This is a genomic window from Helicobacter japonicus, assembly GCF_000762845.2.
GTDB classification, from domain to species: Bacteria; Campylobacterota; Campylobacteria; order Campylobacterales; family Helicobacteraceae; genus Helicobacter_C; species Helicobacter_C japonicus.
The window spans coordinates 1-57,671 of the sequence record NZ_JRMQ02000013.1; the positions used below are offsets into that span (position 1 = coordinate 1).

The 57,671-nt window shown below is 35.8% G+C and carries 57 protein-coding genes (1 of these 57 running past the window's edge); 37 read left to right on the top strand and 20 right to left on the bottom strand.

All coding sequences use genetic code 11. The features are described from left to right. Nucleotides 1–1,586 (bottom strand): HAMP domain-containing protein (locus LS65_RS08015; protein WP_138129836.1); only part of this gene is annotated, 1,586 nt, incomplete at its 3' end. Between the two features lie 236 nt (nt 1,587–1,822). Further along, on the bottom strand, nt 1,823–3,679 hold the full coding sequence (gene htpG / locus LS65_RS08020) for a molecular chaperone HtpG (RefSeq protein WP_034360385.1): 1,857 nt from the start codon (nt 3,677–3,679) through the stop codon (nt 1,823–1,825). 253 nt (nt 3,680–3,932) lie between these two features. Here htpG and LS65_RS08025 point away from each other — a divergent pair, with 253 nt between their 5' ends. From LS65_RS08025 to LS65_RS08105, 17 genes are all read left to right on the top strand, one after another. Next, complete coding sequence (locus LS65_RS08025; RefSeq protein WP_034360383.1) at nt 3,933–5,174, top strand: patatin-like phospholipase family protein; 1,242 nt, start codon at nt 3,933–3,935, stop codon at nt 5,172–5,174. A 44-nt stretch (nt 5,175–5,218) separates the two neighbouring features. Then, nucleotides 5,219–6,115: a radical SAM/SPASM domain-containing protein gene (locus tag LS65_RS08030; RefSeq protein WP_094777051.1), complete on the top strand. Its 897-nt coding sequence runs from the start codon at nt 5,219–5,221 to the stop codon at nt 6,113–6,115. Between the two features lie 94 nt (nt 6,116–6,209). Beyond that, nucleotides 6,210–7,346, top strand: coding sequence for an Opr family porin (locus LS65_RS08035; protein WP_034360381.1), 1,137 nt, complete (start codon nt 6,210–6,212; stop codon nt 7,344–7,346). Nucleotides 7,347–7,365: 19 nt separating this feature from the next. Next, nucleotides 7,366–8,646 (top strand): hypothetical protein, encoded by a 1,281-nt coding sequence (locus LS65_RS08040; RefSeq protein ID WP_034360379.1) that lies wholly within the window; start codon nt 7,366–7,368, stop codon nt 8,644–8,646. A gap of 149 nt (nt 8,647–8,795) precedes the next feature. Continuing rightward, nucleotides 8,796–9,236, top strand: coding sequence for a protoporphyrinogen oxidase HemJ (gene hemJ, locus LS65_RS08045; RefSeq protein ID WP_034360378.1), 441 nt, complete (start codon nt 8,796–8,798; stop codon nt 9,234–9,236). A gap of 9 nt (nt 9,237–9,245) precedes the next feature. Continuing rightward, complete coding sequence (gene argH / locus LS65_RS08050; RefSeq protein ID WP_034360375.1) at nt 9,246–10,652, top strand: argininosuccinate lyase; 1,407 nt, start codon at nt 9,246–9,248, stop codon at nt 10,650–10,652. 29 nt (nt 10,653–10,681) lie between these two features. Beyond that, on the top strand, nt 10,682–11,422 hold the full coding sequence (ubiE, locus tag LS65_RS08055) for a bifunctional demethylmenaquinone methyltransferase/2-methoxy-6-polyprenyl-1,4-benzoquinol methylase UbiE (RefSeq protein WP_034360371.1): 741 nt from the start codon (nt 10,682–10,684) through the stop codon (nt 11,420–11,422). Between the two features lie 165 nt (nt 11,423–11,587). After that, nucleotides 11,588–13,096: a malate dehydrogenase (quinone) gene (gene mqo / locus LS65_RS08060; RefSeq protein ID WP_084707869.1), complete on the top strand. Its 1,509-nt coding sequence runs from the start codon at nt 11,588–11,590 to the stop codon at nt 13,094–13,096. A gap of 110 nt (nt 13,097–13,206) precedes the next feature. After that, nucleotides 13,207–13,770, top strand: a complete 564-nt coding sequence (efp, locus tag LS65_RS08065; RefSeq protein ID WP_034360365.1) for an elongation factor P — start codon at nt 13,207–13,209, stop codon at nt 13,768–13,770. A gap of 187 nt (nt 13,771–13,957) precedes the next feature. Next, nucleotides 13,958–14,161 carry a 50S ribosomal protein L31 gene (rpmE, locus tag LS65_RS08070; protein ID WP_034360362.1) on the top strand — a complete coding sequence of 68 codons (204 nt, stop codon included), beginning with the start codon at nt 13,958–13,960 and terminating at the stop codon, nt 14,159–14,161. Between the two features lie 16 nt (nt 14,162–14,177). Next, on the top strand, nt 14,178–15,044 hold the full coding sequence (gene rsmI, locus LS65_RS08075; protein WP_236096683.1) for a 16S rRNA (cytidine(1402)-2'-O)-methyltransferase: 867 nt from the start codon (nt 14,178–14,180) through the stop codon (nt 15,042–15,044). After that, on the top strand, nt 15,041–15,733 hold the full coding sequence (rlmB, locus tag LS65_RS08080; protein WP_034360355.1) for a 23S rRNA (guanosine(2251)-2'-O)-methyltransferase RlmB: 693 nt from the start codon (nt 15,041–15,043) through the stop codon (nt 15,731–15,733). Before rsmI ends, rlmB begins: the two co-directional genes overlap by 4 nt. After that, nucleotides 15,717–16,838 carry a hypothetical protein gene (locus LS65_RS08085; RefSeq protein ID WP_034360351.1) on the top strand — a complete coding sequence of 374 codons (1,122 nt, stop codon included), beginning with the start codon at nt 15,717–15,719 and terminating at the stop codon, nt 16,836–16,838. The genes rlmB and LS65_RS08085 overlap by 17 nt, the downstream gene beginning before the upstream one ends. A gap of 17 nt (nt 16,839–16,855) precedes the next feature. Continuing rightward, a complete protein-coding gene (locus LS65_RS08090; protein ID WP_094777065.1) occupies nt 16,856–17,644 on the top strand; it encodes a hypothetical protein in 789 nt (262 codons plus the stop codon). Between the two features lie 38 nt (nt 17,645–17,682). After that, on the top strand, nt 17,683–18,891 hold the full coding sequence (locus LS65_RS08095) for an LL-diaminopimelate aminotransferase (protein WP_034360341.1): 1,209 nt from the start codon (nt 17,683–17,685) through the stop codon (nt 18,889–18,891). A 9-nt stretch (nt 18,892–18,900) separates the two neighbouring features. Then, nucleotides 18,901–20,196 carry a homoserine dehydrogenase gene (locus tag LS65_RS08100; RefSeq protein ID WP_034360338.1) on the top strand — a complete coding sequence of 432 codons (1,296 nt, stop codon included), beginning with the start codon at nt 18,901–18,903 and terminating at the stop codon, nt 20,194–20,196. Nucleotides 20,197–20,204: 8 nt separating this feature from the next. After that, nucleotides 20,205–20,552: a YraN family protein gene (locus LS65_RS08105; protein ID WP_034360337.1), complete on the top strand. Its 348-nt coding sequence runs from the start codon at nt 20,205–20,207 to the stop codon at nt 20,550–20,552. A gap of 60 nt (nt 20,553–20,612) precedes the next feature. Here the strand turns inward: LS65_RS08105 and LS65_RS08110 are convergent, their stop codons facing one another. Genes LS65_RS08110 through LS65_RS08165 form a run of 12 tightly spaced genes read right to left on the bottom strand, consistent with a single transcriptional unit; the run spans nt 20,613 to nt 32,133 of the window. After that, complete coding sequence (locus LS65_RS08110; protein ID WP_034360335.1) at nt 20,613–23,117, bottom strand: RNA ligase; 2,505 nt, start codon at nt 23,115–23,117, stop codon at nt 20,613–20,615. Between the two features lie 19 nt (nt 23,118–23,136). Continuing rightward, nucleotides 23,137–23,349, bottom strand: a complete 213-nt coding sequence (locus LS65_RS08115; protein ID WP_236096684.1) for a DUF5408 family protein — start codon at nt 23,347–23,349, stop codon at nt 23,137–23,139. Beyond that, nucleotides 23,346–24,158, bottom strand: a complete 813-nt coding sequence (locus LS65_RS08120) for a metal ABC transporter permease (RefSeq protein ID WP_034360332.1) — start codon at nt 24,156–24,158, stop codon at nt 23,346–23,348. The genes LS65_RS08115 and LS65_RS08120 overlap by 4 nt, the downstream gene beginning before the upstream one ends. Then, nucleotides 24,151–24,882, bottom strand: a complete 732-nt coding sequence (locus LS65_RS08125) for a metal ABC transporter ATP-binding protein (protein ID WP_034360330.1) — start codon at nt 24,880–24,882, stop codon at nt 24,151–24,153. The genes LS65_RS08120 and LS65_RS08125 overlap by 8 nt, the downstream gene beginning before the upstream one ends. A gap of 3 nt (nt 24,883–24,885) precedes the next feature. After that, nucleotides 24,886–25,785, bottom strand: a complete 900-nt coding sequence (locus LS65_RS08130; RefSeq protein WP_034360328.1) for a metal ABC transporter solute-binding protein, Zn/Mn family — start codon at nt 25,783–25,785, stop codon at nt 24,886–24,888. Next, complete coding sequence (locus tag LS65_RS08135) at nt 25,782–27,161, bottom strand: NlpC/P60 family N-terminal domain-containing protein (RefSeq protein ID WP_034360326.1); 1,380 nt, start codon at nt 27,159–27,161, stop codon at nt 25,782–25,784. The genes LS65_RS08130 and LS65_RS08135 overlap by 4 nt, the downstream gene beginning before the upstream one ends. Nucleotides 27,162–27,168: 7 nt before the next feature. Beyond that, nucleotides 27,169–27,546, bottom strand: coding sequence for an arsenate reductase family protein (locus tag LS65_RS08140; protein ID WP_034360324.1), 378 nt, complete (start codon nt 27,544–27,546; stop codon nt 27,169–27,171). A gap of 1 nt (nt 27,547) precedes the next feature. Beyond that, the gene (locus LS65_RS08145) at nt 27,548–28,075 is read right to left on the bottom strand and encodes a low molecular weight protein-tyrosine-phosphatase (protein ID WP_052060939.1); all 528 of its coding nucleotides are present in this window, start codon (nt 28,073–28,075) and stop codon (nt 27,548–27,550) included. Continuing rightward, on the bottom strand, nt 28,072–29,343 hold the full coding sequence (gene mqnF / locus LS65_RS08150; protein ID WP_034360322.1) for an aminofutalosine deaminase family hydrolase: 1,272 nt from the start codon (nt 29,341–29,343) through the stop codon (nt 28,072–28,074). Before mqnF ends, LS65_RS08145 begins: the two co-directional genes overlap by 4 nt. A 1-nt stretch (nt 29,344) precedes the next feature. Then, the gene (gene mscS / locus LS65_RS08155) at nt 29,345–30,160 is read right to left on the bottom strand and encodes a small-conductance mechanosensitive channel MscS (RefSeq protein WP_034360320.1); all 816 of its coding nucleotides are present in this window, start codon (nt 30,158–30,160) and stop codon (nt 29,345–29,347) included. After that, nucleotides 30,160–31,404: a metal-dependent hydrolase gene (locus LS65_RS08160; protein ID WP_034360318.1), complete on the bottom strand. Its 1,245-nt coding sequence runs from the start codon at nt 31,402–31,404 to the stop codon at nt 30,160–30,162. Before LS65_RS08160 ends, mscS begins: the two co-directional genes overlap by 1 nt. Nucleotides 31,405–31,422: 18 nt before the next feature. Beyond that, nucleotides 31,423–32,133, bottom strand: coding sequence for a cytochrome c biogenesis CcdA family protein (locus tag LS65_RS08165; protein ID WP_034360315.1), 711 nt, complete (start codon nt 32,131–32,133; stop codon nt 31,423–31,425). Between the two features lie 143 nt (nt 32,134–32,276). On the opposite strand from LS65_RS08165, the gene LS65_RS08170 reads away from it, so the two are divergent. Both LS65_RS08170 and LS65_RS08175 read left to right on the top strand, forming a co-directional pair. Beyond that, entirely contained in the window at nt 32,277–33,830 is a 1,554-nt protein-coding gene (locus tag LS65_RS08170; RefSeq protein WP_084707868.1) for a DEAD/DEAH box helicase, read from the top strand. Nucleotide 33,831: 1 nt separating this feature from the next. Further along, nucleotides 33,832–34,416 (top strand): hypothetical protein, encoded by a 585-nt coding sequence (locus tag LS65_RS08175; protein ID WP_236096685.1) that lies wholly within the window; start codon nt 33,832–33,834, stop codon nt 34,414–34,416. Here the strand turns inward: LS65_RS08175 and pgp3 are convergent. Continuing rightward, nucleotides 34,413–35,237 carry a peptidoglycan metallopeptidase Pgp3 gene (gene pgp3 / locus LS65_RS08180; protein ID WP_052060937.1) on the bottom strand — a complete coding sequence of 275 codons (825 nt, stop codon included), beginning with the start codon at nt 35,235–35,237 and terminating at the stop codon, nt 34,413–34,415. The two genes, LS65_RS08175 and pgp3, sit on opposite strands and share 4 nt — an antisense overlap. A gap of 124 nt (nt 35,238–35,361) precedes the next feature. Between pgp3 and rplU the strand changes: the two genes are divergently transcribed. The 7 genes from rplU to LS65_RS08215 all read left to right on the top strand — a co-directional run bounded on the left by rplU (nt 35,362) and on the right by LS65_RS08215 (nt 39,974). Next, a complete protein-coding gene (rplU, locus tag LS65_RS08185) occupies nt 35,362–35,676 on the top strand; it encodes a 50S ribosomal protein L21 (RefSeq protein WP_034360300.1) in 315 nt (104 codons plus the stop codon). A 10-nt stretch (nt 35,677–35,686) separates the two neighbouring features. Next, complete coding sequence (gene rpmA, locus LS65_RS08190; protein WP_034360298.1) at nt 35,687–35,944, top strand: 50S ribosomal protein L27; 258 nt, start codon at nt 35,687–35,689, stop codon at nt 35,942–35,944. 120 nt (nt 35,945–36,064) lie between these two features. Next, nucleotides 36,065–37,090, top strand: coding sequence for a GTPase ObgE (obgE, locus tag LS65_RS08195; protein WP_034360295.1), 1,026 nt, complete (start codon nt 36,065–36,067; stop codon nt 37,088–37,090). A 192-nt stretch (nt 37,091–37,282) separates the two neighbouring features. After that, nucleotides 37,283–37,897 (top strand): outer membrane beta-barrel protein, encoded by a 615-nt coding sequence (locus tag LS65_RS08200; RefSeq protein ID WP_034363965.1) that lies wholly within the window; start codon nt 37,283–37,285, stop codon nt 37,895–37,897. 161 nt (nt 37,898–38,058) lie between these two features. Continuing rightward, a complete protein-coding gene (locus tag LS65_RS08205; RefSeq protein ID WP_034363967.1) occupies nt 38,059–38,730 on the top strand; it encodes a ribonuclease HII in 672 nt (223 codons plus the stop codon). A gap of 98 nt (nt 38,731–38,828) precedes the next feature. After that, nucleotides 38,829–39,377 carry a bacteriohemerythrin gene (locus tag LS65_RS08210; RefSeq protein WP_034363969.1) on the top strand — a complete coding sequence of 183 codons (549 nt, stop codon included), beginning with the start codon at nt 38,829–38,831 and terminating at the stop codon, nt 39,375–39,377. A gap of 30 nt (nt 39,378–39,407) precedes the next feature. Next, on the top strand, nt 39,408–39,974 hold the full coding sequence (locus LS65_RS08215) for a bacteriohemerythrin (RefSeq protein ID WP_138129837.1): 567 nt from the start codon (nt 39,408–39,410) through the stop codon (nt 39,972–39,974). Between the two features lie 9 nt (nt 39,975–39,983). Here the strand turns inward: LS65_RS08215 and LS65_RS08220 are convergent, their stop codons facing one another. From LS65_RS08220 to LS65_RS08230, 3 genes are all read right to left on the bottom strand, one after another. Beyond that, entirely contained in the window at nt 39,984–41,027 is a 1,044-nt protein-coding gene (locus LS65_RS08220) for a CapA family protein (RefSeq protein WP_034360800.1), read from the bottom strand. A gap of 2 nt (nt 41,028–41,029) precedes the next feature. Beyond that, on the bottom strand, nt 41,030–42,535 hold the full coding sequence (gene trpF / locus LS65_RS08225) for a phosphoribosylanthranilate isomerase (RefSeq protein ID WP_034360798.1): 1,506 nt from the start codon (nt 42,533–42,535) through the stop codon (nt 41,030–41,032). A gap of 84 nt (nt 42,536–42,619) precedes the next feature. After that, nucleotides 42,620–44,896 (bottom strand): autotransporter outer membrane beta-barrel domain-containing protein, encoded by a 2,277-nt coding sequence (locus LS65_RS08230; RefSeq protein ID WP_052060991.1) that lies wholly within the window; start codon nt 44,894–44,896, stop codon nt 42,620–42,622. A 226-nt stretch (nt 44,897–45,122) separates the two neighbouring features. Between LS65_RS08230 and LS65_RS08235 the strand changes: the two genes are divergently transcribed. The 3 genes from LS65_RS08235 (at nt 45,123) to LS65_RS08245 (ending at nt 49,181) form a co-directional block, all read left to right on the top strand. Continuing rightward, nucleotides 45,123–47,240, top strand: coding sequence for a carbon starvation CstA family protein (locus LS65_RS08235; protein ID WP_034360796.1), 2,118 nt, complete (start codon nt 45,123–45,125; stop codon nt 47,238–47,240). Between the two features lie 206 nt (nt 47,241–47,446). Then, on the top strand, nt 47,447–48,283 hold the full coding sequence (locus LS65_RS08240; protein WP_034360795.1) for a hypothetical protein: 837 nt from the start codon (nt 47,447–47,449) through the stop codon (nt 48,281–48,283). A gap of 10 nt (nt 48,284–48,293) precedes the next feature. Next, the gene (locus LS65_RS08245; protein ID WP_034360794.1) at nt 48,294–49,181 is read left to right on the top strand and encodes a hypothetical protein; all 888 of its coding nucleotides are present in this window, start codon (nt 48,294–48,296) and stop codon (nt 49,179–49,181) included. A gap of 31 nt (nt 49,182–49,212) precedes the next feature. On the opposite strand, the gene LS65_RS08250 is transcribed toward LS65_RS08245, so the two are convergent. Continuing rightward, nucleotides 49,213–50,139: a glycosyltransferase family protein gene (locus LS65_RS08250; protein WP_138129838.1), complete on the bottom strand. Its 927-nt coding sequence runs from the start codon at nt 50,137–50,139 to the stop codon at nt 49,213–49,215. Continuing rightward, on the bottom strand, nt 50,103–50,528 hold the full coding sequence (locus tag LS65_RS10490; protein ID WP_138129839.1) for a glycosyltransferase family 2 protein: 426 nt from the start codon (nt 50,526–50,528) through the stop codon (nt 50,103–50,105). Before LS65_RS10490 ends, LS65_RS08250 begins: the two co-directional genes overlap by 37 nt. 164 nt (nt 50,529–50,692) lie before the next feature. Between LS65_RS10490 and kcuS the strand changes: the two genes are divergently transcribed. The 8 genes from kcuS to LS65_RS08295 all read left to right on the top strand — a co-directional run. Further along, nucleotides 50,693–50,929, top strand: coding sequence for a KCU-star family selenoprotein (kcuS, locus tag LS65_RS08260; RefSeq protein ID WP_052061029.1), 237 nt, complete (start codon nt 50,693–50,695; stop codon nt 50,927–50,929). A 73-nt stretch (nt 50,930–51,002) separates the two neighbouring features. Further along, entirely contained in the window at nt 51,003–52,055 is a 1,053-nt protein-coding gene (locus LS65_RS08265) for a microcin C ABC transporter permease YejB (protein WP_034361221.1), read from the top strand. Next, nucleotides 52,048–53,112: an ABC transporter permease gene (locus LS65_RS08270; RefSeq protein ID WP_034361220.1), complete on the top strand. Its 1,065-nt coding sequence runs from the start codon at nt 52,048–52,050 to the stop codon at nt 53,110–53,112. Before LS65_RS08265 ends, LS65_RS08270 begins: the two co-directional genes overlap by 8 nt. Then, nucleotides 53,099–54,682, top strand: coding sequence for an ATP-binding cassette domain-containing protein (locus tag LS65_RS08275; RefSeq protein WP_034361960.1), 1,584 nt, complete (start codon nt 53,099–53,101; stop codon nt 54,680–54,682). The genes LS65_RS08270 and LS65_RS08275 overlap by 14 nt, the downstream gene beginning before the upstream one ends. Next, complete coding sequence (locus tag LS65_RS08280) at nt 54,669–55,361, top strand: 3-methyladenine DNA glycosylase (RefSeq protein WP_052061083.1); 693 nt, start codon at nt 54,669–54,671, stop codon at nt 55,359–55,361. The genes LS65_RS08275 and LS65_RS08280 overlap by 14 nt, the downstream gene beginning before the upstream one ends. Nucleotides 55,362–55,486: 125 nt before the next feature. Beyond that, entirely contained in the window at nt 55,487–56,260 is a 774-nt protein-coding gene (locus LS65_RS08285) for a hypothetical protein (protein WP_034361219.1), read from the top strand. A gap of 146 nt (nt 56,261–56,406) precedes the next feature. Then, nucleotides 56,407–57,252, top strand: a complete 846-nt coding sequence (locus LS65_RS08290) for a fumarate hydratase (RefSeq protein WP_034361956.1) — start codon at nt 56,407–56,409, stop codon at nt 57,250–57,252. A gap of 10 nt (nt 57,253–57,262) precedes the next feature. Next, nucleotides 57,263–57,671 carry the 5' portion of a Fe-S-containing hydro-lyase gene (locus LS65_RS08295; RefSeq protein ID WP_034361217.1) on the top strand. It continues 149 nt past the right edge of the window, so only the first 409 of its 558 coding nucleotides appear in the window; it begins with the start codon at nt 57,263–57,265; the stop codon falls past the right edge of the window.

Sequence of the window (57,671 nt, forward strand, 5' to 3'; positions counted from 1 at the left end):
ACTGCTTCTTGAAGATTTTGAGCTTCTTCACCTAATGTTTGAGCAAAGGCAGCACTTGTTGATAGCATTTTTCTAATTTCTTCTCCTAGGGTATTTGTAACAACTTCTACTCTACCACTTGCATCTTTTACTTCTGTGGTAAAGTCTAATTGTGTATAGCTATCAAATACTCTTGAAATTTCGTTTGTATCACTCCCGATTTTTTCTTGTAAATCATCAAGCATATGGTTAAGCACTTCTTTTAATTCATTAAGCTGTGGATTATGAGGTGTTTCTGTGATTCTTGCTTTAAAGTCTCCAGATTCAATAGTTTTTGCAGTTAAGACCGATTGCTCTACTGCTCTAGCGTCTTGGTCTAAGCCTTGTTGAGTCTTTTGGATATTTTCATTGATTGCCATACCCATTTCACCAAATTCATCTTGAGCCACAATTTTAAGTGGTGTTGGAGCATTTTTACGCTCGTGATTGAGATATTTGAAGAACTCAAAGAGTGTATGAGAAATATGATGGATTCTTTTGACAATAGTTGAGCGGATATAGACAAAGAAAATCAAAGATGTGAAGAGAATTGTAAGTATTCCCATAATAATAAGCACGATTTGTAGCTTTTTAATAGGTTCTTCTATGGATTCAAATGGTGCGAGTGAGATGACACTCCAATATTCTCCTAAACCTGGGTAAATTTCAAATACATTCAAAGCTGCTTTTGAATTTCTACCTGCTAAGGTTGTATAAGTGTAAATACCAGCTTTATGATTAAGTGCAGATTCAGCAATGATTTTTGCAGTCGGGTGGGTATTAAGTGTGAGTAAGTCTTTTAAGCGAGTAGCTTGTTGGTTATCTTTTTCACCATTTATTATTATACGTGCCTCGTGATTCAAAACGATACGGTTATCATTTTGAAAAACACTTAATTCAGGATTGCTTAGGATTCTTTCAATTTCTTCCATATTAAAGAAATTTCCCATAATACCTATAACCTTGCCTCTAACAATAAAAGGAGCGATAATACCCTTTACATAATGTCTTTTGCCATCTAAGATAATATCATACGTTGGAGTTGCGGTTATGCTGTCATTTTTGAGTGATTCCATAATTGTGGGCATTTGTTTCAAAATATCAGTTGGCATAGTTTGTGTAAAAGTGCCACCTGGTCCCAAATCTCTATCGATTGTGAATAGAGCAAATTCACCGCTTGGCAAAATATGAGAAGAATGTTGGAATCGAGATTGTGTGTATTCTTTTGTCATAATGATAAAACCACCAGTAGAATAGCGATTTGAATTGACAACTTTTGAAAGTATCTCTGCTAACTGGTCATCATTAAGTGCAGCATTTTTGGCTAAAAATGCTTCAACACTTTCTTTTGCAGCTATTGTGCTACCAAAAACTTCGCCCACAGCACCTGTAAGAAGATTTTTATACCGAGCAGCTGTATTGCTTAAAAGTTTATCACTCTCATCTTCAAGCGTATTTGAAGCAATGCTTGAAACAACAAAAACAATTAACGCAATAGCAATTGTGATAATGATAAAAATGGCACTGACAATTTTTGCGCCAATACTTAGACGATTGAATAGACCCATTAATTTCTCCTTTGAGCTTGATAGTGTTGATTTGAAGTTGCGTTTTAATAAGGAAGCAATTATATATCAAACAACTGGAAAAATCAATAAGTTTAAAAAAATGTGCTTAAACAAAAAGAAAAAAAATACTTTTTTACTCACATAGTTTTTATTTGAAAATAAAGAGTATATAAAGATTATCTTATTTCAAAGAGTCTTTATGACTCTTTGAAATTGATTTTTATAGATTCTAGGGCTTAGAGACTTTGAAGTAAAAGGTTATTCAGCTCTGTATTGAAAGCTTTAGCATCATTTAATGTGCCACCTTCAAGCACAAGGGCTGCTCCAAAGAGAAGCAAAGCACTTTGTTTAATTTTATCCTCCTGCGCACTTTTAAGCTTTTCAAAAAGAGGGTGAGTAATATTAAGTTGGAGTGTAGGCTTAGATTCTGGCACTTTTTGCCCCATTTGTGCCATAAGGTTTGCCATCATAGGGTTAGAATCTTCCTTGATGAGCGTAAGTGGCGAATCACCAAGACTTGAGAGTTTTACTTCAGAAATTTGTTCCCCTAAGGCATCTTTAAAGTTTTTGATAAGTGGCTCATAAGCTTTTTGTGTCGCTTCATCAATAGTTTCTTCTCCTAATTCCTCTAGGGCTTCTTTAGAATTAATGCTTCTAAGAGGTGTTTTATCATATTCTCCCACCATTGGCATTACTATCGCATCAATTTCATCACTTAAAAGTAGCACATCAAAGCCTTTTTGTGCAAACTTTTCGAGCAATGGTGCATTTTTAAGTGCATCTTTATTTTCGCCGAGCATATAATAAATACTTTTTTGTTCGCTACTCATCGCATCTTTATAGGCTTTAAGTGAAAGATTTTCTGTTTTAGAGCTATCAAAACGCAAAAGTTCTAAAATCTTTTCTTTATTTTCATAATCACTATATAAACCTTCCTTTAGCACCTTGCCAAATTCTTGATAAAATGCCTTGTAATCCTCATCTTTTTTAGCAATATTAGCTATTTCACCCAAAATTTTCTTTGTTGAGGCAGATTTGATATTAGCAAGAATCTTATTTTGCTGGAGGATTTCACGACTGACATTAAGTGGCAAGTCTTCACTATCAATAACACCTCGTATAAATCGCAAATATGGAGGTAAAAGCTCTTTATCATCATCAGTAATAAAAACGCGTTTGACATAGAGTTTTACACCTGATTGATAATCCACGCGGAAAAGGTCAAATGGGGCTTTTTGTGGAATATAAAAAAGTGTAGTGTATTCTAGATTGCCTTCAACTTTGGTATGAATCCAACGCATAGGCTCATTATTATCGTGTGAAAGCGTGGCGTAAAACTCTTTGTAATCACTCTCTTTTAACTCTGCTTTTGGAATCTTCCACAATGCTTTGGCAGTATTTATTTGAGAAATTTTGTCTTCTTTTTTTTCTTTTCTCTCATCTCCCTCACCCTCGAAGCTAGATTCTGTATAGTGTAAATAAATAGGAAAAGCAATATGTTCTGAATATTTGTGAATGATATTTTCAATTTCCCAACGCGAAGCAAAGTGTGCTTCCTCATCACGGAGATAGAGTGTAATTTGTGTGCCTTGAGATTCTTTAACACATTCACCAATTTCATACTCACCTTTACCTTCACTTACCCACGCATAAGCCTTTTCTTCGCCTGCTTTTTTACTTTGCACTACAACGCGATGAGCGACCATAAATGCAGAATAAAAGCCCACTCCAAATTGTCCAATAAGTGCAGAATCTTTTTTCTTATCGCCACTAAGTTGTGCTAAAAAGCTTTTTGTTCCAGATTTTGCGATAATACCAAGATGTTCTTTCATATCGGATTCATTCATACCTATGCCATTATCTTCTATGGTGATAGTTTTTTTAGATTCATCAAATTGTATATCAATACGCGGTGTGAAAGAGAGGCTTTTTAGTTTTTCATCTGTGAGTGTGAGATATGAAAGTTTATCAAGCGCGTCAGATGCATTACTTACAAGTTCTCGCAAGAAAATTTCTTTGTTAGAATACAAAGAATGTATCATTAAATCTAAAAGTTGTGTAATTTCAGTTTGAAATTGATGTTTCGTTGCCATTTTGTCTCCTTAAATCATAAAGTAATTTGGCAATCATAGCAGAAAATGATAAATTTGTATAAACTTTATAGCAATATTATAAACTTTTATGAGTTTATTTATATAAAAAACATTGAGTATTTTTATAATATAGTTGTGCTTGGAATCCTGTGTTATAATACTTTTTCGAGGCAAGATGAAACTATAAGGATTCTATAAAGTTTAAGATTTTGTATAATGATTATAAATGATAAAAGAAATTTAAGGAGTAGCGATGAAAATGGCAATTGTGCTTGGTGGGGGAGGTTCAAAGGGAGCATATCAGATAGGTGCTTGGCGTGCTTTAAAAGAGCTTGGCATAAAGTATGATATTATCACTGGCACAAGCATAGGAGCGTTTAATGGCGCAATGATGGTGCAGGGTGATTTTGAAAAAGCTTTGGCATTATGGCGCGAGATTGATATTGATAAAGTTATATTAAATGGATTGAATTTGCGCACAGATTTCAATTATTACAAACAAAATAGCGATAAACTCATTCCTTTTTTAAAAAGTTATGCAAATCATAAGGGTATGGATATTACACCATTGAAAAAAATTGTAGAATCTTCGTTTGATGAGGCATTTTTCACATCATCTCTTGATTATGGGTTAGTAAGCGTGAAGATTCCCTCATTTAGCCCAATTCAAAAGAGAAAAAGTGAGTTAAATAAAGAGAATCTTGCCTTATGGATTCTTGCTTCAGCCTCGTGTTTCCCGGCATTTCCTGTGTGTGAGATTAATGGAGAGAACTATATTGATGGTGGATATTATGATAATTTGCCTGTGAATTTTGCCTTTGAACTTGGTGCAGAGCAGGTCATTGCTATTGCGCTTAATCCAAATCCACATATTTATAGCACACATCCACTTGTGCGCACAATCCAGCCGATTGTGCCACTTGGAGGAATGCTTGATTTTGATAAGGCGAGTATGAGTGAGAATATGGAGATTGGTTATCTTGATACTTTAAAAAGTTTTGGAAAGCTATGGGGAAGAATATACAGCTTTAGAATCTCTAAAGATTTTATGCAAAAATGCGCTTTAGCAGCAAGTAAAGCACTTGCTTTTGTGCTAAGAGAAGAATTGCATAATGCAACGACATTGCCTTTTAATCTCCAAAAAGCATTTGAGATTTTCACACCTGCAATATCGGATAAAATTTTACGCTTACTCAGTGAAGATTCGCCTTATATTTCGCATATTGAGCAAATATGTGCGAGTGATATATGTGAGGTGTATCATACAAGCCCTTATCGTATAGCATTGCATTTAATAGAGGCAGTTATGCTATATTTTGGAGATTTTAAGCACGATGGAATCTATGATTTTAAAGAAGTATGCAGGGTTCTAAAAAAATATAAATTTGAGCATTTTGACATCAATATACAAAGCATACAAAACAGCGATAAAGCATTGCTTGGTGCATTTTTTGGATTATTTTTAACTTATTTGCAAAAATATGAAGATATGTAAAATATTTGAGCAAAATTCGATGTGAAGAGTAGGATTGCATATAAATGGCACAATTTGAAAAAGTATATATCGAGATAAGTGATTATTGTGCGCTCTCTTGTGGATTTTGCCCAAGCAATACACTTGATAAAAGACGCGGAATAATGGATTTGGCATTTTTTGAATCTATATGTGCGCAGTTTCAACATAAAACAAAGCGGGTGTGTTTGCATATACTTGGTGATCCTTTGAGTGTGAGAGATTTTAATTCTTATGTAAAAATCTCACATTCTTATGGACTTAAAATTGATTTGGTAACAACAGGATTATTCCTAAAAGAGCGTGATTTTGAGATTTTACTCCACGAACCTTTTGTGCAGATTTCATTCTCTCTTAGCGCATTTTTGGCAAACCCGCAGCAGCTTACGATGAAGCATTTGCGAAGAATCTTAACCTTGTGTGAGAGGCATATACAAAAGAATGCAAATCCTTTTATTAACTTACGCTTTCATCAAAATGATGTGAAGCAAGGGAGTGAGGGGTTTAATGTGATGATAGAGGCAATCAGTGCTTTTTTTGGAATCTCTTTTTTTGAGATACAGCATAAGCTAAGTGCTGGTAATCGCATACGACTAGCAAGGAAGATTCTCCTTAATCCTACGATTTCATTTGAATGGGAACAAGATTGCATAAAAGAAAAAAATATACAGCATCTTCCAAATAAAAAACCTCTATGCTATGGAACATTAAAGCAATGTGGGGTTTTAAGTAATGGAGAACTTGTGCCTTGTTGTATTGATTATGCAGGGAGAGCAAGTTTTGGTAATGTAAAAGAGAGAAGCGTGAAAGAAATCTTAGAATCTAAAGCTTTTGTGGATTTTGGCACATTGCTTAAAAATGGTGTGGCTCCTTGTGAGATATGCTGTAAATGTGGATATAAGATGATATTAGGAGATTCTTAAGGGCAATTTGGCATTATGGAATTATTTTTGCTAGCTATAGAGTGAAAGTTTAGATTCTAAAAGGAATTAGAATACTTGTGCTAAAAGGGATTTTATGAAAAAAATAATTGCAGCCATTGCGTGCTTATTTGCTTTGAATGAAATTGCAAATGCAAATAATTTAGCGCGTTTGTTTCTTACTGGGCAACCGAGTGGGCATATGGGTTTATATTATCAAGGTATAACAGGTGGTGCGCCAAGTTTTGTTGATATCAATGCCTCACTTGCATATCAAACACAACGATTTAGAGGCATCGGTTTTGGGACTTCAATGTGGGTGGCTACAAAGGTTTTTCAAAGCCATATTGGGGATTTTTCGCAGGTAAAAGAAAATTTTGTTTTTACAGAATTGAATGCAAGTTTTGTTAATCCTAATAGAATCAGTATGTATGTGGGACGCTTTAAAACAAACACGGAATGGATTAAGTATTATACACAGGGTGTAGCAGTTAGTTATGAGGATATAGAAAATGTGCAAATTGATTTTATTTGGGCATTGAAGAATGCTTATGTTACAAATTATCGTGTAGAAAATTTTTCGAATCCATTTGGAAATCTAGGGTCAATATATTTAGGTGCTTCGATTACCCTGCCAGATTCTCCATTACAACTTACACCCTATATATATACTGCGCCTAGTGATTTTACATCTTTTGGGGTAAAGGTTCTTGTGGCTGTTCCAGCCGGTAGTGCTGCACTTTATGGAAAAATGCATTTTCTTGGATTTTCAGGTAAAGGTGATAAGGTCATTGATAGTTCAAGAACAAGTGGTGATGGTGGTTTTGTATGGTTAGAAGGTGGTGCAAAATGGGTTGGTATTAATGCTGGTGGAGGTGTTATTTCTATGAATCAAAATGGTGCGAGAGGCATTGATTCATTTGGGCAAAGCAGTTATTTTGAAAGACGAGAGGGTTTATTTTATAATAATGCTACTACATTATATGGATTTTTGGAATATGATTTCAAACGTTATATGCAACTTGATGCAGCTATTCGCCATACAACTATTGGCTCAAAAAATATATTTAATTGGGAGGTTGGTGTAGTCTCTGAACCGCAAAATAATATTAAAATAGGTGCTAAAATTATAGGAATGATAAATAATGCCGATTTCACGCTTGATGATTCTATCTTTGCCAGTGATGGTAGGAATTATCTTTTAACTCGTCTTTTTGGACAAGTTAATTTTTAAATTTTTATAAGGAGAAACAATGAAGAAATATAGTCTAGTTTCACTTGCTGCAGCTTCGGCTTTAGCAATGAGTGCAAATGCTGTAGAAGTTAGTCCCTTTGGGCATTTAGGTGCGTTTTATCACCAAGGATTTGGCGGTTTGCCTACTACTGATAAAAATGGTAAAGAAGTGCAGCAAGCTTATGCTGATGTAAGCGCAAGAGTTGGGATTGAGCTTGGTTTAAGCAAATCTCTTAGTGTAGGACTTGGTGGTTGGGGTGCATATCCATTCTATACCACAGGAAATGAAACTGATGGTTATGTAGGTGATGTTGCTATTCCTAAAAATGCTGATGTATCTGATGCGTATTTACGCTATGATGGCGGAAATTTAAGCTTTATTCTTGGACGCTTTGATATAGGGCAGTTTTATCTTGGCAAAGATGGTAAAAATTATACAGGTGTAGATTGGATTTATGGCAATGTGCAAGGTGCTGCGCTCAATGTTGGTAGCAAAGCAGTGAGCTTTTGGGCATATTGGAGAAATTCTCAACTTGGTGCAGGACAAGCGTATAATAGAATGGGTTATGAGCTTTCAAGCTTTAATACTTATCAAAATTATAAGAATAGCACAAAAATTGGTGAGATTGTAAGTGCAGGGTTAGATTTTGATTTTGGTATGTTAAAAGTTTCACCTTTTGTGGCTTATCTTACTGATTATGAAACTTCTCGTGATTCAATAAAAGATGAAGCATATACAGATGATATATTAAATGCTGGAGCAAAGGCGCAGCTTGAGCTTGGTAGTGGGAATCTTAAATCAATCACTACATTACGAGGGATTTATGGCACAAATAATATCATAGGCAAGGGTAGAAGCACAAATGGTGTAACTTTCTGGGTTGATGAAGAGTTACGATTGAATGATATTTGGAAGCTCGGAGCTGGATATATAAGTCAAAACAAAGATACTCGTCTTTTAAATGTTGGTGATAGAGCAAGATTCTATGGTTATCGTGGTGGCTTAAGTGGCACAGGTTATGGTGCTTATCTAGGAGGAAATGCTCAAAGTAGTCATAACACTTGGTATGTATTTGGTGGTATAGAAGCAAAGCGCGTAGCACTTGATTTACTCTATGCTGGTGGTGATTATGAAGAGCTTTCTGCGGTTGGTTCATTAAAACTTTGGACAAATAGTGATAATATGTATTTCTCGGTAGGTGCTGGGTATGTTGGGACAGGTAAAGGAAGTTATAGCTATGATCCTATAGACAATAAATGGCAGCATTCAGCTCTTGCATTTGCTAAATTTGGATTCTAAAACTTTAGAGTCTTCAAAGGCTAGAGGTTTTCTCTAGCCTTATTCTGTTTTCTTTCCAAATATAAACTATAAATAAACCAAATAAACTTACAAATTTCCTTAAAAAGTTAATGTATAATAACAACCTTATTAGAGATTAAGGAGTAAAGATGGAGTTTTTATACATTAAGGCATTTCATATTATCGTGCTTGTTACCTGGATGGCAATGTTATTTTATCTTCCGCGTTTGTTTGTGTATCACGCACAACATCGTGATAATGAATCTTTTACAAATATCGTAAAATTACAAGAGTTACGACTTTATAAATATATAGGTATGCCTGCATTGGTGCTTACTTTGCTTACAGGAATAGCAATGATTGTGTTAAATCCCGCTTTTCTTAAAGTATCTGAATCTGGTCTGTGGCTTCATATTAAACTTGTATGCGTATTTTGTCTTATTATCTATCATTTTATGTGTGGATATTTTATAAAAACTTTAGGTAATGGTTCTTGCACAAAAAGCCATAAGTTTTTCCGATTTTTTAATGAGATACCTACTATTTTACTTATTATCATTGCTATTTTGGCAGTGTGCAAACCTATATAGAGAAACATAATGGCAAAGTTATGGGGAGGGCGATTTAGTCAAGAATCTAGCTCACTTTTAGAGGAGTTTAATGCTTCGATTTTTTTTGATAAAGAGTTGTGGCGTGAGGATATAGCTGGCTCAAAGGCTCACGCGCAAATGCTTGGTAAAATCGGTGTTTTGCAACCCAATGAAGTGGAGCTTATTTTAGATGGGCTTACAAAAATTGCGCAGGATATAGAAAAAGGTGAATTTCAATTTAAAGCAAGTGATGAAGATATACATATGGCAATAGAATCTGCTCTTACAGAACATATTGGTGATGTAGGTAAAAAACTTCATACCGCAAGGAGTCGCAACGATCAAGTCGCGCTTGATTTTCGTTTGTATGTTTTAAAGCATAATTGTTTTATTCGCTCCTTGCTTTTAGATATTATGGAATCTATTTTGGACATTGCTAAAAAGCATACGCAAAGCATTATGCCGGGTATGACTCATTTACAACACGCTCAACCTGTAAGTTTTGGCTTTCATCTTGTGGCGTGGGCGTGCAATTTTAAACGTGATATAGAGCGATTAGAAGATGATTATAAACGCAATAATTTTTGTCCATTAGGCAGTGGAGCATTAGCAGGCACTCCTTATGGTAATGATAGGGTATATCTTGCAGATATTTTGGGGTTTAACGCACCTACACTTAATGCTATGGATTCTGTAAGCGATAGAGATTTTGCCCTTGATATGCTTTATAGCCTTTCTATGGTGATGATGCACCTTTCTCGTGTAGCTGAAGAGCTTGTGTTATGGAGCACCCAAGAATTCGCCTTTATTACTCTAAGTGATGCGTATGCGACAGGAAGTTCGATTATGCCACAGAAAAAAAATCCCGATGTTCCTGAACTTTTACGCGGTAAGAGTGGGCGTGTGTATGGTGCGCTTGTGGGCTTACTAAGTGTGATGAAAGGCTTACCTTTAGCTTACAATAAAGATACGCAAGAGGATAAAGAGGGGGTCTTTGATGCGCTTAAAAATGTGAGTATATGTCTTAAAATTGCTAAAGAATGTCTTGATACTATGAGTGTTCGCACTGATAATATGGCTAAAATGGCAAAAAAAGGACATTTAAGTGCTACTGATTTGGCAGATTTTTTAGTGCGTGAATGTAATGTAGCATTTCGTGATGCGCATCATATTACTGGGCGCGTGGTGGCTTTGGCTGAAAGTAAGGGTGTAGATTTGAGCGATTTAGATGAGAGTGAGATTCTAAAAGTCGATTCGCGCATTAAGGCAGGGGTAAAATCTGTGTTGGATTTAGAATCCTCAATGAACGCACGAGATACGCTTGGTGGCACTTCTAGTATCCAGACTAACACACAGATTAATGAGCTTGGAGTGTTTGTGAGTGAGCATAGGGCACAGATCCAAAAGAGAATATAAAAAAATCTAGATTCTGAACAAGGTATAAGATGAGTGATAAGCAAGAGCAAATTGTAAGTATGTTTAATGAAATTGCACCAAGCTATGATAAAGCAAATCGTGTAATGAGTTTGGGTATTGATGTGAGTTGGCGTGTAATGGCTTGTAAAAAGGCATTTGAAGCATTGGGCAAAGATAAAATAGAGTGTGTGCTTGATGTAGCGTGTGGCACGGGTGATATGCTATGGCATTGGAATAATCAAGCACAAAAATCAGGGAAACAAATTGTGCAAATGTGTGGTATTGACCCATCAAATGGTATGTTAGAGGTTGCAAAGCAAAAACTTGCTCCCTTACTTAATGATAGAACCCATAGCACTTTAAGTCTTGAAATAGGTGAGGCAAAGGCATTAAATATAGAATCTGAAAGTGTGGATATTCTTTCTATTGCTTATGGTTTGCGTAATGTTGTAGCACTTGAATCTGCACTTGATGAATTTGTGCGTGTGCTTAAAAAAGGAGGTGTGCTTGTTATTTTAGAATTTATGAATAATAAAGATTCTGGATTTTTGCAACAATTTATGCGTTTTTATACACGCAAGATTTTGCCATTGGTTGGGGGAGTGCTCTCACGTAATTATGCTGCGTATAAATATTTGCCAAATTCTATTCAAGATTTTGTAAGTGCTGAGGATTTAAAAGGAAAACTTGAGAATCGTGGTGTTGTAAGCTATTTTATGAAAGGATATAGCGCAAATATTTCTACACTTTATGTAGGTATCAAATCTTAAAATAATATAAATAAAAATGGTAATATTCCAAAAAATGTAACATTAAGGATAAAAGATTAAAATTAATAACTAAAGTATAGTTTTATTTTACTTTTTATGAGGATTATTTACAAAAATCTCTTATTATAAAAGAGAAAGAAATATCAACTTGCCATCTTATTGAACTTGAGCAAAACGAAGGAGGCTAGAATGGAAGAAGATTCGGAAATAGTTTTGGTTGGTGGAGGTGTTATGAGCCTTACTTTAGCAGCAATGCTAAAAGAGCTTCAGCCTTCTGTGCATATTAGTATATATGAGATGTTTGAAGATGTAGCGTTAGAAAGTAGTATGTGTTGGAATAACGCAGGGACAGGACACCAAGCATTTTGTGAGTTAAACTATACACCTAAAAAAGAAGATGGGAGTATTGATATTACAAAAGCAGTCAATATTAATCAGCAATACGAATTAAGCAGAGAGTTTTGGGCGTATTGTGTAAGAGTCGGTATCCTTAAAGAGCCTCATACCTTTTTAAATTCTGTGCCACATTTGAGCTTTGTAGCAGATGATATTGTGCCTTTTTTGAAGCAACGTTACGAAACGCTTAAAACCTGCCCTCTTTTTGCCAATATGCAATATTCCGAAGACAGAGAACAGATTAAACAATGGGCTCCACTTTTACTTGAAGGACGAGATGAGAAGCAAAATATAGCAGTTACCTATATGGAAGAAGGCACAGATATAAATTTTGGCGAGATTGTGCATCAATTTAAAGAAAAACTAAGCCAAAAAGATGGTTTTGATGTTTATTTAAATCATCGTGTATATGATTTAAATAAAGAGGGCAATAGTTGGCGATTAGATATACTTGATAAGCAGAGTGGTGAGAGAAAGCAAGTTAAGGCAAAATTTGTATTTTTGGGTGCGGGTGGTGGCTCATTTCCATTATTACAAAAAAGTGGTTTGTCTGAAGGAAGAGGTTATGGTGGATTCCCAGTTGGTGGATTATGGCTTGTATGTAAAAATCGTGAAATTATAGATAGACACCACGCAAAAATTTATGGCAAGGCTTCTATTGGCGATCCACCTATGTCGGTGCCACATTTAGATACGCGTATTATCAATGGTAAAAAGGAATTACTCTTTGGACCCTATGCAGGGTTTAATACAAAATTCCTTAAAAATGGTAGTTTTTTTGACTTCCCATTATCTGTGCGTGCAAATAATTGTATTCCTATGCTTCAAGCAGGGATAGATAATGTGCCACTTACCATATATCTTATTAAGCAGATTCTAATGACTGATAGGCAACGTATGAAAAAACTCAATATGTTTATCCCTAATGCAGAGTTTGAAGATTGGAAAGCAATGTTTGCTGGACAAAGAGTGCAAATCATCAAAAAAGATGCTCAGGGCAGAGGGAGCTTACAATTTGGCACAGAAGTTATTACTTCTCAAGATGGTTCTTTAGCGGCATTACTTGGTGCATCTCCAGGTGCTTCAACTGTGGTAAATATTATGCTCCAAGTGCTTGAACGTTGCTTTGGTGATAAGATGAATTCTAATGATTGGCGTGATAAACTCTCTCAAATGGTCCCTTCTTATAAATGCTCACTTGAAGATAATATTACACATTTTAATGAACGCCGCTCAAAAACTGCCCAAACATTGCAGATGCCATTTTGTGCTATTTAAGGGTGAAATTGAGGTAAGCTTAAATTAAGCTTCCTCTCTCAATTTTAAACATTTCAAATCAATAGTTTTTTTGTTATAATGTGCATTTATTTTTATTTTAAGGATAGATAATGGCAATTGGAATGAGTGAATTAAAGAAAGGCTTAAAAATTGAAATTGATGGGATTCCCTATAGAATTACCGAGTATCAACACGTTAAACCAGGTAAGGGAGCAGCTTTTGTAAGAGCAAAAATAAAATCTTTTCTTGATGGTAAGGTTATTGAGAAAACTTTCCACGCGGGCGATAAATGTGAAGAACCTAATTTACAAGAAAATACAATGCAGTTTCTCTATCACGATGGTAGTATGTTTCAATTTATGGATACAACAACTTATGAGCAAATAGGCTTGAGTGATGAACAAGTAGGTGATGCAGCAAAATGGCTTATTGATGGACTAAATGTGCAGATTCTATTCCATAATCAAAAGGCAATTTCTGTTGATGTGCCACTTGTGGTAGAGCTTGTCATCACTGAAACTGCACCAAATTTTAAAGGTGATACAAGTAGTGGAGGTAAAAAACCTGCTACACTTGAAACAGGAGCAGTAGTGCAAGTGCCTTTCCACGTGCTTGAGGGTGAAAAAATTAAAGTCAATACAGAAACAGGTGAATATCTTGAAAAGGTAAAATAGGGGATTTATTACGATTCTAGTTAGAGAAATTCTTAAAAAGTAATGCTGTGAGTATTTTTTAGAATCTTGTATATAAGAGATTGAGAGAGAGAAAGCATAGATTTTTATTTTATTTATTAAAGTAAGTTTAAAGCAGGATTTGGTAAAATCCGTCCTTTTATTTACTTTATAACTAAAAGGATATGTAATGAAAAAAGGTATTCACCCAGAATATGTGCCGTGTAAGGTAACTTGTGTAACAAGTGGCAAGCAAGTTGAAGTTTTAAGCACTAAAAGTGAGCTTCGTATTGATATTTCAAGTTTTTGTCATCCTTTCTATACAGGAAGTGATAAAATTACAGATATTACAGGACGCGTTGAAAAATTCCGACAAAAATATAATATGAAATAAACCTGTGTTGCTGCTTGTGCCAACCCCGATAGGGAATCTTGAAGATATTACCATTAGGGCATTAGGCGCGTTAAAACAGGCTAATATCATTTTATGTGAAGATACAAGGGTTGCAAAAAAACTTTTAGAACTCCTCGTTTCACGCTCTTTACTCGCTCTTCCTGCTGATATGGATTCTCAAGTTTTTATAGAATCTAAACAATTTCTCTCGTTTCACTCTCATAATCAAGATGACTTTATCGCCTCTTTAGATAAGAAAATATTTAATTCTTGTGTGCTTTATCTAAGTGATGCAGGGACACCTTGTATAAGCGACCCAGGTGCAAAACTTATCTCTTATGCAATAATGAATAATATTGATTTTGACATTTTACCTGGGGCGTGTGCGCTTAATGTAGCATTTTGTGGAAGTGGTATAGAATCTACGCCTTTTGTATTTTTGGGGTTTTTACCACATAAAAAGCTAGAGCGTCAAAATAAAATCGCTCAAATTGCCAAGCTTCGTATGGAAGGAGCATACAGTGTAATTTGTTATGAAAGTCCTCATAGAATCTTAGATACACTTGAAGATATAGATTCTATCTTACCCTCCACTTACCTTAGCGTGCAAAAGGAGCTTACTAAGCTTCATCAACAACGATTTTATGGTAAGGCAAGAGAGATAAAAGAAAAGATTAAAACTTGTTCTATACGTGGAGAATGGGTGATTGTGTTTGATTTTACAGATTCTATTTGTGAGGTAGAAGAAAAAGCACTTCATTATGAAGATGTGTATATGCTTGATATTCCACCTAAGATAAAGGCTAAGATTCTAAGCAAGATGAGTTCAAGGAGCACAAAACAGTGTTATGAAGAGCTATTAGACAAAGAGAGAATGAAATGATTATCTATGGCAAACAACCGATTTTATATGCCTTAAACACTTGTGCTTGGCGTATTGAAGAATTTTATCTTGCTAAAGAGTTATCAAAAGATATATTTACACAATGTGCTAAACTCAATAAACCTATTAAAAGACTCGATTTAAAAAAGGCTCAAGCTTTAGCACACGGAGGGAATCATCAAGGAATCTTGGCACGTATCACACCACCAGATCCTTTGAGTTTAAATGAGTTGAAAAGCAAAGATTCTCTCCTTGTGCTTTGTAATGTAAATGATATAGGCAATATTGGTTCAATTTTTCGCACTGCTTATGCTTTGGGTGTGCAAGGGATAGTAATTTGCTTACCAAGTCTTAGCCAAAAAGCCTTAGAAAGTGTAGCTCGTCTCTCAAGTGGTGCTTTTTTACATATGCCTTATGGTATATTTTCACATATATTTGATATAATAAATGAGCTAAAAAATGCAAATTTTACACTTGTAGGTGCAGATATGCAGGGGCAAGAACAATGTAAAATAAAAGAGAAGTGGGCTTTATTTTTAGGAAGTGAATCTGAAGGCTTATCAGGACGATTGAAGCACAAACTTGATACAATACTTTCTATCAAAATGGAACATCACTTTGATTCGCTTAATGTAGCGGTAGCTACGGGAATTTTAATAGATAGGATAAAATATGCAAAACAACATTAATACTCAATTACTTGATGAGGAACTTGCTAAGCTTAAAGCCATTGGTTTGAATGAAATTTGCAAGACTACTAAACTTGCAAGTTCAAAGATTGAAGATGTGCTTGAAAAACGTTTTGATAAAATTGATAGAGTGAGAGCAAAGGGTTTTATCGCAATTTTAGAGCGAGAATATAATGTTGATTTGCGTGATTGGATTACATTGTGGCAGGAATCCCAGCAAGAAGATGCAAAAAGTGTTTCACAAGTTATCAGTAAGCAAGATGAGGAAGAGCGCACAAAAAGATTGGCAGAAAATGTTATTAAGGTGCAAGAAAAAGAAAAGCAAAAAAATAAACAAAAAAATTACGAAAATCAAGTATTGAATCTTGCACTTAGCAGTGAATCTGCAAAAGAACCTGATACAGAATCTTATAATTGGCTTTATGTCATTTTGGTGCTTATTCTTTTGGCACTTATGGGATATTTTGCTTATAAAGCATTTATACAAGATCACGATGAAATAGTGCAAAAAGCACCAACTACTACACAAACAGCTGAAGACACTTATTCACAAGAAAATAGTTATGATGGAATCTTTTTTGACACTACTCATTCGCAAGAAGATACAGCTTCTGCACAACAAATGCAAGAAAAGCAAGATTCTACAGAGACGCAAGAAGTGAATGCTCAAGATATGATTCAAACACCATCTGCTCCAGAAGAGCAAAGGCACCCAGAGCAAAATTTCTTTTTTAATCCTCAAGCTACTGCTGATAAATCTCAATCTACGCAAGAAGCACAAAGTTTTCAAACGACTCAAACTGCACAGAATCAGCCTATTAAGGATAATATTTTACATATTGAATCTACCGATGATTTATGGCTTGGTGTGATTAATTTAGAGACAGGTTCAAAAGAGCAATTTTCTTATAAAAAAGCATATGATATTAAACTTAACCACAAAATGCTTTTTGTTATGGGACATAGTAGCTTTACACTTACACTGAATGGAGAAACTATTTCACACGGTGCAAAACATCCTGTGAGAATGTATTATGATGGCTCAACTTTAAAAGATGTAGGCTATACGACATTTAAGCAGCTTAATGGTGGTGTCGAGTGGTAAAATGGATTTTAGTAGTTATGCTTTTAACTACTAATGTGTTGGCAGATGCGTTTGATGACAAAATACGAAATTTAATGGGCGAACAGAGCTACCATACGAATGTAAAATTTGTTGAACGGATCTTTGCAAATAAAAATATGTATTACACAGGTGGGCGTCTTAATATTGCAAAAATCGTTTATGCACTCAAAGAAAATGGTTTGCTTTCTTCTCGTTTTGGACAACCAAGTGAAGTGAAGCTTAATTTTAGTGCTCGCACAAGTCCAATTTTGCTTACAAAGATTGGTAATAATATTCTTACCACAATGGGATACTCTTATTTTGTTATTAGCAAAGCTGAATTGAGTAATGGATTATCAAGTATAGAATTTTCATTTAATACGGAGCATAGCCCAGATATAGGGATTATCATTGATGAGTTAGGGAAACGAGGTTTTGTTTGTCTTGATATTAATCGTGTGAATGCGCAAACTTGGGAATATACACTTGAAGTCAATGAACCACGATTGCCTAATACAAGATTCCTCACTAAAACTGATAGTTTGACATTGCGCAATGCTTCTGGAGAATATTGGCTTAATGTTAATACAAGTGGGGAATTACACATACGAGCAATAAATCTTTCTAAATGGTATCCTCGAGTAGTTCTTTATGATAGGAATCTTAGTATAGTAGATATGGTGAGCAATACGGCTTCAGGCGGTTTGCTTAAAGTGAAAATTCCGCAAGGGATAAAATTTATAATGATTACAGATAATGATAATTCAGAGAATCTTAAAAGTGGTATTTCTGTGGAACTTAAGTAAAAGAATAGAATCTTAAATTTAAGAAAGGATTAAGTAAGATGTTTGATGAGATTGAGTTTGATAAAATAAAACGTTTGCCAAAATATGTTTTTGCTGCTATCAATGAGATTAAGCTAGAGATGAGACGCAATAATGAAGATGTAATTGACTTTTCTATGGGGAATCCTGATGGAAAAACGCCAGAGCACATTATCCAAAAGCTTTGTGAAGCTGCTCAAAAAGATAAAAATCAGGGCTATTCTGTTAGTCGTGGGATTTATAAGTTGCGTTTAGCAATTTGTAATTGGTATAAACGCACCTATGGAGTGGAGTTAGATCCAGAGACTGAAGCGTGTGTAACAATGGGGAGTAAAGAAGGATATGTTCATCTTGTTCAAGCGATTGCAAATCCGGGTGATAATGCTATTGTGGCTGAACCAGCTTATCCTATACATTATTATGCTTTTATTTTAAATGGCGCAAATGTTTCTACTTTTGGGCTAAAGTGGAATGAAGATATGGAGCTTGATGTCGATGATTTTTTTACAAATCTCAAACGTGTTTTAAGAGAAGTAATGCCGCGTCCAAAATTTGTAGTTGTTAATTTTCCTCATAATCCAACAACGATTGTTGTGTATAAAGCATTTTATGAACGTTTGGTGGCTATGGCAAAGCAGGAGAGATTCTATATTATTTCTGATATTGCTTATGCAGAGCTGTGTTTTGATGGTTTTAAGACACCGAGTGTGCTTGAAATAGAGGGTGCTAAAGATGTAGCGGTAGAGAGCTATACATTAAGTAAGACTTATAATATGGCAGGTTGGCGCGTAGGTTTTGTTGTGGGAAATAAAAAAATTATTCAAGCTTTGCAAAAGATTAAGAGTTGGATTGATTATGGAATCTACACGCCTTTACAAATTGCTGCAACTATTGCACTTGAGGGCGACCAATCGTGCATTGAGGACATTAAGGGTAAATATGAAAAGCGTATGGAAGTATTAATTCAAAGCTTCGGTGAGGCAGGCTGGAAAATGAAAAAACCTAAGGCAAGTATGTTTATTTGGGCAAAGTTACCTCAATGTGTAGGAGATATGGGAAGTTTAGAGTTTTCAAAAAGATTGCTTAAAGAAGCAAAGATTGCAGTAAGTCCAGGTGTGGGTTTTGGTGATTATGGTGAGGGTTATGTGAGAATCGCACTGATTGAAAATGAAAAACGTATTCGCCAAGCTGCGCGGAATCTCAAAGCATTTCTTAAACAATTTCAATAAGAGGTTTATATGTCAAAACTCATTGTGGGTATAGTTGGCTTTGGTGTTGTAGGGAGTAGTGTATTAAAAGCGCTTTTGGCAAATCGTAATATTATTAGCGCAAGAGCAGGAAAAGAAATTGAAGTAAAACATATTATCGTGCGTGATGAGGCAAAAGCCCACATAAAGCTTAGGAATTTAAACGCCACTGACGTAAAGGTGAGCACAAATGTAGATGATATTTTGCAAGATTGTGAAATTGAAGTTGTTATTGAACTTATGGGTGGTGTGGAAAGTGCCTATGAAATTGCAATAAAAGCTTTAAAGGCAAAAAAAGCTTTTATTACGGCAAATAAGGCAATGCTTGCCTATCATCGCTATGATATAGCACCACTTGCAAATGGTCTGCCTGTAGGTTTTGAGGCAAGTGTATGTGGTGGCATACCTATCATTCGTGTTTTAAAAGATGGTTTGAGTGCAAATCATATTCTTGCTATTGCTGGGATTCTAAATGGCACAAGTAATTACATACTTACACAAATGCAGCAATACAATCAAGATTTCTATACAGCACTTACTCAAGCACAGAATCTTGGCTATGCAGAGGCTGACCCAACGCTTGATATAAGCGGTGGTGATGCAGGGCATAAGCTTCTTATACTTGCTTCTTTAGCGTATGGAATTAATGCTATGCCAGAGGAGATTCTCATTGAAGGCATTGAAGGTATTATGCCTGATGATATAGAGTTTGCAAATGAGTTTGGCTATGTGATTAAGCTTCTTGGTATTGCTAAAAAACAAGAAAATGAAGTAGAATTGCGCGTGCATCCTTGTATGATTAAGAAAGGTGCGATGTTAAGCAAGGTAGATAATGTGATGAATGGCATTAGTGTGATTGGAGACTATGTGGGGGAGAGTATGTATTATGGCGCAGGAGCAGGAGGAGATGCGACTGCAAGTTCTGTAGTAAGTGATATTATTGCGATTGCACGAGGGGAGAGTGCGGCAATGCTTGGATTTAGCCAACCGCTTGAAGGTAATGAACATTTAAAGCTTAAAAACATTGATGAGATTTACTCACAATATTATATACGACTCTACGTATGTGATAAACCCGGTGTATTGGGGCAAGTATCGCAGATTCTAGGACAGCATAATATTTCTATTGGTGCATTTTTGCAAAAAGAGACAAATGATAAAAATATCGCTAAAATGTTGCTTTCCACGCATCATTGTTATGAGAGGGATATTAATGCTGCACTTTTAGAGCTAGAGAGGTTAGATTCTATCTCACAAAAGCCTTATAAAATGCGTATTGAATATTGAAATAGGAGATGAAAAGCGCACAAATGAATAGCAGAAACAAAGGCACACAAGCAGAGGATTTTGCCTGTGTGTTTTTGCGTGAATGTGGGTTTGAGATTTTAGAGCGCAATTTTTTTGCTCGTTGTGGTGAGATTGATATTATAGCATTAAAGGATAATGTTGTGCATTTTGTTGAGGTAAAAAGTGGTGAGGGCTTTGAGCCAATTTATAATATCACACCAAGCAAGATAAAAAAACTTACAAAGGCGATTGGATTTTATTTACTCACACATAAGATTACACAAGCCTATTGTCTTGATGCATTGATTATCAAAAATGGTGAGTGTGAATTGATTGAGAATATTACTTTGTGTTGAAAGTTATTCATTGCTGCAATAAAAATTCTCTTTACTAAATCGCATTGTTTTCTCCTGATGTTAAGTTATATTTAAAGAGCGTAAAAAACCCTCCCTTAAACCAATAAGAGAGGTAGATTCTAAACTTTCAAAACCATTGTGTTCTATGTATTGACATAGCCATTGTATAAATGCTCCCTCAAGCTCATAATATGCACTATCTCCTTGCCATTTTTTACCCTTACTTTTAGGCAAATTTCGAGTGCGTGTGCTATCTTCAATGATTTCACGCAAGGCTTTCCACGCACGATAATACGCACCTTTATACTTAAACATAAAACCCGCACTATCTTCAAGCACATACCCTTCAATAAAGCCATTCTCCCGCTTACCTTGTGTCAATAAAGAATTAGATTCTAATGCACTTTCACAATGGAGAAACTCACTCACTTCCTTCCAGCAATGAAGTGTTATTTTGTGCTCTTTGCATACAAAGCCAAATTTTTTCCCAAGAGCACAAAGTTCTATAAAAGGGAGATTTGCAAATCTAGGTGTGTTGTAAATCGCATCAAGTAAAATAACCTGCGGTTTTTCATAGGCGATAATATGTGGATCATCTTGTGGCTCTATTACTTCAAATACAAGGCTAAGATTGCGTGTTTTAAGCTCTTCATAAAGTTGAGATTCAATTTCTTGCGCAGAAACTTGCGTACTTTTGTGCAGAGATTCTATAATAAGCTTACGCGCTATATTTGCATAAGGGCTTGTTGGGTCGGATTTTGATGTAATGAAAAATTTTGCACTTTTAGAATCGCCATTACAAGCACTCATAATTCCTAAAAAGCCATTTTCTTTGACAAACACATTTACAGGATATGTCAATTTCTCCTTTAAAGTTTCATCGCTGGTTTCCTCTCGTTCTTTATAATTAAAGAATTTATCATAACTTCTTGCACAAATACTAAAATTATGCGTGTTAATAAACAAGCCTCTAGCTTTGCAAGTAAGAGTATTCCATTGTTTAGAAAAAAATGCCTCTTTAGTAAAATTAAAGCTTGAAATGTCTCCAAACTCTCGCTCTTTAATAAGCGCACTTGCACGAAGTTTTTGCAAGAGTGCAAAGATTGCACGAGATTGCTTTAGTGCATTTAAGGCAGGTATGTTATGTTTATTTTGCATATAAATTTGTGTAAAATTATCTTTATGCCTTATGACGCCCATAAGCGGACTTTGTGCTATAAGTTTAGACTTTTGAGCTTTTGTAACATAGCGATAAAGTGAGGGCGTTTTTGTCAAGACTACTATACGCAACGCCCCGCCAAACTCCACACCTCCTTCAAGTGCAAAATTTCGTTCATATACACATATCGGGTGTTTTTCTCTATTTCTATGCCCAAAAACTTGGTAAGTATGAGAATCTGTGCTTAGCGTGAAGCTTTTTGCACACTCTTGCATATCTTCATATCCGCCACTACCATAAATAAGCTGTTTTGTAGCGACAAGCAAAAGATTATTTGGCAAAGTAGGAAGTCCTCCGTGTGTGCATAAAATCATCTTATTATCATAAGTATATAAGCAACATTGACGCAGTTTGGAATAAAGTCTATGCGCATCTTTGCTTCCTACGCCACCTTGTTCTAAATCTTTTTTAGTAAATGTGCTAAATTCATTTATGCCTATGTCTTCTTTTCCCCATTTGTAGAGCCAACGCTCGTGATTCCCTTCAAGCAGACAGACATTTGGCAAATCCATAATGCCTAGTAAAAATCGCACAACTTGAGCATTTTGAATGCCTCTATCAATATAATCACCTAAGAAAATATAATATGCCTTTGGATTAAGAAATTGCGCACATACTGAAGAATTAAAATGTGATTGTTCTAAAATATGTAAAGAATCTTGAAAGGAATATTCTAAGGGGTTTGTCAAATAAAGATAATGTAAAAGTGTCTCAAAACAGCCGTGAATATCGCCTATATGATGAATTTGAGTATAAGCATTAAGATTAAGTGGAGTAAAATGGAGCATAGAATTTTCTTGCAAAGCTGTAATTTCATTGGCTTTAATTATAGTATAACGCGAGGGTAGGGATTGGAGCAAAGAATCTTGCAGAGTTTTATGCATAGATTCTAAAATATCAGCAGGCACAGATTTATAGCCTCTATTGGCATTTCGTTGCAAGGCTAATTCTAAGGGAATATGACTAAAATCTATGACAATTAGACGATAACGATAAGTTGTAGCAAGCGATTCGTAAGCACGTAATGCTTTTAAGCTCGTATGAGTTGCATCAATAATTGTGAAATCTCCCTGTTTCAGGCGTATTTCAAGGAGAGTAAAAAGCAATCTCCACACTTGCTTATCATTTTGTTGATTAATCCCACTCGTAATATAGGAATCTGATATGTGAGATATTGTAGATTCTGTATAGTCAGCTTTGGGTGTGATTTTAGGTAAAAGAATAGGAGAGCTTGCCATAAGGCGCAAAGAATCAGCACTTAGAGTATATTCACTTAGTCCCATATTTTTAATCCAAGTGCTTTTACCACTTGCAGGGATTCCTCGCATAAGAGCCAAAACACGCATTAATCATTCCACTTCATTCTTAGTTGTCTAAAGTATGTCTTTGTATCCCTAGCTTTTCTTGCAGCACTTTGATTTCTTTGCTCATTGCCGCTGTGGCACTGATTTGATTAATGAGTATATAGATATTAATAAGGCTTAAAAGCAAAGTAATAAATACACAAACAAGTGCAATTTTTACTGCCCTTTTTGCAATTTTTTGTGATTCTTCTTCTTTTATAGAATCTGTCTTCATACAATCCTCCTTGTGAATTTATGTATAATTATAGCAGCAAACATACCAAATGCTAGAAGCACAACTATACACGCTCCTATGCTGATATTAAAATAATATGCTACAAAGAATCCAACCCACATAAAAATAAGTGAAATAGCCCACGAGATCATCATCATCATTTTAAGTGAATGTGAAAAGAGGTTGGCAATGTAGGCAGGGATTGAAAGAATGGCTAATACTAAAATTAATCCTGCAACGCTCATTGAAATCACAACTCCAATGGCAATACATACAAAAATGAGAGTTACCCAAAGTTTGACATTCATACCCTTAAGCGCACAAAATTCACTATCATAAAATAAGCTTAGAATTTCATAGTAATAGAGTGAAACAAATATGATAATAAAAATATCAAAAATTGCCATAGCTATAATTTCATCAAAACCCACAGCGAGTATTGAGCCAAAGAGGTAGCTTGAAATATCGCTATTATATCCCGGACTTAAATCAATAAATATAACACCTATTGCCATACCAAGAGCCCAACTTGCACCTACATAAGAATCTAACCGCTCCCTTTGATATAAAAACGCATAAGCAAGAAAGAGTGCCATAATGACACTAAAAAGCATTGCTCCAAGCATTGTGCTAAATCCACAAAAAAGTGCCAAACCCACACCACCAAATGCACTATGAGCTACACCTCCTGCGACAAAGACATTTTTGTTTGCTACAATCATTGAGCCGATTATTCCACTGCAAATACTTACTAAAAATGATACAGCAAGGGCAATCCATACGAATTGATAAGAAAATAAATCAACCATTAGATTCTCCTTGTGCAACTTTGGCAAAAGAGTTAAGAATATCTACTTCGCAAATATGCTCGTTCAAATCGAAATCAAGCTTTGGAATCTGATGGATAAGTGCGTATTTATTAATATAAAGCACTTCTTTTGCATAGCCTAGCATAACAGAAATATCGTGGCTTACTACAATAATGCTTAGTGCAGTGTTGAGTTTTGAAAGGAGCTGGTAAATATCTTCTTGTGCTTTGACATCGACATTTGCGGTTGGTTCATCAAGGATAAGCAGTTTAGGATTATCCACAAGTGCGCGTGCGATAAAGACTTTTTGACGCTCACCGCCAGATAAGGCATAGAGCGGTTTTTTTGCAAGATGAGTAATATGGAGCTGTTCCATTATATCGTAGATTTTTTGAGATTTTTTTACTCTAAAGCCACATATTTTGGGCTTTAACAAGCCCATTGTAATGACATCATATACACATATTGGAAAGTCCATATTAAAATTTGTAATTTGTGGCACATAGCCTATCTGTGCTATGCTCATATTTTGTGCAAAAGCAATACTACCACTTTTTGGCTTTAAAAGCCCAAGTATAAGTTTTATGAAAGTTGTTTTACCTCCACCATTTGGTCCAATAACCGCCCAAAAATCATTTTCTTTTACACAAAAGGAGACATTTTCTAGCACATTATGTCGTTCATAGGCAAAGGATAATTCTTTAATCTCTACAAGTTGCGACATAAGCTAGTCTTTAAAGTATTTTTGCACACAGGATTTGCTCTCTTGTGCAGAGAGTGAAAATGCAATTTGACAGGCTAAATCTTGCAGAGATAGAAGCCAATCTTTACGCAAAACATCAAGCTCAATAATGCGTAAATCTAGTTCTCTTGCAAACATCTCTACACGTGATTTTGCAAATTCAGGCTGAATAAAAATTGCCTCTACACTATCTTTTTTCGCTTGTGCCATTAGTGCGACCAATTCTCTCCCTTTAATCTCTTTACCATTATTCTCTATACTTAATTCTTTAACTTTAAATTCCGCACTCCAATATGTAAGTGCAGGGTGATAGGTAATAAAGCTTTTTTTAGAATCTTCTTTAGCAAAAAGTTCTTTTGTATGTTCTTGTATTGCTTTTATATCATCGCTTAAAAGTGTAGCATTTTGTTGAAAAATTTTAAAATGCTCTTTATCAAGTTTGCCTAAAGTTTGTGCAATAATATCAATTTGAGGCAAAATAGCTTTTGGAGATAGCCAAATATGCGGATTGTGAGCGTGAGTATGCTTTGAATCTGCTCCCTTTATACGATTATCTGTTAATACAGAGTGAGCGAGATTATAATAAATAAGTGAGGGATTAATATGTGCTATGCGTTTAAGCCAAGCAGATTCAAAAGGCATACCCACGCCAAAGAAGATATGAGAATCTTCAATATATTTCATTTGTGCAATACTTGGCTCATAAATTTCGGGCGACTTGCCTTTAGGCACAAGCACTTCTACCTCAACATATTCACCGCCAATGCGCTCAATCATTTCTTTTTGTGGCAATACACTCACAAGCACCTTGATAGGAGTAGCGCATAGGGTGGAAAAGTGAGCGGCACATATATAAAATATAAAAATTTGCAATAGAGATTTCATTTTTTAGCCTGTATTTGTTGTGCTAGTGTTGGAAGATTAGACATTGCTTGGATTCTATCAATGAGTAAAGGAGATTTTGCAAATGCACTATTATGTTCATCTCCTGCATACAAAGAAGTGATGACAACCCCACCAAGCATATTTTCATATTTTTTGCCAGTTGTTACGCTCCACGCACTATGTGCGACAATGGCTCTACCTTGATACTCTCCAATATAGAGCATAATATGTCCTTGTAGCCAAAGAATGCTTTGATAAGGCGTAGCATTAGCGATAATAAAGGCTTCTTTATCCTTACGACTAAGTTTGCTTAAATCAATTTGATTTTTACCATAATATACTTGAGCCTTAGAATTTCGCGGAAGATGTAAGCCATATTGTGCAAAAATATCGCGGATAAAGGCAGAGCAATCGCGATTTTGCAAATATCCACCCCAGCCGTATTTTTGTCCTATCATTGCATTAATTGTTGAAGCGATAGTTTGAGAATCTAGCTTTCTTGGGAAAGATTCAACTTCATCAAGTGAGATAAAGCTTTGTTCTCTTTTAGCCTTACCATTATTTAAACGCACATAGGTTGCAATACCTGTTATTTGTTTAAGTTGTGTCCCATACACAGGGAAAATCTGTCCAATACGCGCTTGCGTGATAAAGTGTTTATGAGAATCAAATAAAGGAATACTATCAACAATAGGGCTTACATACCTTGTGTAACTTTGTATTTCTTTTACTTGTTCTTTGGTAAGCGTAGCAAAATGTTGTGATTCTATCCAGCCATAGACAAAGCCAGATTGGATATGCACCCAAGCTTTATCTGTGCTTATGTGTGTGATAAGCACAGGTGTTCCTGCAAAAATAAGGGAATTTTGCCATCTATCAAATGGATAACCGCTAGGTTTATTAAATAAGGGTTTGTTTGTAGGCACTGCGCGCACTGCGGTTGTAGTGGTAATAATGGCTTTTTGATTTTGACTTGGATAAGAGCTAAGATTCATAGAATCTATAAGCTCCTTTGCCTCTTGTGGGCTTATTTCTTGGAGGTTTTCACCATAGCTTTTTGTTTTACCTTTGCCTGTGGCGATATTTTGAAGTGAGGGGAGAATCCAAAAGACCTCATTTTTTTTTGGATTTACTTTTTGATGCCAAGGAGAAAAATATTTTGCAAGATAGTCTTTTTTTAGAATCTCAAGGGATTTTGAGTTTTCTTTATTTAAATTTTTTTGGGTAGATTCTTTATCTTTAAGATAAAAAAGCGCATCTTGAGGCAATGAGCGTAAATCCTTTACTTCTGCACTCGGAATGATTTTTGGGTTAGAAGCACAAGCTGCTATAAACATACAAAAGAAACAAGAGCTAATGAGCCAAATATATTTCATTTTAAACCTAAAAAGTTTGATTTTGATATGCCTGCAAAAGGGCAATAATAGCTTCTTTGTCATAGCCTATAACAAGCATATCATTATAGATAATAATAGGTCGTTTTAAAAGTAAGGGATATTGTGAAAGTAAGGTGATTTGATGTTCTAAAGTTGCGAGAGTAGATTCTGTAATCACCCCTTCTTTTTTGAGATTCTTATAAGTTGTGCCTTTGGTATTAAGCACAATTTGAATACCTTTTTTTTCTATCCAAGAGGCAATAAGTGCCTTATCAAGACTATGTGTTTTTAAATCAATAAAAGTAAAAGGAATACTATGTTTATCTAAAAGCGTAATTGCTTTTTTTACACTCCCACAAGTTTTAATACCATAAAGTGTTATCATTTTATAGCCTTTTTTTGATAATATGAGAATCTGCAAAGTTTTTAGAATCTTGTGTAGATTCTATCATAGGATAGTGTATAGAGAGTAGATTAGAAACGCAAAGATATATCATTTGATATATACGCTCAAAACCCTCCATATCTTTATAGGCATAAGGGTCGGGAATATCTGCGCCTTTTAATCCAAAATCACCAAGTTTTTTCACTTTTTGTTTTTCAAAACCAAGTGTAAGTAAATCTGCGTAATTTTGTTTATCAAGTGCGATAATGAGGTCAAAGTTATCATCAGAGTAAATACTTACACGTCTGCCTCTTAAATCATCAATATTTAATCCGTGTATTTTTGCTATATTACGCGAACCTGCACAAGGTGGCTCATCAATATGCCACCCGCTTGTCCCTGCAGAATCCACTCTAAGATTCAAATTATATTTTTGTGAGATATGCCTTGCTATACCCTCTGCTAAGGGTGAGCGGCAAATATTACCTAAACATACAAAGAGTATGCCCTCAATTATAGAATCTTTCATAATATCGCCTTTGTGCTGACAAAAAGATGAGTAGGTTTTGTAGCGTGGAGAATAAACTGCAAAGGTGATTGATTAGGGTGAGATTGATGAGTTTGAAATAAAGGTTGGCTAAATTCAAAAATAGCAAAATCTACATTTTTGCCCTCTTGTAATGAGCCATTATTTAATCCTAAAGCTTTTGCGCCATAGAGTGTAGCACTTAGCAAGAGACTTTGAGAGAGGCTTAGAATCTCTTCTTGTGGATAGGCATAGAGCGCAGCACGTAGCTCATCAAGCAAATTCACATTATTATTTGAGCTTTTGCCATCTGTGCCAATGGCTAAAGGAATGTGAGAATCTAATAAAAATTCACGCTTAAAGAAAGCATTGTTTAAAAGGCGATTACTGCGAGGGCAAGTGATAATTGAGGCATTGAGTGATTTTATTATACTTGCTTCTTCTTGAGTGATATGCAGACAATGTGTGAGTGAGAGAGCGTTATTTTGAAGCGGAATAAGCATATCAAGAAAGCTTTTAGGTGAATATAGACTTTTTGAGTTCGCAGCATTCATAAATTGACTAAAAAACCCCTTAAAGTATCCATTGCTTTGAGTAAGCCATTCTCGTTCTTGTGCGGATTCTAAAAAATGTGCTGAAAGTGGCATTAAATCCTTTGCAGCGAGTTCTATAAGTTTTTGTGCCATTATGGGGTGGAGAGAATAGGGAGAATGCAAGGCAAGTGCAGGGATAAAAGTGCTCGAAGCAAGAGATTTTGAGTTTTTTAACCGCTCTAGCACATTACTATAAAGAAAATCAATAGCACTTGGATTACTCCCTATGGCTTCATTAAAATACACTACACGCAAAGGACTTTGAGCAAGTATAGGCATATCATTGCCATAACTACTTATTGCACCCACACTTCCTACCCCAGCATTTATTTGTTCGTTAATACCTTGTAAAATGATAGATTCAGAAGAATTGCCACTATTGAGGACTTCATCGCGCGATGTCATCAAGCTATCAAGCCACGCACCAAAATCCCCATAACAAAATTGTGCTAAATGTGAGCCAAACTCAAAATGTATATGAGCATTAATGAGTGCGGGTAAAAGCACAGCATTTGGGTAAAAGCTCATTTTTGCATTAGGGTAGAGCGCACAAAGCTCTTTATAATCTCCTACTTTTAAGATTCTATCTTGTTTTTCTTCAAAGACAATGCCACCATTATGGAGAATAGAAAAATTTTCATCGCATACAAATACTAAAGCAGCACCAAAGATTTGCACCCTACACCGCCTTTGTGATATTTATATCAAGCTTATTATATGGAATCTCAATACCATTTTTATCAAGGTTTATTTTTATAGATTCTAATACCTTGCTTTGTGAATCGATAATGCCATATTCAAGTTTTACCCAAAAGCGTAGAGTAAAATTTAAAGAACTTGCACCAAGCTCGGTTAAGCCAATAAAAAATGATTTATTTAAATCTATTTCTGGTGTAGAATTTATCACTTCGGTGATAATTTTTTTTACAGCTTCAATATCACTTTCATAGCCTACACCAATGATAAGTTCAATACGCCGCTGTTCGTTAAAGGTTGTATTGATAATATTTGCTGTTGCCATATTGCTATTAGGGATAATTGCGAGTTTGCCATCGTTAAGCTGTAAAATTGTTGTAAAAAGATTAATACTTTCAACATTCCCAGTAAGCCCACTAACTTCAATCAAATCACCTCGCTTAAAAGGGCGTAAAACGATGAGGATAATTCCACTTGCCACAGAAGAAAGTGAATCTTTAAGACCAAGCGCAATAGCAACACCAGCAGTGCCTAGCACGGCGATAATAGAGTTTGTCTGCACACCGATAGTGCCAAGTGCAGCGACAATCATTACAACAAGTGAGAGAACAAAAATTACTTGTGCAATAAACTTTGCGAGTATTTCATCTTTTTTTGCGATAGCTTTGCGGACTTTATTTCCTATAAATTGTGAAAAATAATAACCCACGATAAGAATGAGCGCAGCTTTTAAAAGTGCGATACCAAGCTGTTCAAGTTGTGGGAGAAAGTTGATGAGGTATGTTTGTATTGTTTGCATTATTTTTCCTTTGTGTATGGTGTATAGAGTGTGTCATTACTTAAAAAAGCTTCAATTTTACCATATAAACTTTGTTGATGATAAGGTGAGGAGATGTCATTAAGACTCAATTCTGTTTGGGGGTTAGCAATAAAGAGTTCGGCAATTTTACCCTCTTGGAGTGAGCCTTTATTGAGATTAAGGATTTGTGCAGGAGTATAGCTTGTGAATTGTGAGATGAGCGAGAGAGGGATTTGACAATGTTTATGTAAATAGGTATAAAGTAGTGAAAAATACACCTCAAGCGCATCTATTCCAAAACTTGCTAATTCAAAAACTTGATCTTTTTTGGATTTAAAGTCCGCGCACTGCAAACTTGTTAGCGTGTTAATCTCACCTTTTTGCAAAAGATTCAAAATCTGTTCTTGTGATTGCTTATCTACAAGTGGGGGGTTGATTTTAGCTGCTGTATTATAGTTTTCACATAAAGTTTCATCAAGAATTAAGTGATGTATTGAAGTTTGTGTGAAAAAATCAGCTTGTATGGGTGATAGATTCTCTTTAAAAGTATGCAGTATATCAAAGCTACGCGGATATACAAGTGTATCAAAAATAATCTTTATAGGCATATTGTGGAGCATTTCAGCAATTTTAGCAACTTCTTTTGTTTGACTATATGCAGGAATTGAAGGAAGCCCAAGAGATGCGCTTAGAATGCCCTCATTCATCACTCCATCAGCCACAGATGAATCTTGACAAAAACATATCAGTGGAATGTCAAGCATTTGAGCATATTGTGCAATTTTCATTAAAATATGCGCGTCTATATCACTTCGTGCAAAAATTGCACGTCCACCGCTATTATGCAAAGTGCTAATATCGCTTAATTTACCCTCATTATTGAGTGGATTAATTGCGGGGAGTAGGTGAATGGGAGATTGTGTATTAAGACTTTTGATAAGTTCAATAGAGCCATTTTCGCTACAAGTAGGATTTGTGCAAGGATAGAGTAAAATACTTCCTACACCACCTTTAAGAGCTTTGGTCGCTAATGAGAGGAGATTCTTTCTAGAAAGAGAAAGGCTTTTTGGTGCGACATTTAAATCAATCATTGCAGGAAAGAGAAGTTTGCCCTCTACATCTAGTATTTCTTCATTGGGAAGTGGAGTAAGTGAGCCAATTTCTATGATGATTCCATTTTCTGTGCGCAAATCACCCTCTTTTACGCCTTGATAATCACAAAGTGTTGCATTTTTAAAAAGCATAATGTTCTCCTTAGAATCTTAGGGTAGTAAAAGATCTGTTTTATGTATCATAATAAGCACACCAATAAGTATGAGCAATAGCCCAGCAATCACCTCCACAATGCGTAAAAATGGGGTGAGTTTTTTGAGTAAGTGCAGTGCTTTTTGCACAAAAAGAGCTACAAGCAAAAATGCTAAACCTAATCCACCACAATAACAAAGCATAAGCCAAAATGCGTGATTTGCTTGAGTGAGTGAAAGTGTGAGGATTGAAGTGAGAATAGGACCTACACAAGGACTCCAACCAATACTAAATCCAATACCAAGAATCAAGGGGGACAGGAATCCAAAGCGTGTGTGATTGAGGTTAGAATTAAAATTTTTGTATAAGAAAGCAAATCTAAAAGGAAATAAAAAATGTATCCCAAAGAGAACAATAATACCTCCAGCAATATAGCGCACTAAAGAATGTGCAAAAAATGCGCCAAGTGCAGATGAAGCAAAGATTCCGAGTGTGATAAAAACAAGTGAAAATCCAGTGATAAATAATAAAGCAGTGTAAATAATACGCCATTTGTAAGAATAATGTTTGTCTTCTAAGTTTTGAATCTCCACACCAGAGATATAAGAAATGTATGGAGGAATCAGAGGTAAAATGCAAGGGCTTAAAAAAGTTAAGATTCCTGCCAAAAAACTTGCCCCAAAAGGCATAGTTTCATAAAGTGTAATGAGCGCATTGTCTAAAATCACTATTATCCTTTACAAGTATGGAGTGTGGCATTATATCTAAGGCGCGACAATATTTTTGTAAATTGGACAAAAAAACATAAAATTGTTATATAATTTTGCTTTTTTATTTAAAGTTTGAGTTAAGGTTAAAAGGATAAGTTGCTATGGATAAGATATATCAGGCAGAAGAGGCTAAACAAAAAGAGAGTAAATCTTCTGTAAAATCGTATATAGAAGACAAAAAAGTGAAAGAAAAAAATTTTGATGATTTTGGGTTGAAAGATTTTGTATTAAAAGGCATTAAAGAAGCTGGATTTAGCTCACCCAGTCCTGTGCAGGAGCAGAGTATCCCTATAATCTTATCAGGCAAAGATCTTGTCGCTCAAGCACAAACAGGCACGGGAAAAACAGCAGCATTTGCTATTCCCATTTTAAATGCTTTAAGCCATAATAAAGAAATAGAGGCACTTATTATCACACCTACAAGAGAACTTGCTATGCAGATTAGTGAAGAGATTCTAAAACTTGGGCGATTTGGTAGGATTAAAACAATTTGTATGTATGGCGGACAAAGTGTTAAACGACAATGTGATTTACTAGAAAAGAAACCTAAGGTAATGGTCGCTACACCTGGAAGACTGCTTGACCATCTCCAAAATGGTAGAATCGCACATTTTATGCCAAAAATTGTTGTGCTTGATGAAAGTGATGAAATGCTTGATATGGGTTTTTTAGATGATATTGAGGAGATTCTAAAATTTTTGCCTAACACGCATCAGACATTACTTTTTTCAGCAACTATGCCCGAGCCTATAAAAGCCTTAGTTATGAGGATTTTAGATAAGCCTTCTTTTGTGAAAATTACACCAGCAGATGTTACAAACAAAGATATAGAGCAGCAATATTATATTATTAATGAAAGTGAGCGAGATGAAGCGATTGTGCGCTTAATTGAGACACAAAATCCTACAAAAAGCATTATTTTTACTCGTATGAAAAAAGAGGCAGATGCACTTGCTAAAAGACTTGTAAGTCGAGGTTTTAAAGCTGCTACACTCCACGGAGATATGGAGCAATGGGAGAGACGTGAGAGTATGAAAGCCTTTAAAGAAAAACAAATTGAGATTCTTGTCGCTACCGATGTGGCTTCTCGTGGGTTAGATATTAGTGATGTGAGTCACGTTTTTAATTATCATATTCCACTTAATCCTGAAAGTTATGTTCATCGTATTGGGCGCACTGGACGTGCAGGAAAAAAAGGTGTGGCAATAACTCTTGCTACACCTCTTGAATATAAAGATTTAAGCAAAATTAAACAAATTACTAAGGCTAAACTTAAACTTTGTGAAATAGCCCAAGAATATAGTGATGACGCATTTTCCCAAGAGCTTTCACATATTAAAGTAAGTGAAAAATCAGTAGCTATTTATGAAAAACTTAAAGACAAGGTAGATACTACACAGCTTTGTCTTAAACTTATTTCATTGCATTTAGAAAAAAATAGTAATGCAAAAATTGGATTCACAAAAGAGCAAGTTGCCGGATTTGAGCTTCAAACCGAGATTTCTTTAGACAAAAAAATAAACCAAAAAAATCATCGCTCTAAGAGAGCACAAAATAATAAGGATAATAGAAATAAAAAGGGCAAAAATCAGAGTAAAAAGCGATATGATGATATTGATAGAAGTCAGCCATATACTGGCAGTATTTGGGGTTAAAATGAAAATAATCAAGAAACTTGTATTCATTGCATTTTTATGTGTAGGGACACAAGGGATTGATTTTTCTGTTGCACCCGTTTTTCCTAATAATTCTACCTTTGGTAGTCTAAATATAGGTGGGGTGCGCTCTTCTATTACGCATTCATCGGGAGAAATGCAGGATTATAAAAGCAATAGAGGAGCAGCAATTTTTGGCTTAAAGAGAGGATTTGCATTGGGAGATTCTCGTAGCTTTTTGCTGAATGTATATATTGATGGGGCTGCAGGAAGAGAAAACAAAAATGGATTTTATGCCTTTTCTGTTGGCGGACAAGTGGGATATCGCTTTTTTAGCGGACGCGTGATAGGTTTGCTTGGCGGGGGATTTGAAATGAGTAATCTCGCTATGCCTCAAACAACAGAGCAATATAATATTTATGGTGGATTGGTTAAGGCAGAGATTTTTATTGATATAGCGCGTGGATATGGTGTGAGCGTAGGTTATACACAAGGTTTTGACCATAAAAGTAAAAAACTCCTTGGTGAGCGATTTGACACCTCAAGCATTATGCTCACTTTAAGCTATTATGATTTTAGTATTTAAAATAATGTATTGATTTGCTCAATAAAATCCATTGCATCGACATTTGTGCCATTTATCACTATACCAAAGTGTAAATGTGCTCCACTTACGCGTCCTGTATCACCGCTTTTAGCAATAATTTGTCCGCGTTTAACGCTCTCCCCTTGTTTGACATTAAAATCACTCAAGTGAAAATACACACTTACAAGCCCTTCTCCGTGGTCGATAGCAATTGTTTTACCAGAGAGATAGCGGTCTTGCACGAGAGCAACCCTACCATCATTGCTTGCTTTTATATCAGTGCCTATACTAGCGCGAAAGTCTGTGCCTCCGTGATAGCTTTTAAGTGTGCCATTAAAAATACGTGCTGTGCCATAAGGACTTGTGATAACTGAATCAAGTGGCTTTATAAATGGTTTATCCCATAATCGCCCTTTTGTAATGGTGCGATAGACTTTAATCATATCATTTCTTTCTTTCTCAATGCGCTTTGCTACTTCTTCAGGATAGCTAATCTTATCTTTTGCCACGGTTATTTGTTCTTTTTTATAATCTTTTTGTATGATTGTAATTTTTGCGATGTTGTTCTTACCACTTTTGATAAATTTAATTTCTTTATCATAGTATCCAATTGGCACAAATGCAATGAATACATTATCTTTGATTGGATGTTTTATAAAGTGAAGTGCTTTTTTATCATAAGTAAGTGATGACGGCTTATTTGTAGAGTAGATAAAGGCTGTGCCATTATATGCAGTATTATTTTCTAATGGTTCTTTTGCTCCAAGTGTGTGTGCAAATCCTAAAATAAAACATAAGGTATAAAGTAGGCGTAAGCGCATAATCGTTCCTTTCCAATTTAAAGATAAGTAATTATAGCGTTTCAAAGCTTAGATTCAAGAATTTTAGGATAAAATCCCGCTTTTGTTTATACAAAAATAACACTTCAATTCACAAGGAATGCAAATGTATGCAGTATTTAAGAATGGAGGCAAGCAATACAAGGTCATTGAGGGGAGCATTGTTCTTCTTGATAAAATGAATCTTGAGCCAAAGTCAAAGGTTGAATTGAACGAAATTTTAGCTATTGTCGATAATGATAAAGCCAATATTGGCACGCCTTTTATAAAGGGTGCAAAAATTGAAGCAGAAGTTATCAATGAGGGCAGAGGTAAAAAAGTCGTTACATTCAAAAAGCGTAGAAGAAAAGATAGTAAGACAAAAAGAGGCTTTAGACGCGATTTTACACGCGTGAGGATTCTAAAGATTATAGCAAAATAAGGAGTGAGATATGGCACACAAAAAAGGTCAGGGTAGCACCCAAAATAATAGAGATTCAGCTGGACGCCGACTAGGTGTCAAAAAATTTGGCTCACAATTTGTGCGTGCAGGCAATATTATCATTCGCCAAAGAGGCACAAAAGTGCATCCAGGTGATAATGTAGGTCTAGGTAAAGATCATACGATTTATGCACTCATTGATGGTGTTGTAAAATTTCAACAAAAAGACAAGAATCGTAAAAAAGTTTCTGTTATTCCTGCTTCATAAAAATCTCAAATAAACAAGATTCTATTTTTTTATAAAAGAAGATAGAATCTTAATAAACTCAATACTCAAATTAGCAATCTGTATATATTCGCTTGGATATAAAATTTAAGGATATTTAAAATGTTTGTGGATAGTGTAGATATTTTTGTCGCTTCTGGCAAGGGAGGTGCAGGTGCTGTGAGCTTCCGCAGAGAAAAATTTGTCATAAATGGCGGACCTGATGGTGGCGATGGTGGCGATGGTGGCGATGTGTATGTGGAAGTGGATAATAATACAGATACGCTTTCGAAATTTCGTGGAGCACGTCATTATAAAGCAAAAAATGGACAACCCGGTCAAGCAAAGCATTGCAGTGGCAAAAGGGGAGCGCATATCACTCTTAAAGTCCCTCTTGGCACACAGATTCTTGATTTTGACACCAAAGAACTCATTGTAGATATGGACACTTATCCTAAAAATGTGTGTTTGCTTAAAGGAGGTAAGGGTGGTTTAGGCAATGCACATTTTAAAAATGCAACAAATCAAGCACCAACTTATGCTCAAAGTGGCTTAAGCGGAGAGGAGAAGCATATTCTCTTAGAATTGAAGCTTATTGCTGATGTGGGGCTAGTGGGATTCCCAAATGTAGGAAAATCTACACTTATCTCAACTCTCTCAAATGCAAAACCAGAGGTTGCAAACTATGAATTTACTACGCTTATTCCTCATCTTGGTGTGGTTGATGCAGATGAGTTTTCTTCTTTTGTAATGGCGGATATTCCTGGAATCATCGAGGGAGCAAGTGGAGGAAAGGGCTTAGGCATAGCATTTTTAAAACATATTGAGCGCACAGGATTCTTACTTTTTGTGCTAGATATTATGCGTGAGCAGAGTTTAAAGGAGCAATGGGAGATTCTCTGCTTAGAGTTAGAAAAATTTTCTCCGATTTTATCGCAAAGAGCTTTTGGAATCGTGCTCTCAAAAAGTGATATGCGACACTTAGCAGAAGAGTTTGCAGACAAATTTGACAAGCAAAAACAAGAACTTGAGCAGTTTTTGGCTCAAAAAGGTAATCCACAAAGTTTTATCTTACCTATTTCAAGTCTTGAAAAAAGTGGGTTAAAAGAATTAGTTTTTGAGATTCTAGAATCTATTCACAAACATTAATCCTTTCATCAAATTTTACAATAAACTTCATCTTTAATCTCATATTTTTATATCATAATGTTACATTATTTTACATAAGTATATTTTATTTTTACCAACTCTTTTGCTTTTAAGCAAAAATCGGGGGGGGGGGGGGCTAGAATTGAGTTCGCATTATCAATGCAAATTTAATTCTATGAAAGGTGGTTTTTTATGAAGACTACAAAATTATTTGTAAGTTCAGTAGTGGCTTTAGCGTTATCAAGTTCTGCACTTGTAGCTGAAGAAAGTGGTGTTTTTGTGGGTGTAGGTGTAGGCTATGGTGGCTCTCAAATAAAAAGTGATGGAGACAAAACAAATCTCAAGGGTATAAGCTATGAGATTATTGCTGGTTATAAACAATTCTTTACACAAGATTTTGGTTTGCGCTATTATGCAAACTTTGCCTATGCAGATGCAAGTAAAAAAGCAAGTGGTGGTGATGAAAAAATAACAGGTAATGTAATGGATTATGGAGTGAATGTTGATGCGCTCTATAACTTTATTTCTGGAGATACAAGCTTTGGTGCATTTTTGGGACTCGGACTTGGTGCTAACTCTTGGGGTGGCAAAACTTTTAAAGATGATAAAATGGATAAAACAGGTTTAAATCTTGCGCTTAATGTTGGTTTGCGCACAGAGATTGCTAAAGCACACGGCATTGAAATTGCTGCTCGTGTGCCTTTTATTGCTACGACATTAGCAAAAGCAGATGCAGCAACAGGAAAGCCAAAAATAACAGGCTCACATACTTATAATGTAGGTGTGAGATATATCTTTAGTTTCTAAGATATAAATAAAACCCCCAACCCTTAAGTGATTTCACTTAAGGGTTAATTAAAAGCCCCCCATTCATCTCATAAAAACTTTCCATATTTTAAGCCTAAACTTAAAGTCATATCTTTACAATATAATTCTTAGATATGAAAAAATAAAAAAATGGAGATACAATGTGGGTGGCAGGAATTGATGAAGCAGGGAGAGGTTGCCTTTGTGGTAGTTTGTTTGTCGCTGGAGTGATAGGCAAAGCACATATTATAGAATCTTTTGGTGCAAAAGATAGTAAAAGGCTTTCTCCAAAGAGACGCGAATATATTTATGAATCTATGGAGAAAGCGCAAAATAAGGGAGAAATAAGCATTTATGTGGTGGAAATAAATGCAGAGGAGATTGATACAAATGGTTTAAGCTTTGCAATGAGAAAAGGTATAGAATCTTTGCTTAAAGCACTAGGAGATTATGCTCTGCAATATAAGATTTTGCAAAAGGAATTAGAGATAAATGACACAAATAATGGAGATAAAAGGGAAAGATTCACAATAGTTATAGATGGTAATACAATATTTAATGCACAAATCCCACAATATTTGCAAGAGCTTGGTTTAAGCGTAAAAACATTGGTTAAGGCAGATAGTCTTTTGTCTGTTGTATCTTGTGCTTCTATCGCGGCAAAAGTGTGTAAAGATAGGCAAATGTGCGCATTAGATAAACTCTACCCACAATATAAACTTGCCAAAAATAAGGGTTATGGGACTTTAGAGCATAGAAAAAGTATCGCGCAATATGGATATTGCCCTCATCATCGTAAAAGTTTTGCCTTCAATGCCTTAAAATTGCTTTAAAGTATCTGTGTTTTAACTTTATTTTAAAATGAAAAAGTATAGAATTTCAGAAACTTTTCAGTTTAATGATAAGTAGTTTATAGTAAAAGTGAGATTTTATGTTACCAGAGTGGAGTGATAAATTTAGTGTCCATAATGAGATTATTGACCAGCAACACCAAACACTTTTTAAACTTGCCCATAAGGCGTATAAGATTGCCAATGCTCACACGACACGTAATGAGGTAAAAAGTATTATTACAGAATTTTTTGATTATATGAAAACACACTTTAGAGATGAAGAACAATATATGCAAATTATTGGTTACCCAAGACTTGAAGCTCATAAAAAGATACATCGCGCACTTATAGCAGATATGGCGAGTATGGTAAAAAACATTCATTCTGCAAATGAAATCAAGGATAAGATTCTTGTTATCGCAAGAGATTGGCTTTTAACACATATTTTACAAGAAGATATGTTAATTGAAAAATATCGCAAAGAATCGGCAAAGTCTTCACCATCGCAAAAGTTTTATATTTATACTTGTGCGTGTCCGGGCAAAGAACATAAATTAACAGAATCTATGCATCTTTTTGTGAAAAATACTGCACAAAATGTGCGTTGTAAAGAATGTCAGCAAGATATTGTTATTAAGGATAAATAAAATTTTATCTTGTTAAAAAGGAGGAGAATAATGCTACCAGATTGGAGCGATGAGTTTAGCGTTCATCACGAGATTATTGATCAGCAACACCAAACTTTGTTTGTTTTAGCACATAAGGCATATCGTGTTGCAAATAGCCCTAGTTCAGCAAATGAAGTAAAAACAATTCTTACAGAATTTTTTAATTATATGAAGACACACTTCAAAGATGAAGAACAATATATGCAAATTATTGGTTACCCAAGACTTGAGGAACATAGGAAGATTCACCGCAAAATTGTAGCGGAAATGGCAGATATGGTGCAGCATATTGGCTCTATTGAAGTGCTTAAAGAAATGATTGCAACTATCGCAAAAGATTGGCTTTTAACACATATTTTACAAGAAGATATGTTAATTGAAAAATATCGCAAAGAACAAATAGAGAGTGGAGCAACTTGTGAAGTCAAAGAAGTAAAATATTATTACTATACTTGCGGTTGTCCAGGAAAAGAGCATAAACTGACAGAATCTACACATCTTTTTGCTTCACGTTCTAGCAATCCTATTACCTGTAAAGGTTGTCATCAGCAGATTCGATTTAAAGAGCAACGTTAGGTGTATAAGCTACAATCCAGCTTGAATCTCTTGTTTGCCTTGCGTGATGATATTCATATATTCTTTATAAATTGATTTGTAGTTCGGAAGAATATTATTGTCTAATTCATTAAACCACATAAGCTTAAAATCTTTAAAATGTGTATTATAATAAGTATAGATAAGTTCAGCACGTGGATTTGAAAGCTTCACTTTACCATCTTGAATCTTTGTGATATGCACACTACCTAACATACCAATGCGTTTATTTGTCCCTCTTTGTCCTGAGATGAGATTTCCAAGTGAATAATATACTAAAGTATCGCCTATCCATTCGGCTGGCTGCACTACGTGAGGGTGTGTGCCAATGATTAAATCTACACCTAAATCTGCTAAAAATTTCGCTAAATCGCGCTGCTCTTGTGAGGGTGTGAAGTCATATTCTATACCCCAATGCATTGATACCATAAGAAAATCTACTTTCTTGCGGATATTTTCAATATCATCTTTGAGCATTTTTTTTGTATAAACATTGACAAGATATTCTTTGCCTTTTGGTAAGGGAATACCATTTGTGCCATAAGTATAAGCTAAAAGAGCATAAGTGATACCATTTTTTTGCTGAATCTGTATGTTATTGCGCTCTTTGAATGAGTCATAACTTCCTGCAGTAACAGCATGTTTTCCTTTCCAATAAGCTAAAGATGAGCGCACAGCTTTTTCTCCTCTATCAAGTGTATGATTGTTGGCAAGAGAGATGAGATTAAAACCTAAGGAGAGCATATTGTCTCCAAATTCTTGTGGTGAATTAAATGCAGGATAAGTGCTTAAGCCTAACTCTACTCCTCCTAAAATCGTCTCTTGATTATAAAAGGCTAAGTCATATTTTTTGGCTACTTCAAGTGCAGTAAGCATTTTGCTAAAATCATAGCTTCCATTTTCTTGTTTTGCGTCATTATATACTGAAGCGTGCAGAAGTGCATCGCCTGCCATAATAAGATTAAGTTCTTTGGTGGCTGCAAAGATGGAAATATTCCATAAACTCAAAACTAATACTACAAATAGTTTTTTCATTTTTACTCCTTTGTGGATTTGAGAGTTTGTTTTAGATTTTCAAGTAAGGTGTGAAATTTACAAATATCTTTTTTGCCTACTTGAGATTCTATGCCAGAGTTTATATCGAGCAAAGCGGGTTTAAGTGCTAAAAAGTCTTTAATATTATGTGGATTAATCCCACCAGCAATACATAAATATTGCTCTTGTAAAGAATGTAAAACATCTATATTAATACTTTTGCCAGAGCCACCACCTTGTGTGCTTTTAGAATCTACAAGGCAGAATGCTCCCTCATATTTTGGGTTAAAATCATCAATATGGGCAACATTTTGCACAGGATAGAAGCAAAAAAGAGATTCCTTAAGTGAAATATTGGCAAATGTATCGGGTGTGAGGGGATTTAATCCGTGTAATTGAATGGCATCAATATAGCCTTGTTCATAGAGGGATTTTGCAATACTAAGTGCAACTTTATCATCATTGACTACCGCTACACGCAAAATATGTGGATAGAGCGTTTGCAGGGCTTTGGCAATTTCTTTTATTTGTTTAGATTCTATATATCTTGGGCTATTTTCAACAAGGATAAAGCCAAGCAGTTGTATTTCTTCTTGTGCAAGTGCAAGCGCATCATCAAGATTTGTGATACCGCAGATTTTGAGTAATGGTTGAGAATCTACATCTTGAGTATGTGTGCTTAAATGTGAAAAAATTTGCTGATAAAAACGCGGTTGTGTCTTTTTAGCGTGTATAAAGGCATTTTTTAGTTTTTGTAAGGCGTGAGTAGGGTTTTTATGTGAGACGAGATAGCTTCCACAAAGCAAACCATCAAAGCCAAAGCTCCCCACGATAAAGGCAGAGTGGGGGGAATTTATGGCAGATTCAAAAATAACCTTGCTATGAGGCAGAGCATTTTTAAGTGTGCAGGCAGTAGGAATATCAATATTAAAAGTATGGAGATTGCGTGCATTAATGCCTACAAGTGCAGGATTAAGAGGGGCGATAAAATCAATTTCATTGTGATTATGCACTTCAATAAGTGGTGTAATGTCATATTTAAGACATTCATCATAAATTGATTTAAAGCGCGTAAAGCCATCGTCTTCATCGATAAACATCGCTGCAATAAGAAGCACCATATCTGCCCCAGCACGATAGCTTATCTCAATTTCTTGTGGGTATTGAATAAAATCTTTACGCAAAATACACGCACGAGGATAAGCATTTTTAACTGCCATTAAATCAGATAAACTTCCACCAAAATATCGCTCTTCACAAAGCACAGAAATTGCTCCAGCACCTCCATTAAGGTAATCACTAGCAAGTTTTGTGGGAGAATTGATAGCTCCAATTTGCCCAGCAGAAGGCGAAGCTCGTTTAATTTCAGCAATAAAAAGCATAGGTTCAAAGCAAGGTTTTATAAGCGGGTGGATTCTCTTTTGTGGAATCTTATATCCAAAATCAAAGCCTTTTTGGGTAATATCTTGTGAGCGTTGTGTTGTAATTTGAGCTAAGACTTCCACCATATCCTGTATTGTTTCCTTAAAGTTTAAGATTTTTCTCTAAAAATGAACTCAAAGAGCTTATTCTAGCATATTTGGGGTAATCACTTAGAAATGATAAGAAAGGTTTAGTGTGCCCGAATAAGTTTGAAAAGCTAAGTGTGAGCGTGAATAAAGCGCATAGGCACTTGCGGATATATTTTTTGCCATAAACAGAGAGCCACCTAGATACAATGTGAATCCAAGTGCATTTTGGGGCGCAAATTTAAGATGTGAAGAGCCAAAATCAGCGTAAAAAGAGGGATTTGTAAGTGCATATTGTATTTCTCCTCCTCCAAAGAGTTGTGTTTGATTATTAAGAGTGTATTGCATTTGTGTGCCTAGTGTGAGTTGCGGTGTATGAATAGTCCATAGAGGAGCATTAATAGTGGCTGAAGCAGTGCTTGAAGTAATCGATTCTTTGAATGCACTTTGCAAACCAAAAATATAATCAATGCCTACAAATGGCTTTATCCATAGTTTATTTAATTGTAATGGAGAGCCAATTTGGGCTGATAAACCAAGCTCATAATAAGAATAATGCGTTTGAAATGAGCTATTGTTCATTAAAAGATACCGCTTTGTTTTGTTGAAAGTCGCACCACTATATGCAAGAAGAGAAATTTCTACACCTTGCAAAAAGATTCTATCCATTAAACCTAAGGCTAAAGAGTTTGTATCAAAGTAGGTTTGTGAAGTATCAAGTGATTGAGTCATATTTGTGTTAGCATAAGTAGTAAAAGCACTAAGCTGATGTATGCCATAAGGAATCCTTACATTAATACTTACACCATTTAATGGAGACTTAAGTGAGCTGTGCGAGGTGGTAGAACTAAAAGGAGCTATGCTAAAGGTAGTTTTGCGTAGCAAGGGCGTTATTTGAGCTTTAAGTGGGATAATATTATTTTGTATCATAGCCCATATACTTAAAGGAGAGGCGTAAATCAGCATAGATTCTATATTGTCATTAAGATTATCTGCTAACATTGAGAGATAATTTCTATCGCCATAAGTATAAATGCTTTGTTGAGTTGGTGTATGAGGATTAGAAAAATTTTCTTCAAGAGCGGTAAGAATAGTTTTTGGTTGTGTAGGAAGAGTATCCATAAAGGCGTTAATAGCTTGAGTATTTTTGTTGAGTGTAATTGTTGTGCTATTTTGGATAGATTCTATAAATTCACTTTTACCACCATTTGTGATAAAATCCATTTGTGTATTGCTACCACTTAAAGTGCCCGTAATGAGTTGGTGTGTGCCAAGATTTGCTCCTGTAAGATTAACTTTGATTGCACCATTATTTGAAAGATTCCCAATAAGTTGTCCCATTTTACCATTTTGAGCACCAAAGGTAAGGGTATTTCCAGTCGCATTTTGCATTCCTTGTGTTGCTGTAATGCTTCCACCATAAATTGCTACGCTTGAGTATTGAGTATGTCCGAGTTGTGTCCCTTTATCATTGATAAGTTGTCCTACAATAGTAATTTCTCCACCATAGTTTATAAGATTCCCTCCACCCGGACTTGGTGCATCATTTTGCCACCAAGAACCTGTTACTGAATCAGCAAGTGGAATACCACCATTGTAAAAGTTACCATTTATTGTCATCTTACCATTGTTGATAAGGTTTGAAGTAGCAAGGTTTATCCCAAATGCACTTTGTCCTATATTATATACATTACCTGTAAGTTCCATTGTCCCATAATTATGAATGGTATTTTGAAATCTTATCGTGTTGGCATCTAATATCATTTGTGCGCTATTGCTAATCGTGCCTTGTGAATTAATGATGACAAAATCTGTGTTGCTTACATTGAATCTTGAGCCGCTTTCAAGAAAAAAGTTTGCTCCGCGTGAAAAATATACTTTTGATGAGGGTGCAAATTCACTTGCGGGAATTTTTTGTCCTTTTTGTAAAATAACTTCAAGCGTGGCATTTTCTCCAAGTGTGAGAGTGCCCGAAGGAGCAAAAGTATGAAAATCGTTGATACTTAGTTTTGAGTTTCTTCCTATATTTAAGCTTCCCATATAAAATACGGAATGCGTGTAACCATAGGGATTTGGTGGAGTAATACTCACAAGAGTAAGTTGAGAAGAACCACCGCTTGTAGAATATCTAAAACTATAACTGCCAGCATTGCCCATTGAGCCAAATGTGCAGTATTGATTCCCACATCTTGAGGTGAGTGTATCCATTCTATTTTCCCCATTTTGCAAAACAATAGAATCTGGAAGTCTTGCTGTGTAGTTTTGTGCCATAGTATAGGTGCAGAAAAAACCATAGAGTGCAAAGAATACAAAAATTCTATAATGCAATAAGTGCAAAAATAAGAATCTTGTTTTTTGCATAATTTTTATCCTTTTTATACATTAAATACAAATTATATTATCTTAATCTAAAACCAATGTGAGAAATCTTGAAAACAAGAAAACTTAAGTAAGATGATAGAATGTGTGAGATTGATGTTACTAATCTACTCTTAAATAAATAAAAACAAAGTTAAGTTTTTATTTAAATAATAGGCTTTAAGTTTGAAATATTTAAACTTAAAGCATCTAAAATTAAAGGAGAGCTATGAATAAAATTGTGAGTATAGGAATTTGGGGGCTCATATCGCTTTTGGGCGCGTGGTGCTTTGGTGTTTTGGCATTACATACAGGAGAGAGTATCTCGGCTGTATGGATAGTGGTGGCAGCAGTCTGTATTTATGCAATAGGTTATCGTTTTTACTCAAAGTATATCGCATATAAGGTTTTGGAGCTTGATGATAATCGTGCTACACCTGCAGTAGTCAATAACGATGGACGCGATTTTTGCCCAACGAACAAAATTGTTTTATTTGGGCATCATTTTGCAGCGATTGCGGGGGCTGGTCCTCTTGTAGGTCCAATCCTTGCTGCGCAAATGGGATATTTGCCCGGAATGATTTGGGTTGTCGTAGGTGTAGTGCTTGCAGGAGCAGTTCATGACTTCACAGTGCTTTTTATTTCTATGCGTAGAAATGGTAAGTCTCTTGGTGAAATCATTAAGTTAGAGCTTGGTAAGCCTATTGGTAGTATTGCAATGATTGGAATCTTAGGCATTATGATGCTTATCATTGCTATTTTGGCTCTTGTAGTTGTTAATGCTTTGGCTGAATCTCCTTGGGGACTTTTTACAATTGCTATGACAATTCCTATTGCTATCTATATGGGACTTCATATGCGTTATATTCGTCCGGGTAAAATTGGTGAGGCAAGCATATTAGGTTTTGTGCTTTTACTTTTGGCTCTTTACTTTGGACGTGATGTAGCGGCAAATCCTACTTTGGCAGAGATTTTTACACTTACTCCTGTTACATTGACTTATGTAATGATTGTGTATGGATTCATTGCAGCTATTTTACCTGTATGGTTCTTACTTGCACCTCGTGATTATCTAAGCACATTTTTGAAAATTGGTGTAATCGTGCTTATGGCAGGTGGTATTTTGATTGCTATGCCAGAAGTGAAGTTTGAAAGTGTATCAAAATTTGTAGATGGCACAGGACCTGTCTTTAGCGGACAGCTTTTCCCATTCCTCTTTATTACCATTGCTTGTGGAGCGATTAGTGGATTCCACGCATTAATTTCTAGCGGGACAACTCCAAAAATGTTGGAAAAAGAATCTCACGCAAGAATGGTAGGTTATGGTTCTATGGTTATGGAATCTGCAGTTGCGGTTATGGCTTTAATTGCTGCAGTTATCCTTACTCCGGGCTTATATTTTTCTATTAATGTCGCTCCAGCTGGACTTGGCACTGCTGGAATTAAAGATGTAGCAGAGGCAGCAGCTATTGCAGCACAAACCATTAGCTCTTGGGGCTTTGTGGTAACACCTGAAGAAATTTTAGGTATGGCACAAGACATTGGTGAAAATAGTATTTTAAGTAAAACTGGTGGTGCGCCGACTTTTGCGATTGGACTTGCCACTATTATTGCTCAAGTGCCACTTTTTAATCAAGGTTCTGTGGCATTTTGGTATCACTTTGCAATTTTGTTTGAAGCACTCTTTATTTTGACTGCTGTTGATGCAGGGACTCGTGCTGGACGCTTTATGGTGCAAGATGTGTTAGGAAATGTGTATAAACCTATTGGTAATATTCACTCATTGTTTTGGGGCATTGTTGCTACTTTAATTTGTGTGGCTGGTTGGGGTTATATCCTCTATCAAGGTGTTACTGACCCACAAGGTGGTGTAAAATCACTTTGGACACTCTTTGGTGTATCAAATCAAATGCTTGCAGGTATTGCATTACTCACTGTTATCACGGTTCTATTCAAAATGGGTAAAGCAAAACAAGCGTGGGTGGCAATTTTACCTGCTGCTTGGGTGCTTATTAGCACACTTTATGCAGGTATCCTTAAACTTCTCCCTGCAAATGGCGAAAGAGTCCACGATGCGGTGAGTCATATTGCTATATGGCAAATCAATAGTGCAAAAGCTGCTGCTGAAACTGACCCCCTCTTAGCTGAAAAATTTGCTACTATTGCAACAAACAACCTCGTGAATGCTTCACTTTGTGCGTTATTTATGTGCGTTACTATTTTGGTGCTTATTCAATGTGTGAGAATCTGTTTGCGCTGCTCTAAAGGCACAAATGACCTTCCACTTGCTGAAACTCCTTACCGCAAGGCAAGTGAGTTTGAAAAAGGTATGGCAGGTATCCATTAAAATATGCCCCTTTTTGGGGTATGAATCTTTTTGTTTTTTTGTTGAGAATCTCTTGTGTTTGATGAGATTCTCACTTTCTTTTTTTATCTTTTGCTTATCTCTTTATGTGTATAATCGTTACACTCTTAATCAAGAACCATTATTAATAATTTCGTTTTTTTTTTTTTTGATAAACTTTAAATTGCTAAATCAGTGGAGGGGGATTTATGAAACGCATTATATTTATCATTTTGGTATTAGTTTTAGCTGTGCAGAGCAAGGCTGATGAACTTATAAGTGGCGGTTTTGCAAAATTAGGCTTAAACTATGCTTATTTGACACATAGTGCAGGAAAAAGTCGCACAGAAAGTGTGCATATGGCATTGTTTGTTGATTATTATTATATTTTTGAAAATGGCTTTGGTCTTGGTTTTGATACATCACTTGGAGCAAGCACGGGCAATACAAACGGATATTATCCCTTGCAAGAAGCAGAAAGTCTTACTAGCACTAAACCTTTTCAAACACAATCTTTTCTACAAACTCAAAATATAAGAGTGGGATACTATTTTGTGAGACGCACTTATGATAAACCTCTTTATATTGGCACAGGACTCAATATAGAGCAATACAGCAATTCTTCTACCAATACTCCAGCTATTGGAATGATTGTAGGTAATTATATCCCTATTGAATTACGAGGTGATATAAGAGTAAATCCTCGTTTTATGTTTGAATATCTTTTTGCTTATGATATAGGCGTAGCCCAAGGTTTAACAATTCTCTATGATGAGGATAATAAAACAAAAGTTTCGGCTAAAAATGGCTATGGATTGCGCTTAAACCTTGGTGGGAGGTATTATGTGAGCAAAAAAGTGTCTTTTTATGCAAATATCTTGGCTTCATATCATAGCTTTGGAGCATCAGAGAGTGCGACTATTAGTATTATACAGCCACCTGCAGGCACGACAATTACGCCCGGCTATAAGCCCGGAAGTGCTGTTGTCTCTTATCCTCGCTCAAGTATAAGCTATGTAGGCTTACAAATAGGCATTGGGTATTAAGGAGGGCAAAATGAAAAGAGTAAAACTATCTCAAATCTTTCTTGTAGTCTCTGTTTGTTCTACTTTGTTTTGTAATGTAAGCACGGCAGATGACAATGTGTTTATAGGGGATTCTAAGTGGCAAAAGAGTCTTATAAAAAATGGCTTTTATCGTTCTCTTGGCTTTTATAGTGGATATTACTATTATGGTGAAGTCGATACAAGAAAAAATGATGCAGAAGTTATGCATATGGATTTGCTTATGTTTGGGCTTATGGGGCAGATAGGGCATATCTCACAAGGTATTAAGCTAGAGGGGACATTGAGGCTAAACTATGCACTTGGACTTTATACAGGCGGTATTTTAGACGCAGATAATCCCGATAGAAATGGTAAGCCTGTAAAAAGCATTGATGGAGCGAGTATGGGAGATATAGAGCTAAAGGGTGGATATAATTTGCTTAAGCATTCATCTTATACCTCACTTTACTTGCAAACCGGGCTTGGCTATTTTCTTAATCGTAATGAACTCACAAGTATGAAGCGAATACAGGGGTATTTGTATGTGCCTTTAGAGGTTGAGGGGGAAGTGCTTTTGAATCAAAAACTAGCATTTACCTATGGTGGTGGCTATCGCTATTTTATTTTTGGTAATCATTTGAGCGAAAATACCACGACTGAAAGAGGAAAATTAAAAGTTACACAAAAACAAGGCTTTGGATTCTCAGCCTTTATTGGAGCAAATTTTTTCACCAAATCACAAGAATTGCGTTTATTGCGTTTGGTGTATGAGTATTGGAGTGTTGGAGATTCTAAAACAAGCCCTATGGTGAGTGTCTATACCGGTGATACACATTATTTCTATGAGCCTAAAAATAGCACACATCGTGTGTTTATTCAATATAGCTTTGGGTTTTAATAAAGAGATTCTTTAATTAAGAGGCAATATATTACAATCTCCTTTTCAATATGTTTTTACAAGTGTGTAAAATACTAAAAATATATGGTGCAAAGTAGGCAAGTTTCTTTGAGGAGCTTACCCATTTTGTGTATGGTTTTAGCGGTTTTAAAAGTGTGCGGAGATTTCTAGGGTCAGATTCTAATTTAAGTCCTCCAAAAGCCCAATCAACATATTTTGAAATAAATACATTGAGTTTATCTCTGATATCTTTTTCACTAGGCGGTAATGTATCGATAAAGGCTAAAATACCTAAACATACATAAGCAATGGAATAGGAAAAATAGTATTGTTTTATTTTGAGATTGTTATTAAAGGTATTTGCAATGTCTGCCATATATGCAGGATAGGATTTTAGAGGCTCACTTTTACTAAAAGCCAAATCTACCGTAGAGTTTGCTCTTAAGCGATAAATATAGAGTTTTTGCGTGATAAGCAAAGTGGATTGAGCTTTAGCAAAAAGTATCATACCAAAGAGAGTGTCTTGAGCTCGAATCTGTGCGCTAAATCGGAGTTTTTCGCATAATTTCTTACGAAAAACTCCGCCCCATACCCAATGGAATTTTTCTAGATTTTTCCATAATTTTATAGTTGGTAATGGTGTGCGTATATCTTCTTCATCTAATCCCAAAAAATCTAAAAGATTTTTATGCCATTCGTCATCAGGGATTATGCCATCTTCAGCAAGATGGATTGTGTCGTGCCATACAATGTCATTTTCTCCGATATGTTCCATACAAGTAGCAATACAATCAGGAGTAATCATATCATCTGAATCTACAAAGTGCAAAAACTCAATATCATTTGGCGGGGTTTGCGTGTGAGAGAAAATAATGCAAGAATTGATACTATAATCAATAGGTTTAAAGGGGATAGATAAGCTTAAACTTTTTTTATACCCCCCCCCCCCATTATACATTCTAGCGGCTCTCCTGTGAGATAATTGATATTATTTGCACTTAGGGCATTTGGCTTAAGAGTGGCTTTAAATACAAAAGTAGGCAATCTGTGAGATTCTAAATCTTGCTCTACCTCTATGATTGGCGTGAAAGTAAAGCCATTGCTTATATATTCTAGCCCCATATTTCTCGCACTACTTTGACCTCCATTACTTTTGCAAATAAGTGTAATACGATAATCTTTGTCAAAGTATTCTTTTGCAATCTCTGTGCTTTTATCGTTACTCCCATCATCAATGAGGATAATACTAAGATTCTTATAGCTTTGATGAATGATAGAATCTAGACAAGCTGCGAGATATTTTTCTACATTGTAGATTGGCACGATGATTGCCACTTTTGGTTGCATAGCCCCCCCCCCTGTATTAATGTGTATAATTATAGCATATAATTATTTAGAGGAGCTTATGTGTGCAGTTAAACTTAATACACTATGATTATGCGTTAGATTTTGTGAAATTGATTTTTAATGAGGTTTCTACAAATGAGATTCCATAAAAAGCGTGGTAGTCAATGGAAAATGATGACAAAGCGCGTAAAGGGCATTTGTATAAGATTTGGTGGCATAAGTTAAAGGTGCTTTATCGGCGCAGTGATAGGTTTTTTCATTTGCTTGTGGGTATGCCAAGCTACGATAAATACTTAGAACATATGAGAATCCACCACCCTGATACAATCCCCAAAACGCAAAAAGAGTTTTTTGCTGAAGCTTTAGAGGCAAAATATGGTGCAGGAAGCACAAAGTGCTGATAGAAAAATATCGCAAGGTATGCGAAAACAAAACTAAAAATGTTTTTTAAACTCCATATTTTAGAGGCAAATAATGTTAGGTTATATTTTAAAGCGGCTTTTGCTTGTTGTTCCTACACTTATAGGTGTAATAAGCATTAATTTTTTGCTTATGCAACTCGCTCCGGGTGGTCCTGTGGAACAGACAATTGCTAAAATTGAAAATATGGGGCATTTAAGTGAGGCTGCAGTAGGGCAAAACACTCTCTATAAAGGCTCTATTGGCTTAGAACCAGAACTTATAGAAGAGATAAAAAAGCTTTATGGTTTTGATAAATCTTTAACCGAGCGGTATTTTCAAATGCTTTTTAATTTTGCGTGTTTTGATTTTGGTGAGAGTTTTTATAGCCAATCAAGTGTGCTTTCAATCATTATACAAAAATTGCCTGTGTCTATCTCGCTAGGGATATTTAGCACACTCATTATTTATCTTATTAGTATCCCGCTAGGCATTGCAAAAGCAGTGCGCAATGGTTCGCACTTTGATGTGATAAGTAGCGTCATTATTGTTGTGCTTAATGCGATTCCGGCATTTATGTTTGGCGTGGTGCTTGTCGTGCTGTTTTGTGGAGGAAGTTATTTTGATATTTTTCCTTTGCGAGGATTGGTAAGTGAAAATTTTGAATCTTTAAGTATGTGGGGCAAGGTTAAAGATTATTTATGGCATTTGTTTTTGCCTGTGCTGTGTATTTCTATCGGTGGATTTGCAACATTGAGTATGCTAAGTAAAAATTGCTTTTTGGAAGAAATACACAAAAGCTATGTCATAAGTGCGCGGGCAAAGGGTGGGAGTGAATCCCATATACTCTATAAGCATATTTTTCGCAATGCAATGCTTTTAATCGTCAGCGGATTCCCTGCAGTCTTTGTAGGAGCTTTTTTTAGTGGGAGTTTGCTTATTGAGATTATTTTTAGTCTTGATGGTTTGGGGCTTTTGGGATATGAAAGTGTGATTAATCGTGATTATCCTGTAATTTTTGGCACACTTTATATTTTTACTTTTATAGCATTGCTTATTGGGATTGTAAGTGATGTAATGTATTACCTCATTGACCCGCGTATCCATTTTGGGAGTAAATATGCCTAGTATGTTTCGCGCTCGTTGGCGTGTATTTAGACAAAATAAACGCGCTTTTTATTCTTTAGTCTGTTTTGTATTTCTTTTTTTTATAAGTATATTTGCAGAATTTATCGCTAATGACAAGCCACTTTTTATTTATAAAGATTCCAAGATGTATTTTCCTGTGTTTGTAAATTATCCAGAAACTGCTTTTGGTGGGGATTTTGAGACTTGGAGCGATTATTTAGATAGCTATGTGAGAGATGAGTTACTTAAAGATGCTTTTGTGATTTATGCGCCCATTCCTTATAGCTATGATAGCATTGTTATGGATTTACCTACTCAAGCTCCAACGCCACCTGATTCTAAGCATTATTTAGGCACAGACGATAAAGCAAGAGATGTGGCTGCGAGACTTATTTATGGATATAGAATCTCTATTGTTTTTGCCCTTATCTTAAGTGTGTGTAGTGTCGTTATCGGTGTGAGTGTAGGAGCATTACAAGGATATTATGGAGGCAAAATTGATTTAATAGGGCAGCGGCTTATTGAGATTTTAAATGCTGTGCCTATTTTGTTTGTGATTATTATCATCTCAAGCGTATTTGAGCCGAGCTTTATGTGGATTTTATGTGTGGTGTTAGCATTTTCGTGGATGATACTTGTTAATCTTGTAAGGGCTGAATTTTTAAAAGCACGGAATCTTGAGTATGTGAGAGCTGCAAAAGCAATGGGGGTGAGTGATTTAAAAATTATGTTTGTGCATATTTTACCCAATGCGATGAGTGCTACACTTACTTTCACGCCTTTTATTATGGCAGGAAGCATTGTAACGCTTAGTAGTCTTGATTTTTTAGGTTTTGGTATGCCTGTGGGAAGTGCGAGTTTGGGTGAGCTTTTGGCACAAGGAAAGAATAATCTTTCTAGTCCGCATTTAGGCATAAGTGCATTTGTCGCTTTGTGTGTGTTACTTTCAATCCTTGTTTTTATCGGTGAGGGCGCACGCGATGCACTTGACCCACATATAAAGCCAAGTATGCAATCTCACATAGATTCAAAGGATAAAAATGATTTTAGAGATTAAAAATCTTTATGCTTCATTTTTACATTCTTCACATTTTTGTTTAAGTGATGTATCCTTGAGTATCGCCAAGCGTCAAAAAGTAGCACTTGTGGGAGAATCTGGCTCGGGTAAAAGTATGCTTGCACAGATGATTTTGCGACTTCAAGATAATATTGCTATTCAAAGCGGCGAAATATGCTTTAATCATTGTAATATCCTTACTCTTAACCCAAAGAATTTACGTGCTTTGCGAGGAAAAGACATTGCTTATATTCCCCAAGAGCCACTCTCAAGCCTAAATCCTCTCCACAAATGTGGCAAGCAGATTCTAGAGAGCTTTTATATTCACGCAGATGAGCTTTATCCTCATTTGCGTGGTAAGGCATTGTATATGAAAGCACAAGAGAAGCTAGAGGAAATTTTAGAATCTGTGGGGCTAGATACACATTTTGCACAAAGTTATCCCTTTGAACTAAGCGGAGGGCAAAAGCAACGTGTGGCAATCGCGATGAGTATTATTAATAATCCCGCACTTCTTATTTGTGATGAGCCAACAACTGCGCTTGATGTGCTTGTTCAGCGGCAGATTATGGATTTGCTTTCCCATCTTAGCACTCAAAGCGCAATTTTATTTATTAGCCACGATTTGGGTGTGGTGAAAGATTTTTGCGATAAGGTTGTCGTAATGAAAGAGGGCAAAGTTGTAGAGGAAAATACGACAAGTGGGATTTTCACTCAACCCAAACATTCCTATACGCGTTTTCTTATAGAATCTTTAGAGTTACCCCCTAAAGTGCATAAGGCTTTAAATTCACAAGAAAACACACTTTTAAAGGTGGAGAATTTGAGTGTGGGTGTGTCTGTGCGGCATTTGTTTAAAACTCATTTTAAGCCTCTTGTATCAAATGTCAATTTTACCTTGCAAAATGGGCAGATTCTAGGCGTAGCTGGGGCTTCTGGTAGTGGCAAATCAAGCTTAGCATTAGGCTTATTGCGATTGCTTGAAATAGAGGGAGGTATATATTTTAAAGGGCGTAGATTTACAAATTCAAAAGATATACAAACATTAAGAAAGCATATCAGCATAGTATTTCAAGACCCTTTTTCTTCGCTTTCACCGAGATTTACCATAGGAGATATTATTGCAGAGGCTTTGGGTGCGAGATTTACTGCTTGTAAGGAAAAAGTGCAATGGGCTTTAGAATCTGTGGGACTAGATACACATTTTGCACAAAGTTATCCCTTTGAACTAAGCGGAGGACAAAAGCAGCGCGTGGCGATTGCTCGCGCTATCGTGCGTAAGCCAAATATATTGCTCCTTGATGAGCCAACTTCTGCACTTGATAAAAGCTCTCAAAAGCTTATTCTTAGACTTTTATTGCAGCTTCAAGAGCAATTAGATATGAGCTATATTTTTATCACGCACGATTTGGAGATTTTACGAGCTTTAAGTGATGAGATTCTTATTTTGCATAAAGGGCGTGTAGTGGAGCAAGGAGCGAGCAAAGAGGTATTTGTTAATCCTCAAAATGCGTATGCAAAAAGTCTTATTGAGGAGTTTTTTAAAAGAGGCACAAATGATAGAATCTAGTTTTAATTTACTGAAATCCCTTAAATCTTATGGACTTTTAGCAGGGAAGCCTAGTTGGTGGTGGAAAGGAGCGGGGAGTTTTGAAGTTGTGTTAGGAGCAATTTTAGTGCAAAATACGCAATGGAGCAAAGTAGAATCTATGCTCGAATCTATGCGTAAAGCGAGTATTTTAAGCGGGGATTGCCAAAAAGATTTACAATCTTTGGCGCAGGTAGATTCTATGATTTTACAATCACATATTATTGGTTTGCAGAGACAAAAATCAGCTTATATTAAGAGTATTTCACAGGCGATTTTAACAGATTTTGGAAGTTTTGAAAGTTTTAAGGAAAATGTGGATTTTGAATGGCTTATCACGCAAAAAGGCATAGGACGCGAGAGTGCGTATGCAATTTTAAATTATGCTTGTGCGCGTGAAGTAATGGTTGTCGATAGATACACTTACAAGTTACTTTGTGTGCTTGGTAGGGAAATAGAGGATTATGAGGAATTGCGGAGCTTTTGTGAGAATGGCATAAAAGAGAATCTTGCTTTAGTTTATGAGCTTTATCCACAGGATATGAGCCTAGCACAGATTTTTGCGCGCTTTCACGGCAAGATTGTAGAGTTTAGCAAGAGCAAAGGCGATACAAAGCAACTTGCAAGAGATATATGTCTTAAAATATTATCATTGAGGTGAGATAAGATTTGAGACTTAGTTTATAAAAGTAAAATAATATTTTATTAATATTTAAAAAGTATTTTTATATACTCAAGCATTTTTTTCAAAGAAGCAGAAGCGCAATATTTTTAAAGGAGGCAATAATGAGAAAATTTTTTTCATTATTTGTCTTATTATCCTTAGTTACCTCCTTGTATAGCTGTCAGCCTATGCTAGGTGGTTGTTATAATATACAAATGGGCTTGGGTGCTTATGTGAATAATCAGTTTTTTAACCCATCTACACTTACAAATGTCGGTGGGTATGTTACTCCGCGTTTGGCTTGGTGGAATAAGCGGTGGCACACAGGACTTGAGGCAAACTTTGGCATTGCAAAAGTTAAAGGCGATAGCACAAAAGCCCTCTATTTTTTTGAGAATGATAAGCACACAAATAGTGGCATAATTAATGCCTCTATCTTTGGCGGGGTAAATCTAGGCACACTTCAATCTCCTATTTTTTTAGATATGCTTCTTTTTACACATTTTAATATCTATGACCAAAGCACTCGTAGTATTGAAAATGGATATTTATATACTGGTATGCAGCTTTCCCATATTGTGTATATGAGCGATTTTTGGAATCTAGAATGGGGGCTTGGCTATGGATATATGCTCCTTGGATTTTATGATATAAATATGAGTGCGAATATACCTTATCCATACACAATCCCTACACGTGTGCAATCACAACCTAATCATTTATTAAAAGCCTACACGACTCTCACTATGGGGCGGACATATTATATGCGTTTAAATATAATGTATTTTACACCACAAGATTCAAAAAGTTTTGCTTTATATAGCGATAATATGAAATTCTCCCATAAAGGCGACATAATGGTAGGCTTAGAATTTGGGTGGAATTTAAAATATTAAGGAGACCAAGTTAATGCTTTATAGATCTTCGCGCTTTTGTGGGCTTACACAAAAATAAACTCTATGGGCTTTATAGTAAGCTTCATCTCACACTTACCCATTTAGATTCTGCATCTTCAAATTCAAATAAAAATAAGGAGGAAGTAATGAGAGAAGTGCAATACGAAGATATTAAATCTGCTGTTGCTAAACTTGCCATTAATGCGTGTTGTATCCAAACGCCGGATATTAAACGCGCTTTTAGTGCGGCAAAAGGAAGCGAGAAGTCTGCTTTGGGGCAAAATATCCTAGATACGCTTATTGAAAATGGCAAGATTGCAGAAAGCAATATGATGCCTATCTGTCAAGATACAGGAATGACTGTGGTATTTGTAGAAATTGGACAAGATGTGCATATTACAGGAGGTTATCTTGAAGATGCAATTAATGAGGGCATTAAAGAAGGTTATACCAATGGTTATTTGCGTAAGTCTGTCGTAGAAGAACCACTCTATGAGCGCAAAAATACGACAAACAATTCTCCTGCGGTGATTCATACGCGTATGATTAAAGGTGATAAATTACATTTAAAAGTTTGCCCCAAAGGCTTTGGAAGCGAGAATAAGAGCATTCTAAAAATGCTTGTCCCAGCCGATGGCATTGAGGGTGTAAAAAAAGTATTCACCGAAGCGGTGAAACTTGCAGGACCCAATGCTTGTCCTCCTATGGTGATTGGCGTAGGAATTGGCGGGACAATGGAAAAGGCAGCACTTCTAGCAAAACAAGCCGCAGTGCGTGAAATAGATTCTAAGAATCCCGATGCGCGTTATGCGAAGCTTGAAGAGGAATTGCTAGAAATTGCAAACAGCACCGGTGTAGGACCACAAGGGCTAGGCGGGACAACTACGGCATTTAAGGTTAATGTAGAATGGTATCCTACACACATTGCGGGGCTTCCTGTGGCGGTGAATATCAACTGCCACGCTGCGCGACACGCGGATATTGAGCTTTAAGGAGGGAAAAATGGGAGAGCCAAAAAAAATTACTGCACCTTTGAGTAAAGAAGTAGCAAAAAGTCTTAAAGCAGGGGAGAGCGTTTTGATTAGCGGGACGATTCTCTGCGCGCGTGATGCGGCACATAAAGCCCTGACAGAAGCGTTAGCGCGTGGAGAAAAACTCCCTGTGGATTTAAAGGGTGAGACGATTTATTATCTAGGACCCACTCCTGCAAAGCCGGGCAATGCGATTGGTAGTGCTGGACCTACGACAAGCGGGAGAATGGATAAATACACGCCGACAATCATTGAGCAAGGCATTCACGGAATGATTGGCAAGGGCTATCGTAGCAAGGAAGTTATAGATTCTATGGTAAAGCACGGCGTGGTGTATATGGTGGCTGTGGGTGGCGCAGCGGCACTGATTTCAAAATGTA

What these genes read in the sequence shown, in the direction of transcription:
- LS65_RS08145 (WP_052060939.1), bottom strand. Translation starts at nt 28,075, where the DNA reads ATGAAAGATTCTATAATTGAGGGCATACTCTTTGTATGTTTAGGTAAT.
- LS65_RS08285 (WP_034361219.1), top strand. Translation starts at nt 55,487, where the DNA reads ATGAGAAAATTTTTTTCATTATTTGTCTTATTATCCTTAGTTACCTCC.
- trpF (WP_034360798.1), bottom strand. Translation starts at nt 42,535, where the DNA reads ATGGTGGAAGTCTTAGCTCAAATTACAACACAACGCTCACAAGATATT.
- LS65_RS08120 (WP_034360332.1), bottom strand. Translation starts at nt 24,158, where the DNA reads ATGGTTGATTTATTTTCTTATCAATTCGTATGGATTGCCCTTGCTGTA.
- LS65_RS08230 (WP_052060991.1), bottom strand. Translation starts at nt 44,896, where the DNA reads ATGCAAAAAACAAGATTCTTATTTTTGCACTTATTGCATTATAGAATT.
- LS65_RS08200 (WP_034363965.1), top strand. Translation starts at nt 37,283, where the DNA reads ATGAAGACTACAAAATTATTTGTAAGTTCAGTAGTGGCTTTAGCGTTA.
- mscS (WP_034360320.1), bottom strand. Translation starts at nt 30,160, where the DNA reads ATGCAAACAATACAAACATACCTCATCAACTTTCTCCCACAACTTGAA.
- LS65_RS08220 (WP_034360800.1), bottom strand. Translation starts at nt 41,027, where the DNA reads ATGAAAAAACTATTTGTAGTATTAGTTTTGAGTTTATGGAATATTTCC.
- LS65_RS08270 (WP_034361220.1), top strand. Translation starts at nt 52,048, where the DNA reads ATGCCTAGTATGTTTCGCGCTCGTTGGCGTGTATTTAGACAAAATAAA.
- LS65_RS08140 (WP_034360324.1), bottom strand. Translation starts at nt 27,546, where the DNA reads ATGATAACACTTTATGGTATTAAAACTTGTGGGAGTGTAAAAAAAGCA.
- LS65_RS08290 (WP_034361956.1), top strand. Translation starts at nt 56,407, where the DNA reads ATGAGAGAAGTGCAATACGAAGATATTAAATCTGCTGTTGCTAAACTT.
- LS65_RS08105 (WP_034360337.1), top strand. Translation starts at nt 20,205, where the DNA reads ATGAAAAGCGCACAAATGAATAGCAGAAACAAAGGCACACAAGCAGAG.
- LS65_RS08110 (WP_034360335.1), bottom strand. Translation starts at nt 23,117, where the DNA reads ATGCGTGTTTTGGCTCTTATGCGAGGAATCCCTGCAAGTGGTAAAAGC.
- LS65_RS08235 (WP_034360796.1), top strand. Translation starts at nt 45,123, where the DNA reads ATGAATAAAATTGTGAGTATAGGAATTTGGGGGCTCATATCGCTTTTG.
- LS65_RS08035 (WP_034360381.1), top strand. Translation starts at nt 6,210, where the DNA reads ATGAAAAAAATAATTGCAGCCATTGCGTGCTTATTTGCTTTGAATGAA.
- rpmE (WP_034360362.1), top strand. Translation starts at nt 13,958, where the DNA reads ATGAAAAAAGGTATTCACCCAGAATATGTGCCGTGTAAGGTAACTTGT.
- rplU (WP_034360300.1), top strand. Translation starts at nt 35,362, where the DNA reads ATGTATGCAGTATTTAAGAATGGAGGCAAGCAATACAAGGTCATTGAG.
- LS65_RS08085 (WP_034360351.1), top strand. Translation starts at nt 15,717, where the DNA reads ATGCAAAACAACATTAATACTCAATTACTTGATGAGGAACTTGCTAAG.
- rlmB (WP_034360355.1), top strand. Translation starts at nt 15,041, where the DNA reads ATGATTATCTATGGCAAACAACCGATTTTATATGCCTTAAACACTTGT.
- kcuS (WP_052061029.1), top strand. Translation starts at nt 50,693, where the DNA reads ATGGAAAATGATGACAAAGCGCGTAAAGGGCATTTGTATAAGATTTGG.
- LS65_RS08040 (WP_034360379.1), top strand. Translation starts at nt 7,366, where the DNA reads ATGAAGAAATATAGTCTAGTTTCACTTGCTGCAGCTTCGGCTTTAGCA.
- LS65_RS08170 (WP_084707868.1), top strand. Translation starts at nt 32,277, where the DNA reads ATGGATAAGATATATCAGGCAGAAGAGGCTAAACAAAAAGAGAGTAAA.
- hemJ (WP_034360378.1), top strand. Translation starts at nt 8,796, where the DNA reads ATGGAGTTTTTATACATTAAGGCATTTCATATTATCGTGCTTGTTACC.
- htpG (WP_034360385.1), bottom strand. Translation starts at nt 3,679, where the DNA reads ATGGCAACGAAACATCAATTTCAAACTGAAATTACACAACTTTTAGAT.
- LS65_RS08210 (WP_034363969.1), top strand. Translation starts at nt 38,829, where the DNA reads ATGTTACCAGAGTGGAGTGATAAATTTAGTGTCCATAATGAGATTATT.
- LS65_RS08030 (WP_094777051.1), top strand. Translation starts at nt 5,219, where the DNA reads ATGGCACAATTTGAAAAAGTATATATCGAGATAAGTGATTATTGTGCG.
- LS65_RS08130 (WP_034360328.1), bottom strand. Translation starts at nt 25,785, where the DNA reads ATGAAATCTCTATTGCAAATTTTTATATTTTATATATGTGCCGCTCAC.
- LS65_RS08160 (WP_034360318.1), bottom strand. Translation starts at nt 31,404, where the DNA reads ATGCTTTTTAAAAATGCAACACTTTGTGATTATCAAGGCGTAAAAGAG.
- LS65_RS08215 (WP_138129837.1), top strand. Translation starts at nt 39,408, where the DNA reads ATGCTACCAGATTGGAGCGATGAGTTTAGCGTTCATCACGAGATTATT.
- LS65_RS08245 (WP_034360794.1), top strand. Translation starts at nt 48,294, where the DNA reads ATGAAAAGAGTAAAACTATCTCAAATCTTTCTTGTAGTCTCTGTTTGT.
- LS65_RS08240 (WP_034360795.1), top strand. Translation starts at nt 47,447, where the DNA reads ATGAAACGCATTATATTTATCATTTTGGTATTAGTTTTAGCTGTGCAG.
- LS65_RS08175 (WP_236096685.1), top strand. Translation starts at nt 33,832, where the DNA reads ATGAAAATAATCAAGAAACTTGTATTCATTGCATTTTTATGTGTAGGG.
- argH (WP_034360375.1), top strand. Translation starts at nt 9,246, where the DNA reads ATGGCAAAGTTATGGGGAGGGCGATTTAGTCAAGAATCTAGCTCACTT.
- LS65_RS08250 (WP_138129838.1), bottom strand. Translation starts at nt 50,139, where the DNA reads ATGTATAATGGGGGGGGGGGGTATAAAAAAAGTTTAAGCTTATCTATC.
- pgp3 (WP_052060937.1), bottom strand. Translation starts at nt 35,237, where the DNA reads ATGCGCTTACGCCTACTTTATACCTTATGTTTTATTTTAGGATTTGCA.
- efp (WP_034360365.1), top strand. Translation starts at nt 13,207, where the DNA reads ATGGCAATTGGAATGAGTGAATTAAAGAAAGGCTTAAAAATTGAAATT.
- rpmA (WP_034360298.1), top strand. Translation starts at nt 35,687, where the DNA reads ATGGCACACAAAAAAGGTCAGGGTAGCACCCAAAATAATAGAGATTCA.
- LS65_RS08100 (WP_034360338.1), top strand. Translation starts at nt 18,901, where the DNA reads ATGTCAAAACTCATTGTGGGTATAGTTGGCTTTGGTGTTGTAGGGAGT.
- LS65_RS08280 (WP_052061083.1), top strand. Translation starts at nt 54,669, where the DNA reads ATGATAGAATCTAGTTTTAATTTACTGAAATCCCTTAAATCTTATGGA.
- LS65_RS08265 (WP_034361221.1), top strand. Translation starts at nt 51,003, where the DNA reads ATGTTAGGTTATATTTTAAAGCGGCTTTTGCTTGTTGTTCCTACACTT.
- LS65_RS08095 (WP_034360341.1), top strand. Translation starts at nt 17,683, where the DNA reads ATGTTTGATGAGATTGAGTTTGATAAAATAAAACGTTTGCCAAAATAT.
- LS65_RS08125 (WP_034360330.1), bottom strand. Translation starts at nt 24,882, where the DNA reads ATGTCGCAACTTGTAGAGATTAAAGAATTATCCTTTGCCTATGAACGA.
- LS65_RS08135 (WP_034360326.1), bottom strand. Translation starts at nt 27,161, where the DNA reads ATGAAATATATTTGGCTCATTAGCTCTTGTTTCTTTTGTATGTTTATA.
- LS65_RS08205 (WP_034363967.1), top strand. Translation starts at nt 38,059, where the DNA reads ATGTGGGTGGCAGGAATTGATGAAGCAGGGAGAGGTTGCCTTTGTGGT.
- LS65_RS08090 (WP_094777065.1), top strand. Translation starts at nt 16,856, where the DNA reads ATGCTTTTAACTACTAATGTGTTGGCAGATGCGTTTGATGACAAAATA.
- LS65_RS08115 (WP_236096684.1), bottom strand. Translation starts at nt 23,349, where the DNA reads ATGAAGACAGATTCTATAAAAGAAGAAGAATCACAAAAAATTGCAAAA.
- obgE (WP_034360295.1), top strand. Translation starts at nt 36,065, where the DNA reads ATGTTTGTGGATAGTGTAGATATTTTTGTCGCTTCTGGCAAGGGAGGT.
- LS65_RS08025 (WP_034360383.1), top strand. Translation starts at nt 3,933, where the DNA reads ATGAAAATGGCAATTGTGCTTGGTGGGGGAGGTTCAAAGGGAGCATAT.
- LS65_RS10490 (WP_138129839.1), bottom strand. Translation starts at nt 50,528, where the DNA reads ATGCAACCAAAAGTGGCAATCATCGTGCCAATCTACAATGTAGAAAAA.
- ubiE (WP_034360371.1), top strand. Translation starts at nt 10,682, where the DNA reads ATGAGTGATAAGCAAGAGCAAATTGTAAGTATGTTTAATGAAATTGCA.